The 57,671-nt window shown below is 58.8% G+C and carries 39 protein-coding genes and 1 pseudogene (2 of these 40 only partly in view); 30 read left to right on the top strand and 10 right to left on the bottom strand.

All coding sequences use genetic code 11. The features are described from left to right. A protein-coding gene (locus tag VQ071_RS13615) for a ketopantoate reductase family protein (protein WP_340514555.1) crosses the window boundary here: on the bottom strand, positions 1–243 show its 5' end (the start). Its footprint begins 720 nt before the window's first position; only the first 243 of its 963 coding nucleotides appear in the window; it begins with the start codon at positions 241–243; the stop codon falls past the left edge of the window. Between the two features lie 122 nt (positions 244–365). Here VQ071_RS13615 and VQ071_RS13610 point away from each other — a divergent pair, with 122 nt between their 5' ends. The 24 genes from VQ071_RS13610 (at position 366) to VQ071_RS13495 (ending at position 41,936) form a co-directional block, all read left to right on the top strand. Beyond that, the gene (locus VQ071_RS13610; protein WP_340514554.1) at positions 366–980 is read left to right on the top strand and encodes a TetR/AcrR family transcriptional regulator; all 615 of its coding nucleotides are present in this window, start codon (positions 366–368) and stop codon (positions 978–980) included. A 584-nt stretch (positions 981–1,564) separates the two neighbouring features. After that, positions 1,565–6,667: an S-layer homology domain-containing protein gene (locus VQ071_RS13605; RefSeq protein WP_340514553.1), complete on the top strand. Its 5,103-nt coding sequence runs from the start codon at positions 1,565–1,567 to the stop codon at positions 6,665–6,667. 139 nt (positions 6,668–6,806) lie between these two features. Next, a complete protein-coding gene (locus VQ071_RS13600) occupies positions 6,807–8,609 on the top strand; it encodes a sensor histidine kinase (RefSeq protein WP_340514552.1) in 1,803 nt (600 codons plus the stop codon). A gap of 5 nt (positions 8,610–8,614) precedes the next feature. Next, positions 8,615–10,288 carry a response regulator gene (locus VQ071_RS13595; protein ID WP_340514551.1) on the top strand — a complete coding sequence of 558 codons (1,674 nt, stop codon included), beginning with the start codon at positions 8,615–8,617 and terminating at the stop codon, positions 10,286–10,288. A 149-nt stretch (positions 10,289–10,437) separates the two neighbouring features. Then, positions 10,438–12,147, top strand: coding sequence for a hypothetical protein (locus tag VQ071_RS13590; RefSeq protein ID WP_340514550.1), 1,710 nt, complete (start codon positions 10,438–10,440; stop codon positions 12,145–12,147). Positions 12,148–12,216: 69 nt separating this feature from the next. Continuing rightward, positions 12,217–13,116, top strand: coding sequence for an ABC transporter permease (locus tag VQ071_RS13585; RefSeq protein ID WP_340514549.1), 900 nt, complete (start codon positions 12,217–12,219; stop codon positions 13,114–13,116). Between the two features lie 21 nt (positions 13,117–13,137). Beyond that, positions 13,138–14,025, top strand: a complete 888-nt coding sequence (locus tag VQ071_RS13580; RefSeq protein WP_340514548.1) for a carbohydrate ABC transporter permease — start codon at positions 13,138–13,140, stop codon at positions 14,023–14,025. 73 nt (positions 14,026–14,098) lie between these two features. Next, positions 14,099–15,991 carry a heparinase II/III domain-containing protein gene (locus VQ071_RS13575; protein WP_340514547.1) on the top strand — a complete coding sequence of 631 codons (1,893 nt, stop codon included), beginning with the start codon at positions 14,099–14,101 and terminating at the stop codon, positions 15,989–15,991. Between the two features lie 142 nt (positions 15,992–16,133). Continuing rightward, complete coding sequence (locus VQ071_RS13570; protein ID WP_340514546.1) at positions 16,134–16,568, top strand: HEAT repeat domain-containing protein; 435 nt, start codon at positions 16,134–16,136, stop codon at positions 16,566–16,568. Positions 16,569–17,043: 475 nt separating this feature from the next. Then, on the top strand, positions 17,044–18,156 hold the full coding sequence (locus VQ071_RS13565; protein WP_340514544.1) for an ABC transporter ATP-binding protein: 1,113 nt from the start codon (positions 17,044–17,046) through the stop codon (positions 18,154–18,156). Between the two features lie 15 nt (positions 18,157–18,171). Further along, a complete protein-coding gene (locus VQ071_RS13560) occupies positions 18,172–21,189 on the top strand; it encodes an extracellular solute-binding protein (protein WP_340514543.1) in 3,018 nt (1,005 codons plus the stop codon). Then, positions 21,179–22,114 carry a carbohydrate ABC transporter permease gene (locus VQ071_RS13555; RefSeq protein WP_340514542.1) on the top strand — a complete coding sequence of 312 codons (936 nt, stop codon included), beginning with the start codon at positions 21,179–21,181 and terminating at the stop codon, positions 22,112–22,114. Before VQ071_RS13560 ends, VQ071_RS13555 begins: the two co-directional genes overlap by 11 nt. After that, complete coding sequence (locus VQ071_RS13550; protein ID WP_340514541.1) at positions 22,111–23,046, top strand: carbohydrate ABC transporter permease; 936 nt, start codon at positions 22,111–22,113, stop codon at positions 23,044–23,046. Before VQ071_RS13555 ends, VQ071_RS13550 begins: the two co-directional genes overlap by 4 nt. Before the next feature lie 11 nt (positions 23,047–23,057). Beyond that, a complete protein-coding gene (locus VQ071_RS13545; RefSeq protein WP_340514540.1) occupies positions 23,058–25,163 on the top strand; it encodes a YIP1 family protein in 2,106 nt (701 codons plus the stop codon). After that, positions 25,160–27,505, top strand: a complete 2,346-nt coding sequence (locus VQ071_RS13540) for a DUF5696 domain-containing protein (protein ID WP_340514539.1) — start codon at positions 25,160–25,162, stop codon at positions 27,503–27,505. Before VQ071_RS13545 ends, VQ071_RS13540 begins: the two co-directional genes overlap by 4 nt. A 37-nt stretch (positions 27,506–27,542) precedes the next feature. Further along, entirely contained in the window at positions 27,543–28,358 is an 816-nt protein-coding gene (locus VQ071_RS13535; RefSeq protein WP_340514608.1) for a carbohydrate ABC transporter permease, read from the top strand. Between the two features lie 12 nt (positions 28,359–28,370). Beyond that, positions 28,371–29,336, top strand: coding sequence for a carbohydrate ABC transporter permease (locus tag VQ071_RS13530; protein ID WP_340514538.1), 966 nt, complete (start codon positions 28,371–28,373; stop codon positions 29,334–29,336). Positions 29,337–29,372: 36 nt separating this feature from the next. Beyond that, positions 29,373–30,086: a response regulator transcription factor gene (locus VQ071_RS13525; protein ID WP_340514537.1), complete on the top strand. Its 714-nt coding sequence runs from the start codon at positions 29,373–29,375 to the stop codon at positions 30,084–30,086. After that, positions 30,083–31,462, top strand: a complete 1,380-nt coding sequence (locus VQ071_RS13520; RefSeq protein ID WP_340514536.1) for a sensor histidine kinase — start codon at positions 30,083–30,085, stop codon at positions 31,460–31,462. Before VQ071_RS13525 ends, VQ071_RS13520 begins: the two co-directional genes overlap by 4 nt. A 19-nt stretch (positions 31,463–31,481) precedes the next feature. Beyond that, positions 31,482–32,411, top strand: coding sequence for an AraC family transcriptional regulator (locus VQ071_RS13515; protein ID WP_340514535.1), 930 nt, complete (start codon positions 31,482–31,484; stop codon positions 32,409–32,411). A 22-nt stretch (positions 32,412–32,433) separates the two neighbouring features. After that, positions 32,434–36,069, top strand: coding sequence for a hypothetical protein (locus VQ071_RS13510; RefSeq protein WP_340514534.1), 3,636 nt, complete (start codon positions 32,434–32,436; stop codon positions 36,067–36,069). A 17-nt stretch (positions 36,070–36,086) separates the two neighbouring features. After that, positions 36,087–37,151: a glycoside hydrolase family 130 protein gene (locus VQ071_RS13505; protein ID WP_340514533.1), complete on the top strand. Its 1,065-nt coding sequence runs from the start codon at positions 36,087–36,089 to the stop codon at positions 37,149–37,151. Positions 37,152–37,293: 142 nt separating this feature from the next. After that, positions 37,294–38,682 carry an ABC transporter substrate-binding protein gene (locus VQ071_RS13500; RefSeq protein WP_340514532.1) on the top strand — a complete coding sequence of 463 codons (1,389 nt, stop codon included), beginning with the start codon at positions 37,294–37,296 and terminating at the stop codon, positions 38,680–38,682. 98 nt (positions 38,683–38,780) lie between these two features. Further along, complete coding sequence (locus tag VQ071_RS13495) at positions 38,781–41,936, top strand: hypothetical protein (protein WP_340514531.1); 3,156 nt, start codon at positions 38,781–38,783, stop codon at positions 41,934–41,936. A 192-nt stretch (positions 41,937–42,128) separates the two neighbouring features. Here the strand turns inward: VQ071_RS13495 and VQ071_RS13490 are convergent, their stop codons facing one another. From VQ071_RS13490 to VQ071_RS13480, 3 genes are all read right to left on the bottom strand, one after another. Next, positions 42,129–45,704 carry an S-layer homology domain-containing protein gene (locus tag VQ071_RS13490; RefSeq protein WP_340514529.1) on the bottom strand — a complete coding sequence of 1,192 codons (3,576 nt, stop codon included), beginning with the start codon at positions 45,702–45,704 and terminating at the stop codon, positions 42,129–42,131. A gap of 120 nt (positions 45,705–45,824) precedes the next feature. Beyond that, a complete protein-coding gene (locus tag VQ071_RS13485; RefSeq protein WP_340514607.1) occupies positions 45,825–48,395 on the bottom strand; it encodes a LuxR C-terminal-related transcriptional regulator in 2,571 nt (856 codons plus the stop codon). A gap of 128 nt (positions 48,396–48,523) precedes the next feature. Then, on the bottom strand, positions 48,524–48,853 hold the full coding sequence (locus VQ071_RS13480) for a helix-turn-helix domain-containing protein (protein WP_340514528.1): 330 nt from the start codon (positions 48,851–48,853) through the stop codon (positions 48,524–48,526). Positions 48,854–49,065: 212 nt separating this feature from the next. On the opposite strand from VQ071_RS13480, the gene VQ071_RS13475 reads away from it, so the two are divergent. Beyond that, the gene (locus VQ071_RS13475) at positions 49,066–49,251 is read left to right on the top strand and encodes an aspartyl-phosphate phosphatase Spo0E family protein (RefSeq protein WP_340514527.1); all 186 of its coding nucleotides are present in this window, start codon (positions 49,066–49,068) and stop codon (positions 49,249–49,251) included. Between the two features lie 50 nt (positions 49,252–49,301). On the opposite strand, the gene VQ071_RS13470 is transcribed toward VQ071_RS13475, so the two are convergent. Both VQ071_RS13470 and VQ071_RS13465 read right to left on the bottom strand, forming a co-directional pair. Continuing rightward, entirely contained in the window at positions 49,302–50,123 is an 822-nt protein-coding gene (locus VQ071_RS13470) for an aminotransferase-like domain-containing protein (protein ID WP_340514525.1), read from the bottom strand. After that, positions 50,116–50,928 (bottom strand): MerR family transcriptional regulator, encoded by an 813-nt coding sequence (locus tag VQ071_RS13465; protein WP_340514606.1) that lies wholly within the window; start codon positions 50,926–50,928, stop codon positions 50,116–50,118. The genes VQ071_RS13470 and VQ071_RS13465 overlap by 8 nt, the downstream gene beginning before the upstream one ends. A 174-nt stretch (positions 50,929–51,102) precedes the next feature. Here VQ071_RS13465 and VQ071_RS13460 point away from each other — a divergent pair, with 174 nt between their 5' ends. Continuing rightward, positions 51,103–51,801 (top strand): TVP38/TMEM64 family protein, encoded by a 699-nt coding sequence (locus VQ071_RS13460; RefSeq protein WP_340514524.1) that lies wholly within the window; start codon positions 51,103–51,105, stop codon positions 51,799–51,801. A 21-nt stretch (positions 51,802–51,822) separates the two neighbouring features. Then, on the top strand, positions 51,823–52,356 hold the full coding sequence (locus tag VQ071_RS13455; protein WP_340514523.1) for a GNAT family N-acetyltransferase: 534 nt from the start codon (positions 51,823–51,825) through the stop codon (positions 52,354–52,356). 61 nt (positions 52,357–52,417) lie between these two features. On the opposite strand, the gene VQ071_RS13450 is transcribed toward VQ071_RS13455, so the two are convergent. The 4 genes and pseudogenes from VQ071_RS13450 to VQ071_RS13435 form a co-directional block, all read right to left on the bottom strand. Next, entirely contained in the window at positions 52,418–52,855 is a 438-nt protein-coding gene (locus tag VQ071_RS13450) for a DoxX family protein (protein WP_340514522.1), read from the bottom strand. Positions 52,856–53,094: 239 nt separating this feature from the next. Further along, positions 53,095–53,685 (bottom strand): TetR/AcrR family transcriptional regulator, encoded by a 591-nt coding sequence (locus VQ071_RS13445; protein WP_340514521.1) that lies wholly within the window; start codon positions 53,683–53,685, stop codon positions 53,095–53,097. A gap of 122 nt (positions 53,686–53,807) precedes the next feature. Further along, positions 53,808–54,451: pseudogene (locus VQ071_RS13440) on the bottom strand (DUF2306 domain-containing protein). 41 nt (positions 54,452–54,492) lie between these two features. Beyond that, entirely contained in the window at positions 54,493–55,530 is a 1,038-nt protein-coding gene (locus VQ071_RS13435) for a DJ-1/PfpI family protein (RefSeq protein ID WP_340514520.1), read from the bottom strand. Between the two features lie 200 nt (positions 55,531–55,730). Here VQ071_RS13435 and VQ071_RS13430 point away from each other — a divergent pair, with 200 nt between their 5' ends. From VQ071_RS13430 to hxlA, 3 genes are all read left to right on the top strand, one after another. After that, a complete protein-coding gene (locus VQ071_RS13430) occupies positions 55,731–56,417 on the top strand; it encodes a response regulator transcription factor (RefSeq protein WP_340514519.1) in 687 nt (228 codons plus the stop codon). 1 nt (position 56,418) lies between these two features. Then, positions 56,419–57,492 (top strand): sensor histidine kinase, encoded by a 1,074-nt coding sequence (locus tag VQ071_RS13425; RefSeq protein ID WP_340514518.1) that lies wholly within the window; start codon positions 56,419–56,421, stop codon positions 57,490–57,492. A gap of 135 nt (positions 57,493–57,627) precedes the next feature. Further along, positions 57,628–57,671, top strand: partial view of a 3-hexulose-6-phosphate synthase gene (gene hxlA, locus VQ071_RS13420; RefSeq protein WP_340514517.1) — the beginning only. The gene runs 589 nt beyond the window's last position; the window shows 44 of its 633 coding nt (coding positions 1–44); the start codon lies at positions 57,628–57,630; the stop codon falls past the right edge of the window.

Here is a 57,671-nt window from a genome sequence, read left to right as displayed (position 1 = left end):
ATAATTGGGGAGGATCTCCTCGTGCAGTTTGACGTTCCAGCTTTCTTTTATGAGCTTTTTCCCTTTTCGTGCGTCCCACATTTCAAGCGCTATATGGCTTCCGAAGGTTTCTTTCCTCCCTTTTCTAACGTAAAACTCGACTGTATGACCTGCCTGTTGGAAAGCCCACGCATATTGAGTCGATATTACACCTCTGCCGAACAATAAAATTTTTATTTTAGCCGCCCCCAAATCGTTGATCATCCTTATTGATAATCCAACAACGTGTTGTATGATCATATTGTATGGATTCGCCATACAGTCATCAACCATCAGATTTTTAATATCTGTCGGATCGTCTATTGAACCAGAAATGGAGGCCAAGCATGAACAAGCAACCTGAAATTACGGACAAAACCAGGCAGACCTTTATAAATGTATTCTGTGATTTATACAGTCAAAAACCAATTGAAAAAATCTCCATTCAAGAAATTGCTAACCGATCAGGATATAATCGCAGTACATTTTATCAATACTTTACGGATATCTATGAGTTGTTGGACTACGTTGAAGAGCGTGTCATGAAATCCATTAACGAGGAAATGGCAAGCAGAGCGTTTTCTACACATACTTTTCAAGATGCGCTTCAATGCTTGGAAAATGCAGAGGAAGTTTCTGTTTTTAAAGCCCTCTTGGGCGACTATGGCGCTGTTCATTTTGTTGAACGTCTGAAAAGAGAAATTCCCTTTGAGAAGTTGATTGCGAACTTTCCATCAAATGATGTCTTGGCACCATACATCATTGAGTTTTACATATCTACACTAATATCTTTGTTTCGCCTATGGATACGCAACGGCAAAGATCTATCGTCGGAAGAATTGGTCAAGTTGATAGATAATCTATTTGCAAATGGGATAACACCGTATCATATCTTTGGCACGGTCAATCCGCAGCGTCCTGATGCTAATAAAGGAAATTTGCAAAAGAGATCGAGCCCCTAACCACGCATCAACGCAACCTTAAACACACTTCCTTCCTCAGAGCTCGTCTCCAATTCAACAGTTCCTCCCCATTCCGTCTACCTTCATGATCGACGAGTCGGGCGTTATCCGGTCCGCGTATGTCAATCCGGATTTATGAGGCGCCTGGAGCCGGCAGATATTCTGGATGAGTTAAGGAAGTTATAAAGGCGATCGATATGAATCATGACCAAGACCCATGCGCCGACGACGCATGGTTTTTTTAATGAGTCTGCATGTAAATGCGACCTATTCGGCAGATGAGATATGAAAGTGCAATCAATGGCAAAGAATTGATATTTAATCCTTTTTGAGGACTTCTATAATTAAATTGTTGCAGCATTTCTTGCACTAATACATTGCATGCGGGAGGATGAGCAATGAGAAGAGGATTGCCGAGAATGAGGAGCTTGCCGTTTGTCAGCTTGCTGTTAAGTCTGCTGCTGGCAACGCAGGCCTTCGCAGCGGGTTCCGATGTTGCAGTCGGGTCCGGGGGAGCATCGCCTTCGTCCATTCGGAGCGTTGCAGTCGATTCCGCTTATGGCGGGCACTGGGCGGCCAAACCGTTGAACAGATGGTCCAAGGCGGGATATTTCAGCATTTTGGCGAATCCGGTAACGGACCCGAACAAGCCGATCACAAGGGCGGAATGGGCTGCGCTCATCGGCCAATTGTTCGGATACAAGGAAACCGGGACCGCGGATTTCAAAGATGTCGCCGAAGGTAATGGGTACTACGGATCCGTCATGCTGGCTTCGTCGGCCAACATTCTCACCGGATTCAACGGTTATTTTCGCCCCAACGATCCGGTAAACCGGGAAGAGGCGGCAGTATCCATTCTGAGAACGCTCGGTCTGGAAGGCGAAGCCTCCGATCAAGCACAGTCCTATCAAGATTATAGCGATATGTCGAGCTGGAGCAGGAATGCCATCGGCGTCAGCAGGGAAAAGGGTCTCCTGAACGGCACGGCCGGAGGAGAATATCAGCCGCGGCGCCCCATGAGCATAGCGGAGGCGGTCACGCTGCTGGATCGTATCGCAACGGTTATCGTGAATGAACCTGTCGAAGGCGGCAAAGGGTACACGCTGACCTATTCGCAGGACGTAGCAGGAAATCTGTTCGTCAATGCCTCCAACGTCAAGCTGAGCCATATGAAAGTCAAGGGCGATTTGTACATAGCGCAAAGCAGCCCCGGCGCGGAAATCCAGTTGGAAGACGCGCAGGTGTCGGGCCGCATTTATGTGACCGGCGCCGACAGTGTGGCGGTGGACGGCAATATTTCCGAGAACCAAATGTACGTTTACCAAGCGGCGGGCCCTGTGTCGGTAGAGGCGCCTGATCCGTCGGTATATACGGCTCAGTCTCCCTCCGGCGTCAGGTTCGTGCTGACGGAGAATGGATCGCCAACGGCCGCGCCGACAGCGACGCCGGTGACGGTGTATACGCCGCCGCCGACCGAGACGCCGCCGCCAACCGTGACGCCACCGCCGACTCAGAGCCCACCGCCGACTGAGACGCCACCGCCAACCGAGACGCCGCCGCCGACTCAGTCGCCGCCGCCCGGCCAGGATGAGGAGTCCATTCTGATTCACGTGACGAACAGAATGCTCGACGGCGAAGAGTATGCGACCGATAAAATTAAACTGTTCGACGAGTACGAGCAGGTGCTGGCGGCACCGCCGAATTCGGCCGAGCCTTATATGCCGCCGATCGATACTACGGCATCGTCGAATGCGAATACATGGCGGACCCCCGGGGCCAGCCAGTGGGTCGATGCCTCTGTAACGAATCTGAACCTGAATTTGCTGCGCGATTACAAGCTGACCGAGATTTATCTGTATGACGGCCAGAAATACGCGCCGTCGACGTATACGGCCGACGGCAGCAGCCCTTATGAAGTCATGGGCGGCACGATCGAAGTATATGCCGGAGACCAGAAGCTCATTGCCTATCCGCTCACCAACGAAGGCAAATGGGTGAAATTCGATCTGGGCGAAGAAGGGGTCACGGCGAATACACTCCGATTCCATAAGATTCCGATTAATGAAAAATACTCTTGGTGGGGCGGCAGCGGCGATCCGTATTCCAAGCAGTTTACCTGCGACGTGAACGTCGTCGAAGCTGCACTGTACGGCGTCCCCCTCGGAGAGGACCCTGTAGAGGAAGAAGAGTGGCAGCTCAGCCCGCAGGAAGGCGTAACGCCTTTTGATCCGTCGCATATCAAGTTCGGCGATTTTGTCGGAACGAACAGCTTCTTCAACATGCCGCAGGACGTGAATCAAGCGATCGGGTTCATCCGGGAGTATCATACCTGGAACTGGACCGAGTGGTCGGCCAACGGAGAGATGGCTAACGGCCAGCTCAACAGCTCGGCCACGACGCAAGATCCCGTAGCGCAATTCAACAACACCTGGGGTGCCTTCGACAGCTTCTATCAATCGCTGAAGGATACGGGCGTCGGTGTCGCCATTACCTTCCAGGGCGGCGTAGCGAATTCGGGCAGGGGAAATCCGCGGCCGAACTGGCAGGGAGACCAGGACCCGAAGAAAGCCAGCTCCTACCTGGCGCACGGAAAAAGCTTCTTCCAGCATGCGGCGCGCTATGGGAGCAACAAGGACCTCGATCCCGATCTCGTCAAGGTTGCGCCCGGCACGGATAAGAAAATCGGCATGGATCTGGTCGAATACTATGAGAACTGGAACGAGGAAGACCTGGCCGGATACTTCACCGGCGCGCAATTCGCGGCGATGACCAGTGCCGATTATGACGGTCATATGGGGACGATGGGACCGGATGTCGGCATCAAGCAAGCCGATCCCAATGCGAAGCTCGTGCTGGGCGGATTGGCCGGTATCTTCTATAACGACGAGTCGGCCGGGCAAGGACAAGGGACGCGCCAATTTTTCGAAGATATGATGAAGTGGTTCGACCAGAACCGGACGGAGGACCAGTGGAAAGCGGCGCATAACGGCTCTCTGGAAGGCTATGTCCGTTATCCGTTCGATGTCATTAACGGGCATTATTACGCCGGCGAAGGCGTGAAGCATCCGAACGCCGAAAATAAACTGACAGGCATGTCTCCCGAAGAAGATCATATCTATGACAGAATGACCAGCTTCGAGAAGCTGCGCGACGACTATCTGGCCGACAAGGAAATCTGGCTGTCCGAATTCGGCTGGGATGTCGCTCAGGGGACGCAGTCCAGCGCAACGATCGAGTACACGAAGAACGGCGTAACCTACAATCCGGGGATCAATAAGGGCCTCGATGCGGAAGAGGTTCAGGCACGCTGGATCGTCCGCGAGTATCTGATGCTGGCCGCGGCGGGAATCGACCGCGTGGAGCAGTATATGATGCCAGATGCGGGTTCGTACAGCACCCGCGATGGCCGGTTCAATTCCAGCGGAATGATCGCGACCGACTACGACGGTAACCAACAGACGTCGACGCGGAAACGGCCGTCCTGGTATTATGTCGGCACGATGAAAAATTATCTGGATACGACCCGCTTCGATTCGATCGTCGAGAAGGGCGGGGAGAGCGGGCTGGAAGGTCCATGGGTGCTTAAATTCAAGGAAACCGCCAGCAATGACGGCGTATACGCCTTGTGGCTGCCAACCTCGCTCGGCGACGAAGACGGCGCCAACAAGCAGAATTATACGCTGACGCTTCCGGAAGGGATGGAGCATGCCTATCTCGTGACGCTCGAGGACGGGGTGCAATGGGGCAATCAGACGGAGCTCGATATCGCGGACGGCCAAGTGACGGTTCCTGTCACCGAGAAGCCGGTATTCGTCCTCGTGACGCACGACGACTACTACAAGCCAATCTCGAAGGCGATTCATCCCGTCGCCGTCCATAAGCTGACGCCGAGCAATTCCGAGCCTAATCTGATGTTCAATATGCGGCTGGAGGGGCCCCAGAGCCTGACGCTGGAGCAGACCAACGCCGCCGGCACCTACTGGGATCCGGGCCCCGGCGACAGGTACGCCCTGATCGATCTCGGATCGGAATTCGATCTGAACAGCGTTCAGCTGTTCGACGGTCCCGGTTCGCTGATCCACGGCCGCGTGTTTGCCGTGTACGCCAAGGATGCCATCGGAGACTGGTCGCCGAACTACGGCAACGAGACGGCGGCCAGCGTGAAGCAGCAGCTAACGGACGGCAGTTGGCAAAATATTATGAACTACGGTTTTCTGGGCTACCTCACCTGGGCAACCGGAAAGACAGACGTTAAGGCGCGTTATTTGATTGTCGGCTTCGAGGACGGCGTCAACGATACGCCGACCGCGCCATACGAGACCGATTCGGTCCAGGTGCCGGAGATGATCGTGAACGGCGCGCTGGCGAAAGGGGCCGAGCCGCCCGTGCCGTTCGTCCGCACCTTCGGCCCGAAGCCGTCGGATGCAGATGTCGAATTTTTTCACGACAACGAATTCGACGCCATGACGGCCGGCGCGCTGAACGCGAGCGAGGCAGCAGCCGAAGGCCTCTCCGTCTACGGCGCGAACGCTACGGTAAAAGAAGCAAAGAACGGGAACGGCCAGACGGACGGGAAGGTGCTGAACGTTAAGGGCACGCTCCAGGCTCCCGAGATTTCTTTTACGCTTCCTGATCTGGACAATGCAGGATACGAACCCGATGTCTGGTACAACATCGATTTCAAATTCAAGACGGGGGATGCTTATTCCACGCCGGCGCTTTATTTGACGGACGGAGCATCGGCCTGGACACCTCTTGTGACCCGGGAGGGAGACGGGACGTTTAAGCCGATCTGGGGCAGCAACAGTCTGCTGACTCATGTCGTCCCGGACGAATGGCATCGCGTGCAGGTCAAATTCAAGATCGATTCCGGCACTTCGAATTTGACCTACGAGATGTACTACGACGATGCGCTGCTGCAGAGAGCCGAGACGACGCTGAGCGATGCGATCACCCATACCAAGCCGCTGATTAAAGTCGACGCCGGTACAGGCCATAAAGGCTCGATCGATCTGGACGATGTATGGGTGTACAGGGCCAAACCGACGAACAATCTGGTCGTCCTGGATTTCAACGGCTACGATAACGGTCCGCTCGCCGGCAATAGCAAGATGATCGTAAACCCGGACAGCCATGCAACGATCGTCCAGCCCGCCGAGGGCGAATCGGGCTACGATGACGGCAACAAGGTGCTGAAGGCCGACTCGGGCAAAAACATCTTGACGTTCAGCGATCCCGATCTGCTGGCGTACATCAGGAACCATGGAGAGTTCGTAGTGGACTACAAATTCTTCAAGGAGAGCATGGACACCGTGCCGAACCTGATGCTGCGCGACAGCAGCTGGCGCGTGTTCGGCCTGATGCGGGAGCACGAGTATGCGGGAGGACATGCGTACCTGCCCTATGTCGAAGACGGTACGCTGAAGGATCGTACCGTAACGCCTGCCGCGAACGAATGGCATCGCTTCGTGCTGAAGGTCCACTATACGGACGACAACACGCTGGTGTACTCGGCGTATATGGACGATATGGAGACGCCAGTAGTCGACTCGGCCGTCATTACTAAGGACAACGGGCTGGCGTCGCTTCCGCTGCTCAACTTTGATCTCGGTTCGGTCAGCGGCACGGGTTCGGTCTACTTGTCCCACGTATCGGTCTACAAGGGAACCGATATTATAAATCTGTAACGCAATGTCGAGGAACAACCGACGTCTCGCAAGAGTCGTCGGTTGTTTGCTATATGACGCACCGATTTTCGCCGTGCTCGCCAAGCTGCGGGAGAACCGGCACCGGGAACCGAATCTTTCACGCAAGGGGCGGCTCGAAATGAATGTTTTTCGGAAACGACAGTGGAAAATGACGATATTTCCGAAGCTGATCATCGCGTTCCTGCTTGTGGTCGCTCCGATCTACGGCATCGGTCTCGGGATGAATCAGCTGGGCGAAAAGAGCGTCCGCGAGGAACTGTCGAAATCGCTCAATTCGCGGGTCGATTTCTACCTGAACTTGCTTGAGGTTGAACATGAGCAGATGATAGGGCTGCTGCAGCAGTACGTTGTCGACAAGGACATCCAACACGCCGCCTTTATCAGCAACACGATGACGATCGGGGAATGGACGGAAACGGTGCAGCGTATTCAGGACAAGCTGCAGCTGATCAAGAGCTCGAACCGCTACATCAAAAGCGTAAACGCGCATATTCTGACGCTGAAGCGGACGATATCGAGCGACGAAACGATCAGCGACACGATCAGTCCCGAATATCAGGCTGTCGCCTCCGTGTCCAAACTCCGGGGCGTCGGCCATTACTACTGGAACGGCCGGCTGTTCATGGCGATCGCTTATCCCGGCTCCGATCTGCCGAACATGAAGGAAACGTACGCACTCTCGATCGAGATCAACGAGGAGATGATGAAGCAGTCGCTGCAGAACTTCTCCGACTACAAGAACGCGGGCGCGATGCTCGTCAATCCCGAGAATGGCTGGATATTGGACAATCAAGCCGACGAAGGGCTTACGAAGGAACTGTCGGAGTATTTGCAGAACCGTCCCGAGGACAGCGCCGACGAAGGCTACGCACAGATCTACAGGGGAAACAGCTCCTATTTTGTCGCCTACAAGCGTTCGCCTACGTTCGGCTACTATTTGATCGCCTATGTGCCGTCGGTCGAATTGGTCGGTGCGATCGACAAATACCGGCTGCTGCTGTGGCTGTTGTCGTTTGTCTCGCTTGTCTTTATTATCTCCTATTCTTACTGGCTGCATCAGCTCATCCGCAAGCCGCTGCACCGGATGATCACCGGATTCCGCAAGGTGGAGGCGGGAAAGCTGGAGCCGATGCCGCTGCCCAAAACACAGGATGAGTTCTACTATTTGTTCCAAAGGTTCAACATGATGTCGGACAATCTGAAGGTGCTCATCCAGGAAGTGTACGAGCAGAAGCTGCGCGCCCAGACGTCGGAGCTGAAGCAGCTGCAGTCGCAGATCAATCCGCATTTCCTGTACAATACTTATTTTATTTTGTACCGCCTGGCGAAGATGAACGATAACGACAGCGTCATCCGGTTCAGCCAGCACCTTGGCGAATACTTCAAATATATTACCCGCAATGCCTCCGACGATGTGCCGCTCGATACGGAGATCAAGCACTCCCGCGCGTATGTGGAGATTCAGAACATCCGCTTCGCCAAGAGCCGTATTACCGTCGATTTCGGCGAGCTGCCCGCAGGCTGCGGCGACATGCGCGTACCGCGGCTTATCCTGCAGCCGTTCATCGAGAATGCGTACCAATACGGGCTCGAGCCCAAACGCAGGGACGGCAGAATCGCCGTGACGATGGCTGAGCAGGATGGCCGATTGCTCATCTCGGTCGAGGATAACGGCGAGCGGCTGACGGACGCCGATCTTCGGCTGATCGAGGCAAAATTGGAGAAACAGGGCGCGGACATGGAATATACCGGCATGCTGAACGTCCACCGACGGCTGCAGATCCGGTACGGCGTCGAGTATGGCGTGTCGGTCGCCCGCGGCGATATGGGCGGCATGAGAGCGACGCTGAGGCTGCCGATGCCCCAGTCCCCGGGCAAATCCGCCGAGCGTACAGATTCGATAGAGACAAAAGGAGAGTGAAAGCGATGTACCGGATGCTGATCGTCGACGATGAGCCGATTATCGTCGAAGGCTTAAGCGAGCTATTCTCCTCTCAGTCCGATTATCCGCTCGAGGTTTATGAGGCATTTGACGGACCCGAAGCGCTGGCGATCGTGCGCAAGCTGCGCATCGATATTTTACTGACGGATATCGAGATGCCGGAGATGAACGGCATCGAGCTGCAGAAGGAGGTGCTGCGCCTCTGGCCGCGCTGCAAGTCGATTTTCCTGACTGGCTATAATGAGTTCGACTATATCCAGTCGTCCATTCGCGGCGGCGCGATCGATTATGTGCTGAAGACGGAAGGAGACGAATCGATCGTCGCCTCGGTCGAGAAGGCGATTGACGTCATAACCGAGGAAGTGACCTACGAAGGGCTGATCGAGAGCGCTCGCTCGTCCCTGAAGCTGGCGCTGCCGGCGCTGCGCAAGGAGTATTTGACCGGACTGCTGGAAGGAGAACACTCGCCGCCAGCCGTCCGGAGAGAGCGGTTCGCGCAGCTGGAGGTGCCGCTCGATCCCGACTTGCCGGTCGTTATGGCCGTCGGCCGGATCGACCGTTGGCGCGAGGATGCGACGGGCGGCGATAAGGTGTTGTTCGCCTATTCGATCAACAATATCTTCGAAGAATTCGTCGCGCAGGAATTCGACCTGACGCATTTCAGAGGCGATCACGAGCGGCTGATCTGGCTGCTGCAGCCGAAGACGGAGTCGGGGTATCGTCAGGCAATCTCAGGCAAGCCGGCGCTGCACACAGGTGCCGAAGCGGCGGCCGATCCAGAGGCCGACCTGCACGCATATTTGCTTGGGATGCTCGAATCCGTTCAGACCGCCTGCAGCCGTTACTTGAAGCTCGCCTGCTCGTTCGTTGTCTCCGCCGAACCGTTCGAGTGGGACGCGCTCTCGTCCAAATACGAGCGGCTGTCGCAGCTGTTCGGCCGCGGACTCGGACTCGGCAGCCAGATGCTGCTGTCGGACGATCGGGCGAAGGAAAGCGGGGACGAGAAGGCACGAAGCAAAGTGAAGCGCATCCGGCTGCTCGACCAATACTTGATGCAGAAGGAACGGGCGAAGTTCGAGCAGCTGTTCGACGAGATTACGGAAGCCGTCGGCGAGCCGGCTGTGCTGGAGGCAGGCCTGCCGCTCGAGGTTTTCTATGAGCTGTCCGCGATCTTCATCCCGCATCTGAATCGGTTCGAAGCGCTTGGCGCGGCCGGCGGTATCCCGGGCAAGCTGTTCTCGATTCGTGAGCATCGTTCGTGGAGGGAGGCCTCCGAGTTTTTCCGCGAGCTGGCGGATCTGCTGTTCGAGCGCATGGAAGGCGGCAACGAACAGGAGACGAGCGAAGTCGTCGAGCAGATTCATGGGTATGTGGAGGAAAATATCGAAGGGGATTTGTCGCTGAACCGGCTGGCCGAGCATGTCTTTTTGACGCCTTTTTACCTCTCCAGATTGTACAAACAGAAGACGGGCCATAGCATCAGCGACTACATCACGAGGACGAGAATTGAGAGAGCGAAGATGCTGCTCGGTGAGAGCGCGCTTAAGATTCACGAGGTCGGCATGCGGATCGGGTACGATTCGGCGTCCTATTTCACGCGGTTTTTCAAAAAAATGACGTTGCTGACCCCTCAGGAATACCGCGATTCGCTCAAGTAGATATAAAAGGATAAGGGATGTAATCGGTTTCTTATATTCAGCGTGTCGTAGGGACTCCATAATGAAAACGTACCACATTTAATGCAGGATATAGGGGAGGCAAGCAGATGGTGTCAAAAAAAACGAAAGCGAAAGTGAGAGGCTCGGCCTTGCTCTCACTGCTGCTTATCATGACAACTGCAACAGCTTGCAATAACGGCAACGGCAACAACGCAGCTGCCGGTACCGGCAATTCGCCAAGCGCGACGACGAGCGCAAGCGGAAGCGCTGCGGCTTCGTCGGCAGATGCCGGTCCGAGCGGTCCGGGGGGCAAATTCGATCCTCCGATCGAAGTGACGACCGTGCGCGCCATCAATCCGGCCGCCGAGATTGCGCCAGGCGAAACCTACGACGTCAACGTTTGGACGAAAACGTTTGAGAGCGATCTCGGCATTAAGGTGAAAAACCTCTGGAAAGTAAGCACAGAGCAGTATCAGAACAAGATCGCCGTAACGATGGCTTCTGGCGACATGCCTGACTTCATGGATGTCGATGCCCAGCAGTTCCAGACCCTCGTAGAAGCGGGATCGATCGCGGATCTGACCGATGTCTACGATAAGTACGCTTCCGAATTTACGAAGAACTCATTCGCAGGAAGCGGCGATCTGCGTCTCAAAGCGGCTACGGTAGACGGCAAGCTCATGGGAATTCCGACAAACGGCGGAGAAACCAACGATACCCAGCTCATCTTTATTCGCAAAGACTGGCTAGACAATCTGGGGCTTCAGCCGCCGAAAACGATGGACGATATCAACAAAATCGCCTTGGCGTTCACGAAAAACGATCCGGACAAAAACGGCAAAAACGATACGTACGGACTAAGCCTCGACCTCAATCTGTTCAACGGCTGGTCCGGTCTTGACGGCTACTTCAATGGCTACCATGCGTATCCGTTCAATCCGACCAAGGGTACCGGCACGAATCTGAACTTCATCAAAGGCGCGGACGGCAAAGTTCAATGGGCCGACGTTCAACCGGAAGTGAAGACGGCTCTCGGCAAGCTGGCCGACTTGTTCAAGCAAGGTGCGATCTATCCGGAATTCAGCGTCATCGACGGTATGAAGTCCGCCGAACTCGTGACGTCCGGCAAAGTCGGAATGACGTTCGGGGCCTCCTTTGTGCCGGGCTGGCCGCTCGGCAATATGTACAAAGACATCCCGGGCTCGGATTGGGGCATCTATCCGCTCGTATCGTCCGACGATCAGCCGGCGCTCGCGCAAAGCACGACCGTATTGCCTTCGCACTACTTTGTCGTAAGCAAGAAGTCCAAACATCCGGAAGCTCCGATCCTGATGCTCAACAAGTATATGGAAAAGATGTACGAACACTTCGATAAAAATTACCATACGGTCACGGTGGATGGCAAAGATTACGGCGAACTCGCCCTGTCGCCGATCAACGGAAACATGCCCGACAACAATCCGAAGGCGGCTGCCGCGGTTCAAGCCGCCATGGAATCCGGCGATACGTCGGCGCTGAACGATGAACAGAAGCAATACTACGATCAAGTGAAAAAATTCGAGGCCGGCGACAAGACGATGTGGGGTGCGAGCAAGACGTGGCTGGAAGGCGGCGTGTTCAATCTCCAAGGCCAATATGTAGCCAACCACAAAATTTTCACATCGGCGTATCTGGGCAACCCGACGACGACGATGGTCGCAAAGGGTCCGTCGCTTCGCGATGAAGAGGTCAAGATGATCACTTCGATCATCATGGGTACCAAGCCGCTCGACTACTTCGACGAGTGGGCCAAAAACTGGTTGGCATCCGGCGGTCAAAGTATTCTCGACGAAGTCAACGCTAGCGGTCAGATTCAATAAGCAGTAACGGGGATAGGGGCTAGCCACTAGCCGCTATCCCCTCTTTGCTGCAAGGCAGGAGGGAATCCATTGAGCCGCAGAAATTGGAGACTGGAATGGCCGCTGCACCTGATGCTGGTGCCGGGGATCGTCATTGTGCTGCTGTTCAGCTACGGCCCGATGGTCGGCATCGTCATCGCCTTTGAGAATTTTGTCCCGGTGAAAGGGATCTTTCATTCTCAGTGGGTCGGGCTCGAGCACTTCAAGTACATCTATCACTTGCGCGAGACAAGGGAAGTACTGCGGAATACGGTATTTATCGCTTTCTTGAAAATTATCGGCGGACTCATCGCGCCGCTGGTCACCGCGCTTCTGCTGAATGAGATCATGAAGAAGTTCTACAAGCGCACCGTCCAAACGATCATCTACATGCCGCATTTTATGTCCTGGGTCATTATGGCCGGCATCTTGATCGATGTCCTCTCTCCGACATCCGGAATCGTGAATCAATTTATCGTGTGGCTCGGATTCGACAAGATTTTTTTCCTCGGCAATGAAAAATGGTTCCCTTATGTGCTGGCGGTGACCGACGTATTGAAGGAATTCGGCTTCGGAACGGTTGTCTATCTGGCTGCCATCACTGCCGTCAATCCATCGTTGTACGAAGCGGCCGTCCTGGACGGCGCGAACCGCTGGCAGCAAACGCTTAACGTGACGATTCCCGCCATCATCCCGATCACGATCTTGCTTACGACGCTCGCGCTCGGCAACGTGCTGAACGCCGGCTTTGACCAAGTTTTCAACCTGTATAACCCTTCCGTCTATTCGACCGGCGACATTCTCGATACTTACGTCTACCGGATCGGCCTGGCCAGCGCTCAATATGGCGTGGCGACCGCCGTCGGACTGTTCAAGTCGGTGATCTCGCTCGTCCTGATTTCATTGTCTTATGTCATGGCCTATCGTTTCGCCAATTACCGCATTTTCTGACAAGCCGCAAGGGGGATCGTCATGGTTCAACACTACACGTGGAGTCGCAAGCTGTTCATTGTTTTCAACTATACTTTCCTTGCGGTTTTGTCTCTTATATGCATTCTGCCATTGGTTAATGTGTTCGCTGTCTCCTTGAGCTCGGCCGCCGCGATTGAAGCCGGCAAAGTAACGCTATGGCCTGTCGACTTCTCATGGAAGGCTTACGAGTTCGTTGCGAGAAAGCATGAGTTCCTGGTCTCGATGGGCATCTCGGTAGAGCGTGTGCTGCTGGGCGTCAGCGTTAACATGCTGCTAACGGTGCTTACGGCTTACCCGCTGTCCAAGGAAGCGGCGAATCTGAGGTTCCGGACGGGATATGCCTGGTTTTTCGTGTTCACGATGCTGTTCTCCGGCGGATTGATTCCATCCTATATGGTCGTGCGAAGTTTGCACCTGCTCGACAGCATCTGGGCGCTTGTGCTGCCGACAGCGCTGCCGATCTTCAACGTCATCTTGATGCTTAACTTCTTCAGAGGCCTGCCGAAGGAGCTGTCGGAGTCGGCATTCATCGACGGCGCCGGCCATTGGCAGACACTCTGGCGGATCATCATCCCGCTCTCGATGCCTTCGCTTGCCACCGTTACGCTGTTCGCGATCGTCACGCAGTGGAACGAATGGTTCAACGGGCTCATCTATATGAACGATCCGATCCATTATCCGCTTGCCAGCTACTTGCAGACGATCGTCGTCCGTATGGATATGTCCTCCATATCCGACCCTACGATGGTGCGCTTGCTGTCGCAGCTGAACGATCGGTCGGTGCGCGCGGCGCAAATTTTTCTCGGCATGGTGCCGGTGCTGTGCGTGTATCCGTTTTTGCAGCGGTACTTTATGAGCGGCATGACGCTCGGCAGCGTCAAGGAATAAGGCGCTGTCCGATGAGCCGTCCTGTTCTTCGGAACGGGGCGGTTTTTTTAACAGATGGAGAGGAGAATGCACGATGTTATACGAACGTTACGGCTCGGCACGGCTCGAGGAGCTTGGCTTCGGTGACGGCCCCTGCGCGCCGTTCCCGAAGGCGGATGACCGCGAAGCCTGGGAATCGATCCCGTCCGGGAAAAGAGAGAGCTGGCTGCGAATTGCAGACCGCTATGCGGATTACGCGTGGCCGGCGCTCAAAGTGTCGGACTATCGCGCCTATTGGACGAGCGGCGATCTGTCGCGCCTCAGTCTCGCCTTCTTCGAACGGAGGAGCGTGCTCGGCATTCTCGTCATCGCCGAATGCCTGGAGGGCGAAGGCAAGCGCCTCGATCAAATATTGAACGGGATCTTCGCCATCTGCGAAGAGACGACCTGGGTATTCCCGGGTCATCGCAGCCATTGGCGGGAATTCGATAAGGAAGAGAGCATGCCGAGCGATACGGAATTCGGCGTCGAGCTGGCCACCGCGGAGACGGCACGGCTGCTGCTATGGACCCGCTATCTGCTCGGAAGCAAGCTCGACGCGATCAGCCCGCGAATCAACGAGCGCATCGTCCGGGAGACGAAGGACCGGCTGCTGACGCCTTACCTTGCGCACGACGATTACTGGTGGCAAGGCTTCACGCCCGGCGAGCGGATCAACAACTGGAATCCGTGGTGCAACGGCCCGGTGCTGGCGGGATTCCTGCTCGTCGAGGAGGACCCCGAGGTCAGAAAAGCGGGAATCGGCAAGGTGATGAGAAGCCTCGACGCGTTCATCGCGACATACCCGGCCGACGGCTGCTGCGACGAAGGACCGTCGTATTGGAACGCGGCGGCAGGCGGCCTGTACGAATGCTTGGAGCTGCTGTCGCTGGCATCGCGCGGAAGCTTCGATATTTTCGGCGAGCAGATCGTTAGAGATATCGGCGCCTATATGCCGAAGGTGCATATTCACGGGGATTATTACGTGGCGTTCGCCGATTGCGACGCCAGGTCGAACCCCGGCGGCAGCGGCGTATACCTCTACGGGCGCAGCACGGGGGACGAGTCGCTCCTTCGCCTCGGCGCCAGCTTGCCGGCGAGCGGCGAACCGAGCACGCGAATCTGGTTTAACCTGTTCGGCTATACGCGGGATTTGTTCGCCGAGCAGGAGAGGCTTGCGCAGCCGACGAAGGCGCCTTATCTGCGCGACGCCTGGTTCGGCGTGACCCAGGTGATGACTGCACGGGAACAGGAAGGCACCGAGCAGGGCCTGTACGTCGCGGCCAAGGGCGGCAACAACGAAGAGTCGCACAACCATAACGATGTCGGCAGCTTCCTCGTCTTTGCCGACGGTTATCCGCTGCTCGTCGATCTGGGCACCGAGGAATATAAGGCGCAGACGTTCGGCCCGCAGCGCTACGAGCTGTGGTACTTGCAGTCGCAGTACCACAACCTGCCGACGGTGCGAGGCGTGCTGCAGCAGAGCGGCGGCAGGTTCAGGGCGCGCTGCGCGGAATACGCGCGGCAAGGCGACCGCTCCGAGCTGCGAATGGACATTGCCGACGCTTATCCGGAGGAAGCAGGCATCGCGTCTTGGGAGCGTACGGTTCGGCTGGACCGGGACGGCGTTCCCGCCGTGACGGTGAGCGACGCGTTCGTCATGAAGGACGGCGCTCCTGCGGACATCTTCCATTCATTGATGACGCCGTGCGAACCCGCGATGGAGGGCGACGGCAACGGCGAGATCCGGCTGACCTATGCGCCCGGCAAGCAGGCGATCGTCCGCTACGACACCGGGCATCTTCGCGCGCGAATCGAGAAGATCGAATGCATGGAGAGCCGTCTGACAAGAAACTGGGGCGACCGCATGTACCGCATCGTTCTGGAGGAACGGCATCCGGTCGCTGCCGGAGAGAGAACGATCGCCGTTACGATCGATCGCGGCTGAAGCTGGAGCATGAGATTCTCGGCCATTTCCACCGCACTCCGGTCACTCTCCCGTGTTGCTAGTTAGAAGTTTAGTCTATATGATATAGATCAGACTGCGTATCGACACGCGCTAACTATCACAAAGAACGGGATGGGATCATTTGAGTATAGAAGAAGTGAAGACTGAACTGCCTCCCAATTATGAAGCGTTAAAGGTATCCGCGAATCGAACGTCCAATTGGAGAGAACGTCTGAACGCTGTGGAGGAGTTAGGCCGGTGGAACAATCCTAAAACCATCGACGTGCTCAAGCACAGGCTGAATAATGACACGGTATATCAAGTTCAAGAGGCTGCGTACCACAAGCTCAAGCAATTCGGCGAAGACGTTCAACTGCCGGCAAGGAAAAAAGGCGACTTGATTAAAGGCGTTACAAAAATTTTGGTAAGAATTAAGAAAAGCTTGCCGGCAGGTCATTCCTTTGAAGAGTTCAAAGAGAAATTGAAAAAAATGCGACTCGATATTTATGATGCCTACGAAGGTGAAAGAGGTTCCGACTTTGATAAGTGGCTTGAAAATGTGTGGACTTCGTTATAGCTGATCGCGCTGGACGGGAACTGCACTACGACGAACCCGGCGCGCTCGCCCAAGCTGTCAAAGCCGAAATATGGCGGGTCTAGGGGGGCGTCGAATTGCTTGGGCGAAGCAATCCAATCCAACAAGTCCTTTTATCCAATTCCGGATCGATCCGGAGAAGGACCTCTTCGCCGTGCTCATGACTAATCTGGCCAACGCGGGCGGCTCCGATGCCGAAGCCTCCCGCGAATTCGAGAGCGCGGTGATGAGAGCCGTGTTGTAGCGGGTTCGCGGATGTCGAGCGTTCCGGCGGCGGAGAGGAAATCCGGCTATGAAGTGAAAAGAAGTCGAATTAGGCAAACGGGACGAAGCAGAGGAATTCTCTGCTTCGTCCCGTTTGCGTTGCTGGGGGGCCGAGCGGCAAACCTTTACACTACCTTTACATGAAAGAGCTTACAATATGATTGTGAATCCAGCGTGAACGGAGGACGTCTGCGTGGCGACGATATTGTTTAATCAGGTGGGCAAGGTGTACGGCAAAGATAAAGAGCCGGTCGTCAGCGGGTTTAATCTGGAGGTCAAGGACCAGGAGTTTCTCGTGTTCGTCGGGCCGTCGGGCTGCGGCAAGTCGACCGTGCTGCGGATGCTGGCGGGACTTGAGAGCATCACGGAGGGCGAGATTTATATCGGCAGCAAAAAGGTGAACCACATCCCGCCGCGCGATCGCGATATCTCGATGGTTTTTCAAAACTATGCGCTCTACCCGAATATGACGGTGTACGAAAATATCGCCTTCGGACTCCGGCTGCGCAAGGAGCCGAAGCATGAGATCGACACGGCGGTCAAGCGGGCGGCCCGGGTGCTGGAGATCGAGAATTATTTGTACCGCAAGCCGCGGGAGCTGTCCGGCGGTCAGCGGCAGCGGGTCGCGCTGGGGCGCGCGATCGTGCGCACGCCGCAGGCGTTTCTGATGGACGAGCCGCTGTCCAACCTGGACGCCAAGCTGCGGGTGCAGATGCGTGCCGAGATCATCCGGCTGCAAAAAAGTCTGGGCGTCACCACGATCTATGTCACGCACGATCAGATCGAGGCGATGACGATGGGCGACCGGATCGTCATTCTGAACCGGGGCTTGATCCAGCAGGCCGGTACGCCCGAGGAGGTGTACAACGATCCCGACAATTTGTTCGTCGCCGGTTTTATCGGCTCGCCGCCGATCAATCTGATCGAGGGCCGCGTCGAGGAGCTGGACGGCGGACTCCGCTTTCGGACGAACCGGGTCGATTGGCCGCTGTCTCCCGCGCTCGCCGATATCGTGCGGACGCATCGGCTCGTCGACCGCTCGCTCGTGCTGGCGGTGCGGCCTGAAAATGTGTATATGCCGGAGGAGCATGCGCAGGAGGCCGGCGCCGGGATCGACGCAGTGATGGAGTTCGACGAATTTTACGGCTCGGACCGGTATGCCCATGTGCGGGTCGATCAAAAGCACCGAATGACGGTTCGCATGTCGCCGTCCAGCCGATTCGAGAGCGGGGCGCCGCTGCGGATTCGGCTGAACGAAGCTAAAGTGATGTTTTTCGCCGCCGGAACGGGCGTCCGGCTGCGCTGAGTCGAGGGGGCCAATATGAAAAAGTGGATAATCGCGATCGTCGCGGTGCTGCTGCTGGGGCTGATCCTGTGGACAGCGCTCGGACGAGGGCAGGCCGGCGGCAGTGGAGCCGGAGCTGCTGCGGGTTCGGCGCAGGAGCCGTCCAAATCCCGGCCGGCCGCGCAGGCGGCGGACACCGGCAACCAGCGGCTGGAGCCGTATCAATATGAACGGCTGGCGGCATGGCACGAGCAAGGGATTCCTGCAGCGGCGGCGGACATCGTTGTGGAGGGAACGGATATTCGCGGGCAATCCCCGGATGCGGGCGTCGTCGCGGGCGAATACGAAGGCCGGAAGCCAGTCGCGCTATGGCGCGCAGAGCAGGGTTGGGTCGAGTATGAGGTCGATGCGCCGGCTTCGGGCTTGTATGAAATGAAGCTGACCTATCTGCCGATGTCCAAGGCGGACGGCGGCGGGACCGGGGCCGTGCAGTTCGGCGTGCGTATGAACGGCAGCTATCCGTTTCGCGAGGCGCGGTCCGTGCTGTTCCCGCGCTCCTTTGCGGACGAGTGGCCGCTCGCCCTGGATCGCGAGGGCAATGAGATCCGGCCGCAGACGCGCGAGACGAGCGGTTGGCACGAAAAAGCGTTCGAGGATTCGGAGGGCGCCTACGGCACGCCGCTGGTCTGGCAGCTCGAGCGAGGGAAAAACGTCATCCGCCTCGAAAAGCTGGACGAGCCGGTCGCGATCGCTTCGCTGCGGCTCGTGCCGCAGACGGAAATACCCGCCTATGCGAAGGTCAGTCAAGCTTACCCGCAGTCCCGGCCCGCACAGGCCGGGGACAAGGCAAGCAAGGAAAGCAAGGAAAATATCGTTCAGCTCGAAGCCGAGCAAACCTCGTCCAAGAGCGACACCTCGATCCAGATCAACGATACGCGCGAGCCGAACCTGACGCCGCTGTCCTACGACAGCATCGTCTACAACACGGTCGGCGGGCTGCGCTGGTATCGGGGGGAGCAGACGCTCTCATGGGAGTTCGAGGCGCCTGCCGACGGACGGTATCAGATCGGATTCGCCGCCTATCAGGGCTTCAACAAAAATATGACCGTCTTTCGCACACTCAGCATCGACGGAAAGCTGCCTTTTCGGGAGGTGGCGTCGATTCCGTTCCGCTACTCGTCGGGCTGGCAGGAAACGACGGCCGGCGGCGCGGGAGGGGCCTATGATTTTTATTTGACGCAGGGCAAGCATACGCTGTCGCTTGCGGTCAATTTTGCCCCTTACCTGCCCCTGATCGTGCAGATGGACCGGATGTCGGAGGAGATCGACCGGCTGACCTCGGAGCTGAGAGCGGCGGCGGGCGGCAATCCCGATCCGAACCGGATTTGGGACATCGAGAAGGAGCTGCCGGGCGTCACCGCGACGCTGACCGAGCTGCAGGCGCAGTTTGCGCAGCTAAGCCGCGATATGGTGCGCATCAACGGCGCCCGCAACGAGATATCGGGCGCGCTGTCGTCGGCCGCCGAGGATCTGGCGGGTATGCTGCGCAAGCCGAATAAAATTCCGGCCAAGCAGCTTCAGATCGGGTTACTCGGGGAGAGCGTCGAGACGCAGAAGGCCCGGCTGACCGAAGCGCCGCTGGAGCTGGACAAAATTTTTATCGTCCCGTCCGGCACGGCGATGCCCACTGTGAAGGGTACCTTTCTGCAAAAGGTCGGCAGCTCCTTCAAAAAGCTCGTATATTCGTTCGATGAGCGCGGGAATGCGGATGTCCGTAACGACCAGACGCTGAACGTATGGATGATGTGGAGCCGGGACTACGCGCAGGAGCTGCAGCGGCTGGCGGACGAGCAGTTCACGCCGACCTCCGGCATCAAGGTCAAGATCAACATCATATCGGATGCCAACACCTTGATCATGGCGAATTCAACCGGCAATACGCCCGATGTGGCGCTTGGCATCCCGCGCGATACGCCGTACGATCTGGCACTGCGGGGCGCTGCCGAGGATCTGTCGGTCTTGCCCGGAGGCGAAGCGTTTTTCCAGAAATTCCACCCGGGCGCGCTCCTTCCCTACTATTATAATGGAGGCTATTACGGCCTGCCGGAGACGACCAATCTGAAGGTGCTGTTCTACCGCAAGGATATATTGGACGAGCTCGGACTGAAGGTGCCGAATACATGGGACGACGTGTACGATATGCTGCCGACGCTCATGCGGGAAAATTACAGCTTTTATCTCGATCCGAACGATTACTCGCCCTTCTACTTTCAGCATGGAACCGAGCTGTACACGCCTGACGGGATGAAGACGGCGCTCGATTCGCCGCAGTCGTTCGCCGCCTTCGCGCAATGGACGGACATGTTCAAGGTGTACGGACTCGAGCCCAAGGTGCAGAGCTTCTACAATCAGTTCCGCAGCGGCTATATGCCGATCGGGGTGTCAGATCTGAATACGTATATCCAGCTGCTGGTCGCCGCGCCGGAGCTGAGGAGCGTATGGGCCATCGCGCCGGTGCCCGGCACGAAGCAGGCCGACGGCAAGATCGTGCGCTGGAGCGGCGGCAATGCGCTACCGGTATCGTCCGCGATGATGATGAAGGGCTTGCCTGCCGAAAAGCGGGACCATGCCTGGGCGTTTCTGCAATGGTATATGTCGGACGATACGCAGACGGAGTTCGGTCTCGATCTGGAGTCGTACTTCGGCGAGCAGCTCAGATGGAACTCGGGCAATGTGGCGGCCTTCGCCCGGATGCCGTGGAAAAAGGACGATCTGGCCGTCATTCTCGATCAGTGGCAATGGATCAAGATGATTCCGAATGTGCCGGGCGGATATATGACGTCCCGCGAGCTGACCAACTCGTGGATTCGGGCGGTCGTGGACGGCGACGACAGCCGCCCCGCGCTTGAAAAAGGAATTCGGGAAATCAGCCGGGAGCTGGCGCGCAAGCAGGAGGAATTCGGTCTTGCGGACAAGCAGGCAGGCGCCGGCGAGCTGAGGCCATTGCCGCAGGTGACGGAGCCGTGGACGGGGGTGAAGCGGTATGTCCGCTAGATTGCGCAGCTTGGGCAGACAGATATGGAAGTACAGGCTGTCCTACATATACGTAGCGCCGTTTTTTCTGCTGATGTTCGTGTTTACGTTTGTTCCGTTTTTATCGGCGCTGGGCTTAAGCTTCACCTATTACAATGCGATCGAGTCGCCCAAATGGGTCGGCTGGCTGAACTATCGCAATCTGTTTTCGCAGGACACGATTTTTATGGAGCATGTGCTGCCCAACACGTTCAAGTTCGCGCTGCTGGTCGGACCCGGCGGCTATGTGCTGGCGTTTCTGCTCGGCTGGGTCATCGCCCAACTGCCGCGCCGGTCGCGCGTCTGGTATGCGCTGGCGATCTATATGCCGTCGCTCACCTCGGGCGTCGCCATGATCGTCATCTGGCAGGTGCTGTTCACCGGGGATCGCACCGGCTACATCAATAGCTGGCTGCTGCGAATGGGCTGGATCGAGCAGCCGATCCAATTCGTGACCGACAAGCTGTACCTGCTCGACATCATGATCGCGGTGTCGATCTGGTCGAGCATGGGCGTCGGCTTCCTCGCGATTCTCGCCGGCATCCTGAACGTCGATCCGCAGCTCTATGAGGCGGGACGCATCGACGGCATCCGCAGCCGGCTGCAGGAGATATGGTACATCACGCTGCCCGTCATGAAGCCGCAGATGCTGTTCGCCGCGATCATGTCGATCGTCGGCACGCTGAAGGCCGGCGATATCGGCGTCCAGATCACCGGGCAGGTCAACGATACCGATCCGACGCCGGGCTATGCCGGACAACTGTTTTTTAACCATATCCGCGATTATGGCTTCGTGCGGTACGAGCTGGGCTACGCCTGCGCGCTGTCGGTCGTGCTGCTGCTGCTCATGGTGCTGCTGTCGCGGCTGTTCTGGGGCTTGCTCGGACCGAAGGAGGGAGACGCATGAGACTGCCCAGACGATGGCCCCGATGGCTCGGAAGGTCCGGCTCCGCCCGCTCGCTCGCCGGCCGTTCCGGCGATGCCTGGCGGAGCCTGCGCCGGATCGACGGCACGCAGTGGGCGCTGATGGCGGCGCTGCTGGCGCTGGCCGCCTTCATGATGCTGCCGATCGTGTATTTGTTTAATCAGGCGCTCAAGCCTTACCACGAGCTGTTTTTGTTCCCGCCGACATACTTTGCGAAAGATCCGACGCTGCTGAATTTTACGGATTTGCTGAACAGCACGAATCGGTCGTTTATCCCGTTTTCCCGGCTTGTGTTCAACACCGTGCTGGTCACGGTCGTGACGGCGGCGGGCATGATCGCGACCAGCGCCTTTTGCGCCTATGCGCTGTCCAAGCATCCTTTTCCGGGCAATAAGGCATTGTTTACGGTCGTGCTGCTGTCGCTGATGTTCGTGCCGGAGACGATGGAAATTCCGCGTTATATCGTCGTTCAATACCTGGGGATTATGAACACGTACTGGGCGCATATTTTGCCGGTCATCTCGCTGCCTGTAGGCGTGTTCCTGCTCAAGCAGTTCATCGACCAGGTGCCGGGAGAGTTGATCGAGGCGGCCAAGATCGACGGCGCGGGCGAGACCGGAACCTTCCTGCGCATCGTCGTGCCCGTCATCATGCCCGCGCTCGCCACAGTCGGCATCCTCGCGTTTCAGAACGTATGGGGCAACCTCGAGACCTCCAAATATTTCATGCAGGATGAAGCGATGAAGACGCTGACCTTCTTTTTAAGCACATTGACGCAAAATCTGGCGAACAGCGTGGCGATGCAGGGCGTGGCGGCCGCAGGCGCGCTGATCATCTTTTTGCCGCAACTGATCATCTTTATCTTTTTCCAGCGCAAAGTCATCGCTACCATGGCCCATTCGGGCATCAAGTGAGGAGAAGGCACATGGGTTCCGGCACTATTTTACGGAGAAGACGGATCGGCGCGGCGCTGCTCGCGCTGACGGTCGCGCTGCTGCTGGGCGCGTCCGCCGCCGCAGCCGCGGTTCCGTATCAGACCTACACGCTCGACCAGCGCGGCAGGCTGATCCATCTGCAGCCGGCCTATTATCCCGACGGCCTGCTCGGCGGGGACGCGGGTCTGAGCAAGCCGCAGGATCTGTTCGTCGCGCCGGGCGGCGATATGTATGTCGCGGACACGGGCAACAACCGGATCGTCCGCCTGGACGCCGCCGGCCGGACGCAGCAGGTCTACGACGTGCCGGACAGTCCGCTCAGCCAGCCGAGCGGCGTATTCGTCGCCGAGGACGGCCGCATCTACGTAGCCGACACGGGCAATCGCCGCATCGTCGTGCTGGATGCCGCGGGCAAGCTGGCCGCCCAGTTCGGACGGCCCGACTCGCGTCTGCTCCCGGCTTCGTACGTGTTCGAGCCGACGCATCTGGCGGTCGACCGCCGCGGATTTTTGTTTGTCGCCACCCGCGGCGGCTATCAGGGCTTGCTCGAGCTTGATCCGGAGGGACAGTTCCACGGCTTTTTCGGCGCCAACCGGGTGCAGGTGAGCCTGATGGAACTGGTGCGCCGGGCGGTCTATACCGAGGAGCAGCTGCAGCGGCGGGAGAAGCTGCTGCCCGTCAGCATTCAGAACCTGGCGCTGGACGCGCAGGGCTTCGTCTACACCGTATCGCATGACGGCGGGTCCGAGCAGGTCAAAAAGCTGAATATACGCGGCGACAACCAATGGGGCGGCCGCTCGTTCGGCGAGGCGCCGGCCGATCCGGGAGGGAAGAAAGGGGCGGGCGGTGCGGACAGTGCGGCCGGCGCGGGCGCGAATCTGGTCGACCTGACCGTCGACCACGGCGGCAATGTGACCGTGATCGACCGCAACCGGCATGTCGTCAGCCAGTACGATACGTCGGGCAGGCTGCTGTTCTACTGGTTCGGGACGGCCGATGTCGGCAACCCGCGGTTCGGCGTCGCGCAGAGTCCGTCGGCGATCGCCTCCGGTCCGAACGATGAGCTGCTCATACTGGACGACCAGTTGGGGCTTATCCAGCGGCTTAAGCCGACTGCATTCGGCCGCTCGATCTACGAGGCGATCGCGCTCGGCAAGGGCGGCAGCTACGATGAGAGCGAACGCGCCTGGCAAAATGTGCTCCAGATGAACGCCCACTTCACGCCGGCCTACGAGGGATTGGCGAAGTCGAGCATACAGAAGGAGCAGTACGGCCAGGCCGTGGATTATGCCAAGCTCGCGGGCAGCGCGTCCTTGTACTCGGATGCGTTCTGGCAGATTCGACTCCAGTGGTTTCAGGCGCATTTCTCCCTGATCGCCGACATGGTCATCCTGCTGGCGATACTGGCCTTCGCGCTGCCGCCCGTGCGCAGGCGACTGAAGGGCAGGCTGCCGATATCGTCCGGCTGGCGCGCAAGGCTTGAAGGCTGGAGGCGGCGGGGCCACGCCTTTTACCTGCTGCGGCATCCGATCGACGGGTTTACTGCGCTGCGCTATGAAGGCAAGGGCAGCTACGCGGCGGCGCTCGGCCTGCTGGTCGTGACCTGCGTCGCGCTGGCGCTCCGCAGCTACTACACCGGGTTTGCCTTCCATCCGGTCGGCCGCGGCGAGACGGAGCTCGGCTCGGTGCTGGCGCCCTTCCTGTGCATATGGCTGTCATGGGTCGTATGCCAGTACCTGATCGGCTCGATCAATCGCGGCGAGGCGCGGTTCAAGGATATTTTCGTCGGCAGCGCTTATGCGATGCTTCCGGTCACGGTCGCGGGCGTCCCGATCATCCTGCTGTCCAACGCGCTGACGCTCAGCGAGCATGCGATCTTCAGCTTTTTGACCACGGCGATGATCGTATGGACGGTGCTGCTGTTCTATTGGAAAGTCCAGTCGCTGCAAAATTACAGTGTAGGCGAGACGCTGCTCAGCATTTTGCTGACGCTGTTCGCGATGCTGCTGCTGTGGACGCTGCTGTTCATCGTGTTCGGACTGACGTCGGAGTATTTGCAATTCCTGTACGCCATCTATCGGGAGGTGACCATGTGACGGGCAAACAACGAAGGCGAGGACGGCTGTTGAAGGCCGCCGCAGCGGCATTAACCGTGCTGGGGTCCGTGCTGCTGGTGCTGCATCTGCGCCATGCGGCGTATGACGACGCCGCCGGACCGGCGGCCGTCGCGGCGGCGACGCCGCTGCCGTCCGGGGCTCCGCTGTCTCTGCGGTCCGACGGTCCCGTCGCACCGGACGCCGGCTGGACCGTGGCCGCCGAGACGGCGCGCCTGCGGCTTGCCGTCGATCCGCACAGCGGACATTTTCAGGTCACGGACAAGCGCTCGGGGCGAAGCTGGCTGTCCGCTCCCGACCCGGGCGGTTGGAGCGCGGACGGCTTGTCCCCGCAGTGGGCCGCGAATTTGCGCTCGCCGCTGATGATCCGCTATGTCGAATGGAGCCTGCGCAAGGACCAGACCGTGGAGACCAATCTGCTCTCCGCCCAGGGCGAGGTCGGCGATTTCCGGCTCGTCGACGGCGGCTTTCATATCGACTTTTTGTTCCCGCGCCTCGGCTTCTCGATCCCGGTCACGGTGTCGATCGAGGATGACGCCGTGCAGACCCGGATCGAGGAGCAAGGGCTGCTGGACGGCTCGTCCAATCTGGCGGCCGACGGCAGGCCCGCGCCGGCCAGACTGGCCTCGGTGCGCCTGTACCCGTTTTTCGGCGCGCAGGTGTCGGCGGAGGCGAACGGCGAGGAGGGCTACCTGCTCGTGCCCGACGGCCCCGGCGGCCTCATCCGCTTCAAGACGAAGCGCGAGGTGAAGTCGGGCCTGTACAGCCAGCCCATATACGGCGAGGACGCGGCGCTCGGCAGCGCGGCTGCGGTCTCAGCGGCCGCTGCGGACCGCAGTCCGGTCGCGATGCCGGTGTTCGGCCTCAAGAGCGGCAGCCTGGCCTATGTGGCCGAGATCCAGGACGGGGCCGAATACGCCAATATCGTCGCGGCGCCGTCCGGCACGTACAGCCCCTACAACTGGGCCGCGGCCGAGTTCCTCTACAGGCCGAAGTATTACCAGCCGACCAACACGCAGAAGACAGAGGGCTACTATGTGTACGGCGACCAGCGGCTGACGGGCGATCGCAGCGTGCGGTATTATCTGCTGCAGGACGCGGCGGCGACCTATTCGGGGATGGCCGCGCGCTATCGGCAGGCGCTGCGCGACAGGCAGTCGCTGCACGCGATCGCGGCGGACGAGCGGCCGCTGCCGCTGAATCTGAATCTGCTCGGCGGCGACCGGGAGAACGGCTTCATTGTAGACGGCTACCGCAAGCTGACGACGACCGAGCAGGCCAAGCGCATCGTCGGCGAGCTGCAATCGATGGGCGTGCAAAACATGTCGATCGTCTATAAGGGCTGGCAGAACGGCGGCTTCAGCAAGTACGGCAATCCGTTTCCCGTCAGCGACGAGCTGGGCGGAGACGAGGGGATGAGGGACCTGGCCGCCTATGCGCATGCCAGAGACTTCCCGCTGTATCTGGACGGCGGCATGCTCGCGCTGAACAATGCGAAGCGCTCGGGCTTCCGCGCCTCGCGGGACGGGCTGCGCACGATGGGCTCGACGGTCGCCGATTATAGCGAGCAGGGCAGGGACGCGACGATCGTCGGCATGAACTATATGCGCTCGTCCTTCGGCGGGCTGCTGAACAAGACGAACGCGCTCGGCGTGGACGGCCTGCGGTTCGGCTACGGGCTCGGGACCGGGCTGAACAGCGACTACGGCGGCAGCGCGCCCGTGACGCGGCAGCAAGCGCTGGCGATGCAGCGCGACCTGCTGACGGCGGCGCACAGCGAACTGGACGGGGCGCAGTCGGACGGCGGATATGCCTATGCGTGGCCGTATGCCGACTTTGTGGCCGATACGCCGCTGGATGGCTCCTACGATCTGATCGTCGACGAGACCGTACCCTTCATGCAGATCGTGCTGCACGGCTCGATCCGCTATGCCGCGCCGGATATGAATGCGATGGACGATCCCGAGACCGGCATGCTGAAGGGGATCGAATACGGCGCGGAGCCGTCGTTTACGATCAGCTATGCGGACTCCCGGGAACTGTTGCGCACGGTCGGACTGAAGGAAGTGTACAGCACCGGCTTTGCCGCCTGGTCCAATGAGATGGTCGTCCAGTATCAACGCTACAATGCCGCGCTGGCAGGCGTTCAGTCCAGTACGATCGTCGGCCACCGCAGCGTCGCGGACCGCGTGTACGAGACCGTCTACGACAACGGCACCCGCATCTGGGTCAACTATGGCGATACTGATTACCGCGGGGGCGAGATTGCGGTCGCCGGGCGCAGCTTCGCCGTGAAGGGAGGGACGGACAGTGTCAGCCCATAACAATCGCCGCGCCGCAGCGGCAACCAAGCTTGAAGGCATGCTGTTCATCGCGCCCTGGCTGCTCGGCTGTCTCGTCTTTCTCGTATTTCCGCTCGGCTTCTCGCTGTACATGAGCTTTCACAGCGTGCAGATTTTGCCGACGCGGATCGCGACCAAGTTTGTCGGCTTCGACTACTATCGGGAGATTTTGTTTTCCAGCTCGGTGCTGTACGAGAATCTGTTTCCTTTTTTGCGCGAGATGGCGGTGATGATTCCGGTTATTCTCGTCTTCGCCCTGATGATCGCGATATTTTTGAATCAGCGCTTTTGGGGCCGCTCGTTTTTCCGCGCCGTCTTTTTTCTGCCCGTCATTTTCACGACCGGCTATGTGGTGACCGAGTTCGTCAACCAGGGTCAAGGCAGTCTCGGCTTTTTGGAGAACGCCCGTTTTTCCGGCTATCTGGACATGTTCCTCGGCAGCGGCGGCTGGGGAGAGGCCGTCAAAAACGTGCTCAACCGCTTCGTGCTGATTCTCTGGTATTCCGGCGTGCAAATTTTGATTTTTCTGGCGGGCAGACAGACGATCTCGCCGTCGGCCTACGAGGCGGCCCGGATCGACGGCGCTTCGCCGTGGGACGTATTTTGGAAGATCACGCTGCCCGCGATGACGCCCTTCCTGTTTCTCAATCTGATCTACACCGTCATCGACATGTTCACGTTTCCGTTCAACCCTATCATTCAACTGATCGCGATGAAAAACTACGGCTACAACTCCGCGCTGGCCTGGATTTATTTTGTCATTATTCTGATCGTGCTCGGCCTGTTCGTCGCGCTGTTCGCCAGAATCGTCAGGTCTCGCCCGAAAATGGAGTAGGAGGTGATCAAGGTGAAGCTTCAACAGGCTAAACTCGTTCCGAGGCGGTTGGCGGCGCGGCGCGAATGGCTGGAACGCATCAAGTATTGGATCGTCGGCCAGGAGGCCAACCGCGGCCTTATTTTCCGGATCGCGCTGTACGTCATTTTGCTGTCGACGGCCTACATTTATATTAATCCGATTTTGTACATGCTCGTGACGATGGTGAAAAGTGAGAAGGACCTGCTCGATCCGACCGTGCAATGGGTTCCGAGCCATCTGTACGGGGGGCATCTGAATGCGGCGTATGCGTCGCTCAAGTACGGCACCTCGTTTGCGATCAGCATGGGCGTGGCGGTCGTCAGCGCCATTTTTCACTGTCTTTCCTGCGCGGTCGCGGGCTTCGCCTTCGCCCGGCTGCAGTTTCCGTTCAAGCGCACGATGTTTTTTATGCTGCTGGTCGCGCTGATCGTGCCGCCCCAGGTGACCATCCTGCCGATGATTATCGCCTACAACCAGCTTGGCTTTCACAATTCGGTGATCGCGCTGGTCGTGCCGTCGCTGTTCGGCTTCGGGGTGAAGGGGCCACTGTTCGTCTTGATTTACCGCCAGTTTTTCGCCTCGCAGCCCAAGGAGCTGGAGGAGGCCGCGCGAATGGAGGGAGCGGGCGCCTGGAAAATTTTCATTCGCGTCATGCTGCCCGTCGCCAAGCCGGCGGCCCTGGTCGTGCTGCTCTTCTCGTTCGTCTGGACGTGGAACGATTCGTATCTGCCCAACATGTTCATGACGACGGCGCAAAATGTGCCGCTGGCCAGTCAAATGTCCAGACTCGACCAGGTCATCGAGACGATGCTGACCACAGGTCAGGCGCCGCTCTATTATTTTGAGCCGATCAAGATGGCCGCCAGCTTTCTTTCGATTTTGCCGCCGCTGCTGCTGTATTTTCTGGCGCAGCGCTGGTTTACGGAGAGCGTGGAGCGAACGGGACTGGTCGAGTAGAGCGGGCCGTGCGGCACGGGGGAGGGGCAGCGGAGAATGCACATTTTAATCGTAGAAGACGAGCCGAAAATTAGAGATGTGATGAAGGCATACTTCCAACTGGAAGGCTGGACGACCGCGTGTACCGGCAACGGCGACGAGGCGCTGTCGATGTTTTATGCCGGCGGCTTCGACCTCATTATCCTCGATCTGATGATCGACGGCTTGCAGGGCGAGGAGCTGTGCCGGCGCATCCGCGAGCATTCGGCGGTCCCGCTCATCATGGTCACCTCCAAATCGAGGGAGCAGGATGTGATCGAAGGGCTGCATCTGGGAGCGGATCATTATGTGGTCAAGCCGTTCAGGGTCAAGGAGCTGATCGCCCAGATTCATGCCCTGCTGCGCAGAGCCCGGAGCGCCCAGGAGTCGGATACGCCGGCGCGTCAGCGCCGGTCGTTCAACAAGGGCGACCTGGTGTTCGACGCGGGCAAGCATGAGGTGCTGCTGAACAGGCGGCAGATTCATCTGACGACGACCGAATTCCGCACGCTGTCCGAGCTGATCCACAAGGGCGGCAAGCTGGTGACGCGCGAGGAGCTGTCGGAGGCCGTGCTCGGCTACAGGTTCCTCAACGACGGGCGGGCGATCGACGTGCATATTAAAAATTTGCGCAAAAAAATCGAGAAGGATCCTAAAAATCCGGTGTACATCGTGACGCAGATCGGCGCGGGCTACAAGTTCGGCGTCAAGCCGGACGAGGTGCAGACGTGAGCCGGCGCGGGGGACGCCTCAGATTCCGCTGGGCGGTATCCGCCGTCATTATCGCGGTGGCGGGCAGCCTGACGATCGGCTGGTATGTGTGGAGCCAGCGGCAGCTCGCGACGCGCATGTCCGAGTACGAGCAGGGGCTGCTGAGAGAGACCGCGCTGCTCTTCGCAGACCGGGCCAAGGACCGGCAGCTCGGGCGCAGCGCGCTGACGGAGGAGGACCGGGCCTGGCTGCAAAAGGAATGCACGCTGAACGGCCTCAACGTGCGGCTGCTGGAGGGCGGCGACGAGCGGCGGGAGCTGTTCGCATCGGCGGCGCCGTCCATTCTGCGGGAGACCCGCGAGGAGCCGGTCCCGCTCATCTATGACGGCGAGCTGGCCGGCTATCTCGAAGTGTCGTACGCGCAGGGGCACAATCAGAGTCTGTCCTGGCAGCGGCTGCAGCGCAGTCTGCACATACGCTGGACCCAGCTCGCGGTACTGCTGGCGATTATCGTCGCGCTCGGCCTGTGGGCCGGGCGCAGGCTGGCCGCCGGCATCGAGCGGCTCGGCAGCTCGGCGGAGCAACTGCGCCTCGGCGAGCCGCCCGTGGCGATGCCGCCCAGCGCGATCGCCGAGCTGGCGCAGTTGTCGGGCGCGATCGACCGCCTGCAGCTCGAGCTGGACGGCCAGGAGACGATCCGCGTGCAACTGCTGCAGGATCTGACGCATGAGCTGCGGACGCCGATCACCTCGCTCTTGATGGAGCTGGAGGCGATGATGGACGGCGTCTACGAGGCGACGCCGGAGCGGCTCGCCGAAATTTACGAGGAGCTGGAGCGTCTGACCCGGCTCGTGCGGCAGATGGAGCAGTTGTTCGAGGCGGAGGGTGCGCGGTATGCGCTGCAGATCGATCAGCACGATATGCTGCAATTGATGAAGACCGTGCACCGCAACTTCGGACCGATCGCCGCAGAGAAGGGCGTGCGGCTGGCGCTGGCGCTGCCGCTCGTGCCGTGCGCCGCCGAGGTGGATGCCGACCGCGTCATCCAGATCGTCTCCAATCTGCTGAGCAATGCCGTGAAGTTCACGCCGGCCGGGGCCAAGGTCGAGCTGTCGCTGGACTGCGGCGCGGACTTCGTGGACATCGGCGTGGCGGATGAAGGGATCGGCATTGCCGAGGCGGAGCAGGGCCGCATCTTCGAGCGGTTCTATCGTGCGGAGCGGTTCAAGCCGGCCCGCATCGAAGGCATGGGCGTCGGCCTCGCCATCGTGAAGGCGCTCGTCGAGGCGCATGACGGGGCGATCGCGGTCGACAGCCGCCGGGGGGAGGGCGCGCGCTTTCGCGTGCGGCTCCCGGTACGCTACAAGGCGGGCGCCCCCGCCAAACCATCTTCATGAATGCCAAGGAGGTATTTTCATGTGGAGTCTCATCGATCAGCGGCAGACGGAGGAGCATCGCTTTCACCAGCATGTGCAGGTGCCGAACCTTCATTTTCAAATGAACGGCGTACATGTGGACGTCCACTGGGTGGCCAAGGTGCCGAGCGATCAGGTCTGGCATTACGGCAGGCATAGCCACAACAGCATGGAGCTGCATATCGTGCCCGAGGGCGAATGCTCGCTCTGGGTCGACGGCAAGGACGAGCCCGTGGTGGTCGGCGGCGGCCAACTGTACCTGATCCCGCCCGGCATCGCTCACGCTCAGAAAAGCAGCGCCAGCCGGCCCGCGCTGGAGTACGGGCTGAATTGCAGCCTGCGGATGGACGCCGCGGCGCAGTTGAACCATGCGGAGGAGGCTGCCTGGTTCCAATATGTGCAAAGCTGCCGCGAAGTTCGCGTGGCGCAGGACACATACCGCGTCGCGGAATGCTTTCAGCGGATTTTCCGCGAGGCCGGGGAAAGAGGGCTGGGCTATCGTCTCGCGATCCAGCTCCAAATCTATCAGATTCTGATCGGCTCGATCCGCGCGCTGGCGGAGCAATCGGGCAGCGCCGCAGCCGAGGGCAAGCGGGAGCGCGAGGATACCCGCATCCGCCGGATCGACCAGATTATTCGCAGCCGGCTGTCGGGCAATCTGACGCTGCGCGAGCTGTCCGAGCTGGTGTTCATGAGCGAACGCCAGCTCGCGCGCACGGTGCTTCAGGCCCGCAACCTGTCGGTCCATCAGTATATTTTGGAGCTGAAGCTCGAGAAGGCGATCGTCGAGCTGGCCACGGAGCGCAAAATTCACGAGATCGCCGACTCGCTCGGTTTCTCCAGCAGCCAGCACTTCACCCGCCTGTTCAAGCGGAAGTACGGCTTGCTGCCCAGCGAGTATCAGCAGTTGCAGACGGACAAGATCGGATAACTTGAGCGACGGAGTGAGCGGCATGAGCAAGGAACGGGACATCTGGCAGTGGGAATCCGAGCGGCAGCGGTGGCGGTTCGAAAAGACGGAGGCGGGCTGGGGGCTGGCCGAAGCCGCCGTCCGCGACGGGGAGGCGTGGCTGACAGTATTGACGGGACCGGGTCTATGGTCGCGGCAGGGAGAGAGGCAGTGGGCGGACGCGCTGGAATGGCGCGAGACGGCAGAGGGCGGCACGCTTAGGCTGACGGCGGCGGATTGGGCGATGAAGCTGGACTTCAGCCGGTCGTCGGCATGGGTCGAGCGGGAAACGAGCTGGCGCGCCGCGGCCGACGCCGTATTTGCGGCGGATATGACATGGACGACGGCGGCGGACGGCGGGTTCGTCGAGCAGGGCATCATCGCGACCCATGAGACCTCGGTCGAGGCGTATCGCTTGCCCTATGCCTTCCCGGCGATCGTCTCGAAGCTGCGGGGCGTGCGCGAGGCGGATGCCGCGGTGCTGGTCGACCGCTATGCCTCGAACCCGGCGCTCGGCATCGCCGTGCGTCAGCGCGACGCTGCGACGGGCGGATATGCGATCGGCATCCGGCTGGACGGCGAGGGCATATCCGGGCAGAGTGCGTCGCCGCACCCCGCCTGTCTAAAGGAGTCGCTGCTGCTGCAGCCCGGCGGCGGCACCTCCTTTTACGAGCTGCTCGGCAGCGTCGCGGCGCGCTATCGCCGCCTGCACCCGCTGCCGGCGGCGCTGTTGGGCGGCCCGCCGACCGGCCGGCTGCCGCATTATGAGGCGGCGGCGCGCGGGCTGACGCGTCAACTGCTCGATCCGCGCGCCGCCTGGCAGGACGGCATGGGCAGCTTCGTCCCATACGGCTACCAGGTCGGCGGGTACAATGCCTCCGAGTCGTTTGTGGCGATGGACGTATTGAAGGGCATGCAGCGCTATGCCGCCTGGCTCGACGATGTATCGCTGCGCGCATTCGTCGACGAGCAGCTTGACCGGTTCGCGGCGAAGCGCGGCGACGAGAGCTGGATCGGGAGGGCGCACGGGACGGACGGATTTTTCCGCTACTCGTGGTTCGGGTCCTTCAACAATGACAACGACGGCCATGAGGAAGCGCCGAACAGCCTGAGCACCTGGAAATATTACGACCGGGTCGCGATCTTCGGCGAGCTGGCGCTGCTGCGGGGCGACGAGCGGATGCGGGAAGCATTCCTGCGGATGATGCCGTTTCTGCTGAAGCTGCGCTATGACGGCTACCGACAGGCCGTTACCTACGATCTGACGACGCATCTGCCCTTGACGGGAACCAAGGGCGGAGGCAGCGGAGGCGCCGCCGCGATGTGGGGCTACATCATGCTGCTGGCGGCCGAGCTGTCGTTTGACGCGCCGGAGCGGCGCGACGAATTTCTGGGGCATGGGCTCGCTTCGCTGCGGGTGGCGGCCTCGCTCGGCTATTTTCAGATGTTCAGCATGCGGGCCGCGCCCAAGGGAGTCGCCTTCGGCTGGGCGACGAGAGCTTTTTCCAAGGCGTACGAGCTGACCGGCGACGAGACGTGGCTGCGCGCCGCCGGCCAAGTGTCGCTCGGGCTGCTGGCCCACTTTTACCAGGATACGAACCCGTATACGTACTTTCCGGCCTATGGCTTCGGCTATGCCTGCGCGCGCGAGCGCTGGGAGGCGTATCGGGAGATGGCCGAGTCGCTGTGGCTGGCCGCGCCGCTGCTGAAATATGCGTCCGACGAGCGGCTGGCCGAGCTGCTGCTGACGGCCAGGCGGACGCATCTGTGGTGCCTGCCGATCAACGGCAACCCCTACGGCAACCAGGCCGCACCCTATGATTCTGTGGACGGCTCGTACATTCCCTTTGAGTTTCCGACGCATCATCAGGGCGACAATTACTGTGAGCACGGCAACGGCGGGCAGTCCCGCATCCGGCAGACCAAGGAAATCTACGGCTCGGGCGAGGTGTACATGCAGCATCAGATGTTCGAGGCGTGGGCGACGGTCGCGGACCCGGGCGTGCTGATCGTCAATCCGGATGCGGTGAGCGCCAGGTTTTCGGCGGACGAGCAGACCTTTTATTTGTTCAACGGCTACGAGAAGGAGCGCTCCTTTGTCGTGCGGTTCACGACCTGCGGTCCCGGCGTCTATACGCTGCGGGAGAGCGACGGGGCGGAGCGGCGTTATGCGCCGGAGCAACTGGCGAGCGGAATCCGCTGCCGATTGGCCGGTCGCGGGCATCGCTGGCTGCGGCTGCGGAGGCTGGATGCGGAGGCAGGAGTGGCTGCGGTTGGGGCGGCTGTGGCTGCGCAGGAGCTGCCTGCGGTGCGGGAGCTGCCTGCGATGCGGGAGCTGCCTGCGATGCGGGAGCTGCCTGCGATGCAGACGCTGCGGCCGCATACGCCGGAGCTGCGGATCGCGCGGCAGCTCGGGGCGTTGTGGACGCTGAGCTGGGACGTACCCGGCGCCGGCGAGCCGCCGGTCAGCCATTATGCGGTGTACCGCCGTGCGCTGGACGGCGCGCCGGGACCGGAGGCGTGGACGGCGGCGGATCTGCTCGCCATCGTGGACGGCGCAGGTGCAGACGCAGGCGCGGCTGCGGCCGGAACGAACGGCGCGGCGGATCGCGCAGGCGTTGCGACTGACGCGGACGGCGGCGCCGTGAGCTGCACGGCGCTGGTCGAGGCGGCGCGGACGTATCGGTTCGGGCTGATCGCCGTCTCCGCCGACGGCGTTGCCGGCGAAGCGAGTAACGTGCAGGCGACAGCGCCTGTGCATCGGCACGGCTGGCTGGAGACGTATCGCAGCGCGGCGGCGTGGGAGGCGAGCGGCGCGGAGCTGCAGAGCGACGGCTTTATGGCGATCGTGCAGCAGCCTTATTTGACGAGGGAGAGCGGCGGCACTTTGCGGCGGCGGATTCCGCTCCGCATAGCCGATTATCCTTATTTTGAGCTTGCTCTGGCATCCGTCAACACCGGTGCGGTCTGGGGGCTGACGCTGGAGGCGGGCGGCCAAGCATGGCCGATACAGCAGGCTGCCGAAGCGACGGGCGTACATCTGTACGACCTGCGGGAGCTGCTCCCGGCCGCTGCGGCCGGTTGGACGGAGGCCGAGCTTGTGTTCGAGATCGGCGGCCATAATCGTTCGCTGGCGATCTCGTATATGCGCCTGTTCGCGGCAACGGCCTGGCCGTCCGACGATTGGCCCGCTGCGGTCGGCGAGGCCGGCGACTGGCGGCTGCACAATGCCGAGCCGCTGCAGTGCGAGCGGGGCATACGCTTCGCCCCGCTCGGTGCGGACGCCTGTGCAAGCCGCATCTGCTTGCTGCCGCTGGACGAGTACGGAGACCTGATCGTCGACCTGCGGGGCAAGGACCCGGCGGCGAAGTGGCGGCTCACAGTCAGGCGGGCGGACGGCGACGGTGCGGCCGATGCAGACGATGCGGCCGAGATCGAGCTGGTCCTGCCCGAGGAGCTGGCCGAGGGCGGCCGCCAATACGAGCGCCGCAAGGAAGGCGCGTTTCTGTTCGACCTGGCGGCAATTACCGGCTGGCAGGGCGTGCGGGCCTTCGAGCTGCGCCTTTACTTCGACGGTCCGCTGACGCTGCACACGCTGTATGCGGCGTTCGACCACAGCTATCCGCTTCAACACCATTGAGACGAGGAGACCGACAGATGGAAAACACTATTAAGCTCGCGGCAACACGATATGCGGGCAACCCGATTTTAAAGCCGGCCGACGTAACGCCGCTGCTGCCAGGCTTCGAGGTGATCGGCGTGTTCAACGCCGGCGTCATCCGGCATGAGGACGAGATCGTGCTCGTGCTGCGCGTGGCGGAGCGGCCTGTCCAGCACGATGCGGAGCGCTATTTGTACCCGATCGTCGACGGTCAGACGGGCGAGGTGCGGATCGAGTCGATCTCCCGTAAGACCGAAGGCGCGGATTTTTCGGATTCGCGGGAGATCCGCACGCCTGACGGGCTGTACCTCACCTCTATTTCGTATTTGCGGATCGCCCGCAGCCGCGACGGGCTTCATTTCGAGGTCGAGGCTCGGGCGGCGCTGTTCCCGGCGAACGAATACGAGGTATACGGGATTGAGGATTGCAGGGTTACTCGGCTAGGGGATGAGTATTACCTGAACTACAGCGCCTGCGCGCCGATCGGGATTACGACGGCACTAGCCGTGACGCGCGATTTTCGCAGCTTCGAACGGCTGGGCATTATTTTTCATCCGGACAACAAGGATGTCACGATATTTCCGGACCGTATCGGCGGCCGCTACTATGCGCTGCATCGTCCGTCGGCGTCGAGATTCGGGCAGCCGGAAATATGGCTGGCGGAGTCGCCGGATCTGCGCTGCTGGGGAGATCACCGGCATCTGCTCGGCTGCCGCGAGGGTACCTGGGAGAGCACCCGGATCGGCGCCAGCGCCGTTCCTTTTCTGACGGACAAGGGCTGGCTCGAGATCTACCACGGCGCCGACGAGAGCAATCGCTATTGTCTGGGCGCGGTGCTGCTGGAGGCCGACCGGCCCTGGGTGGTCAAGCATCGCTGCGATCGTCCGATTTTGACGCCGGAGGCGGATTACGAGACGACAGGCTTTTTCGGCAACGTCGTGTTCGCCTGCGGTGCGCTGTGCGAGGAAGGAACGATCAAGCTCTATTACGGCGCTGCGGACACCTCGATCGGCTATGCGGAGATTGTGCTTGAGGAGCTATGGGCCTTTATGGGCGTCTGAGCGGAGCGAAGGATTTTAATTGCGCACATTCTGTCCGTTTTATGTCCTTCGGTTGTCTCGTTTATGCATGTCCAAGCGGATTTTTGCTTGTCATAATAAGCATGTAAGGGATTTCATTTATCGACAGAGGGGGATTTTTCTCATGAATCAACGCAAAAAATCGATATCATGGACCGTCGTGATGACGCTGCTGATGACGCTGCTGCTGTCCGCATGCGGCGGCAACAGCAACAACGGCGCATCGTCGTCGCCGAGTCTGTCGGCCTCCGCGCCGGCTTCCTCGGATGCAGGGGCGACGCAAAGCGCGGACGCGTCTTCGTCCGATTGGGGAATGGACAAGCCGATCACGCTGCTGATGTATCATTCGGACCCGGATTATGCCAAAAAAATGTTCGATAAAGTGCACGAGAAGTTTCCGAACGTGACGCTGGACTATGTGGGCGGCAATATCGAGGACGTCGTCGCTGCGGGCCAGGTGCCGGATCTCATCGTCTCCGGCAGCCCTGCGGACATCCCGAAGCTGCAAAAACTCGACCTGCTTGCGCCGCTGGACGGCATGATCGGCTCCCACGGCTTGGTTTTGTCGACGATCCGCGACAATATGATCGATTTTTACCGAAGCTACGGCGCAGACAACAAGCTCTACATGCTGCCGTTCGATCTGGCGACCTGGGGCTTGTATTACAACAAAAAAATATTCGATAAATTCGGCGTCGCCTATCCGCAAGACGGCATGACCTGGGATCAGGTGCTGGACATCGCCGAACAACTGACCCGCACGGAGGACGGCGTGCAGTACATCGGTCTCTCTCCGGGCCCGATTCAGAAGATGATCAGTCAGACCGGGTTCGGCTATGTCGATCCGGTGTCGAACAAGCCGGTCATCGCGGACAGCCCCGAGATGCGCAAGGTGATGGAGCTGCTGCAGCGCATGATCCAGATCCCCGGCAGTTTGCCGAAGGAAAAGCCATACGACTGGTTTATGGCCCAGCAGTGGAGCGGCGGCGGCGACTTCGTCAGCACGCAAAATGTCGCCATGACGTTCACCTGGAACAATGTGGCGCCGTACGCCAAGCTGGAGCAGGAAAACGGGCTGTCCTGGGATGTGGCGAGCTGGCCGATTTTCGGCGGTGACTTCCCGGCGGTCGGTCCCGAGGCGGACGGACAGAGCATGGGCATCAGCAAGCATAGCAAAAACCAGGATGCCGCGTTCGAGGTGCTCAAGTACATTTTGAGCGAGGAGTTCCAGAGCAACTATATCCCGCTCTCCGGCAAGGCATCGTCGCTGAATGTGCCGGCCCTGGACGAGGAATTCAAGAAGCTCGCGCCGGACAAGCATCTGCAAGCATACATCGCCAATCCGTCGGCCAAGTCCAATCTGACCGCGCACAGCAAGTATGAGCGCGATACGTGGGTGGCGGTCGACAAGGGCATCGAGCTGCTGATCGGCGGGACGGACCTCAACACGGTCATGACCAAGATGCAGGAAGCGGCCGAACTGGCGATCCAGGAGGCCAAAAAGACCGAATAAAACAGCGCGTTGGCTAAGGCGGGGGCATCCGATATCGATCGTGCGGAGCGCCCCCGCTTGCCATATACACTATATGTTCAAAGGAGGCGTGTTATTGTATGAAAATAAAATCTTGGCTGTCCGGTCTGCTGGCCGCCACTTGCATATTCGGCAGCGCTGTCATTGTGCCGCCGAGCCATACTGCATCGGCCGCGACGATCGGCTCGGTCGACATGGCCGGAGATGCCGGCTTCGACAGCGACAGTCTGGCCGATTCGAGCGCCACGCAGTACCGCTGGCTCAGCTACCCCGGATCGCGGCTCAGTCTCAATGCGAATCAGGCTGCCGATGTCAAGGCGCCCGCCGGCCCGATCGACAGCAGGCTCAGCCTCGGCTTGGGCGGCTGGTTCGGGACGAGCGCCAAAAATCTCAATGAGATCATCCGTACGGAGATCGCCTCGCCCGGCGGCAGCGCCGCGTCCGCGACGACCCGCTCGACAACCTGGTATCCGTACAAGATTGCCTTCAATGCCTCCTATGCCGCGCCCTCCGGCACATCGCTGAGCGGCTACGACTTCATGAAGGATGACAATTCTACCGTTATGCGCGTCGTGCAGGTGACGGCCTCGGCTGCCAACGATGTCGTTCTGACGGGGAAAATAACGGGCTCCGGCGGCGGCCAGTGGATCGGCGGCACGGACAAGGTCATCCTCGTATCGGACAGCGCCTACTACTACGCGATCCACTTCGTCAGTCTGAGCGGGACCGGCCTGACGCCGGTCGAGCTGAACGAGACCGCCACCATCGCAAGCGGTGAGTGGACGTTCCGCAAGTCGTTCGCCGGCTCCGGCAATCTGGCGGCCGCCATCGGCATCGCATCCGCCTCGGAGGGCAGCGCGGCGGCGATCGCACGCGCGAAGGGCGCGTTCTCCCAAAATGTAACGACGACGCTGGCCGATGTGAAGGGCAATATGGACGGCCTGCTGCAGCGCGTGCCCGCGCCGGCGAACTGGGGCATCTCCGGCATCGACGCCAAGGGCGTAACGGCGCAGCAGCACGAGAAGTTTTACTACTCTTCGTGGGCATTTATCGTGCAAAGTCTGGTCAAGTCGCTGCCGGAAAATGCCTCCGCCTATCCGTATCCGCAGATGATGACGGGCAAGCCGTCGCTCTGGAACGTGGGCGCCTCGGCGAATCCGGGGACCGCGCAGTGGGAGAGCGCCTTCGGCTATCAGATGCTGAGCTTCATCGATCCGTCGAACGCCTGGCAGGCGTACAAGGGGCTGATCTCCGTCGTCAATGCGAGCGGGATGATCGGCGGGGAGTCGCTGCCGACCCGGCTGGCGGAGACGGCGTGGATCTTGTATGAAAATACGGGCAGCACGACCGAGCTGGCCGCTATTTACCCGAATCTGAAGAAGTTTATGGATTGGGCGGAGGACAATCCGCGCTGGATCTGCTGCGGGCATGACATTCCCGAGGAGAAGGATTTCGAATTCGTCGCCTCCTGGCTGTTCGACGCCGACTTTATGATCAAGATTGCGAACGAGCTGGGCAACACCTCCGATGCGTCCATGTGGCAGAGCAAGCGCAGCGCCATGCTGGACAGCCTGCAAAACTGGTTTTTTACCGACCCTACGGTTATCTATCATGTCAACTACACGTACCCGAACCAGGCGCCGATCTATGCGGTGGGCAACGATATGTTCAAGCTGTCCGCGCTGTCGATCGACGGCCTCACCGCAGCGCAGCTCGCGGCGCTGAAGAGCAATTATATGAGCATTCATCGTCCCGACGACGACTTGAACAATTTCCCGTATCACAAATACCCCGACGCGAGTCTGATCGTGTACGGCTTGCTCAATCACGGCGGGAACGTGCAGGCGCGGGAGCTGGCCGCCTCCTCGCTGCGGGACGCGATCCGGGCCAAGGAGCTGGGCGAGGCGATCGTGCCGACCGGCAGCGGCATCGCGATCTCGAGCGTCGTGCCGAGCCTGTTCACCGCGATCCAGGGCGTCGAGTTCACCTGGCTGCTGAACGGCGCGCGCCTCGACTCGGGCAAGCTGACCGCCTTCAGCTTCGACACTTCGTCGCTGGCGGTGCCGAATTCGCCGGACGCGCTGCCGACGCTGGAGGACTTCAAGGATATTAGCGACTGGTCGAATCCGTACAATTCGTCGTTCAGCGCTCTTGGAGGGGCGGGCCTGTTCCGGTTCATCGACAAGGCGGGCGGCTCGTACGGATATGCGCAAAAAAGCTTCTCTTACAACATCGACGAGAATCCGAAGCTGACGATCAAGGTCGACCAGGTGTACGGCAGCGCGCAGTGGGCGCTCAAAGTGAGCGACGGCGGCGGGGATATTACGCTGCAAAGCGATACCGCCCGGACAGGCGAGCTGACCTACGATCTGAAGGCTGCGACAGGGTGGAGCGGCGTCAAAGCGTACACGCTCAAGCTGTACCTGATCAACGGAGACATCAAGGTATCCGGCATCGCGGCGCTGCAATATACGGTGGAGGACTTCAATGATGTGTCCGACTGGAGCCGCACCTGGCAGGCCGGCATCGCGTCTTCGGCGGGCGTAGCGACCTTGACGAGCAGCGGCGCCTACGGCAGTGCCAAAAAAGCGGTGAGCTACTCGGTGGACGAGTATCCGAAGCTGAAAATTAAAGTGCCGTCGGTCGGCAGCGGCAGTCAATGGGCGCTCAAGGTGAACGACGGCAGCGGCGATATCACCCTGCAAGCCGATACGTCTCTGAACGGGGAGCTGGTGTACGATCTGAAAGCGGCGACGGGCTGGAGCGGGACCAAGTCGTTTGACCTCGTGCTGTATGTGATCGGCGGCGCGGGCAAGTCGGTCCAACTGGACTATATCAATCTGCCGGACAAGCAGGTTGAGGACTTCTCTACCGTCTCGGACTGGAATCAGACGTCCGGTGCGACCATCTCTGCGTCGGCGGGCATCGCGACCGTGACGGCCGGCAGCGGCGGAAGCGGCTATGTGGGCCGCGCGCTGGCCTACGACACGGGGAGATACGACCAGTTAAAAGTGAAGGTGACGGAGGTCGGAGCGGGGGCGCAATGGTCGCTGGTCGTGAACGACGGCAGCGGCGATGTGACGCTCCAGGCCGGCACGAGCCTGACCGGGACCTTCACCTACTCGCTTGCCTCGCTCGCAGACTGGCACGATCAGCACACCTTCACCGCCAAGCTCGTCGTCCAGGGCGGCAGCGGCAAATATATCAAGGTAGACGAGCTTGCCATCGCGGACTGAATGGGCCAAGCGGCAAGCAAAAATAAACGCCTGGTGTCGCCGCTCATTTCCGTTGACGGAAGTGAGCGGCGATTTTGAGTTCCTCGCGAGATGATCGGGCATGCCGCTGAAGAGATCGCCAATATTGCCGATTCCAAGCGCGCCATAATTTTAGATTTTAAAGTGATTGCGTTTGCGTTGCTGATCTCAAATCTATTTTTGCTCCAGTAGCTCCAGCATTTTGAGCAGCATCACGACCGCTTCCGAACGCGTGGCCGTGTCGTTCGGAACAAATTTGTTGCCGCCGCGGCCGTTCGCGATACCGAGCTTGCGAATGGCTTCGACTGCGTCCCTGGCCCACGCCGGAATATCTTCGTCATCCGCGAAGCCGGTTGTCGTATTTACGCTGCGAGGCAGCTTTAATGCTCTGGCAATCATGGACGCCATCTCCGCGCGCGTAATCCGCTTGTCCGGCCGGAAGCTCCCGTCCTCGTACCCATCGACGATTTCCATTTGCAGGGTGAGCGCGACCGCCCGTTTGGCCCACTGACCGATCTGCCCGTTGTCTGTGAACGGCAACGGAGCGCCTTGTCCGTCCAGGCTCAGAGCGCCTACCAGCATAACTGTAAACTCCGCGCGCGTGACCGCGTTGTCGGGCTTGAACGTTCCGTTCGGATACCCGCCGACGATTTTTTTCGCCACCGCTTGCTTGATGCTGTCTTCGGCCCAGTGTCCGCCAATGTCGGCAAATTCAACGAGCGGGGCAGCCGGCTTAGCAGGCTCTCGATGAATAATCAGCTTATATGCCTGCTGGGTGCCGTTCTCCGCGTGCACGGTCAATACGAGCAGATTATCGCCATCCGTTAGATCGACTTTGATGCTGTCTGTAAGGACGCTGCCGTTCAAATTCACGCTAGACCTGGCATCTGCTGCTGTCGCCACGATTGAGACCTGATCAGCTTCCGTCTGCGCTGTATATGCCGTCGTTCCCGGGGCGAACGACGGGCTCAGCTTCAATGGTTGGACCGCTCCCCATACTTGCAGATCCGCCAGGTTGGCGTTGCCGGATAATGCGTACCCGCCACCGGCCGACGAGCGGGCTGTCGTGGCTCGTCCGCTGAGCGCTGCGCTGTCGTTGCCCGCCGCATCGAACGCCACAATCTTGAACGTATACGTCGTATTGTCCGTCAGCTCTTGGACGGTGGCTCCATAGACGCTGCCGCTTACCGTTTCGCGTTCGTGGTCGTCGACATAGATCCGATAGCCGCTCACGCCCGCATTATCCGTCGCGCTCGGCCAAGACAGCTTCGCTGTCGTCGGTGTTGCAGCCGCTATCGTCAGCTCGCTGCCGTCCGGCCAACGCGGCGCTTCGCTGTCCGGTTTACGCTTCACGTTGATCGTGTAGGTCGTTTGTTCCAGCTGATCTTCTGCCGTGACAAGCATTTTTATTGAATTATTCCCGACCGCAAGCGGTTGAACGCTGCCGCCGACCACTTCATAGGCTGCCGCTGCATCATAGGTTGTCGCCGTGACCGTCAATCGCTCTGTATCATATGGCACATCAAGGGTATAGGTAAAAATATCGGACTGAAACCCCCGGAGCGGCGTATCGTCCAGGTAAATGCCGTTTAATCGCGCATTTGTATTTTTGAGTACGACGACGCTTAGCGCTGCTTGCAGTGCTTCCGGATTGCGAACATGCTCCGGCAGCTGCAATTGACCAGCCACCTTGTATGTGCCCGCTCGATCCGGATCATAGTCGGTATGCGCCCAATCCCAATTCACATTGACATCCAAGGAAGACTGGTTTTTTATATGCACCCGGACTTGCTCTGGAAAGTGCCGCTTCAAATCATCGAGTGCGATCCCTTTGCCGACCTTGATGTCCTCCGGAGGTACAACCTCGGTTACGGTTGTATAGGGGATGGCGGCTGCAGGCGTGGAAAATCCGCTTTCCTCTCCCTGTGTTACCGATGTCACCGCAAACCAATATCGTTTTCCTGCGGCTAAATGGTTAACGGCATAGGCTGCTTCCGTCACTTCATTATCATTGACAAGCGTCCAATCATGAGGATCAGCCGGCCTATCGTTGCCTTCATACGTGTAGATCCGGTAGGCGTCCACGCCCCTCAGCGGTTCCCATGACAGATTGATTGTCTCTTCCCCGGCGCTTGCCTGCAGCCCGGCAGGGATGGCCGACAAGATGTCGGCATCCGTCAGCTGGACGGTGTGCCATGCCTGAATGAGGCGATCCGCATCCACTTCATAGACAGCCAGATACTGGCCCGCTTGAACATGGGGCATATCCGATCCTAACGTATACATCGTCGCTTCGGCAGGCAGAGCATCCCCGGCCAATGGCCTCGTATTGCCGAGACTGCTCAGTCTGTAAGCGAATGAATGATTGGGCTGACCGGGCACGGCTGTCACCTTCGTGGTGCCGACCGCGCTCCCCGGGCCGATCTGGAAGGCATGCATGTCGGGGGCCGCTTCCCTGACGACGAGCTGGAGCGCTGCCGCAGCGCTGGCCTGGCCGGCATCCGTAGCCGTCAGCTCGATCGTGAAGCTGCCGGATTGCCGGGGCGTGCCTTGCAGCACACCGGTGGCGTCCAGGTTCAAGCCTGCCGGGAGACCGGTCGCCTGCCAGGTCAAACCGCCCGAGGCGCCATCGAATCCGGTGAGCGTGAGGGTGTAGGGAGCATCCTTATTGCCGTTCGGCAATGCAGCTGTCAGAATCGCCGGCCGCAGATACGGATAACCGTCGTTCACGCTCGGATGTATCGCCCAAGTGCGCACGAAGTCCCAGCCCGAATAGGTCGATTGCTGCTTCATCCGAGCTGTCGTATGGCCGAACACTTCGTCCGTCCCTCCAAAGAAAAAGCCGATGCCGTCCGATTGTCCTGTTGCTTCGGTATCGAAATAGGACTTCCGAATATCGGCTCTGATAAAAGTACCGCCCACAACTCCCCCCTGATACCCGGAGCCCTGCAAGCTTACTTTCCCCGTCGCATAGCCTGTATCCATGTCTCCATTAACGATAAAACCAGCGACCCCGCCTGTGTCAACGTATTGGTCTACCGGATTGGCGACGTCTCCTCTTGCATAAACATTGCTGATCGTGCCGTTCCCTAGCGCACCTACCAGTCCGCCGCTTATCTTATTTGGACCATTTCCGCCGATTACGGTTGCGGTGGAAAAGGAGTTCGTAATCGCAGAATTTTGTGCTTCCCCCACCATTCCCCCCGTTATGCCGCTGATGCCGCCAAGCCCCGTCGTCGCATTGACGCCGACTACTTTTCCCTGAACGTAGCAATGATCGACACTGCCGCCACTGAGTTCCCCGATCAGGCCGCCGGTGGCGGTATTTCCGTCACTGGTGAATGTGCCGCCCGCAATATCTACGACGACGCCGACATTTCTGACAACGCCGGAGGATTCGCCGAAGAAGCCGACATATTGCAGGGAGGCGATCGGAATCCGAACACCCGAGACCCGGTAACCTCTTCCGTCAAAGGTGCCGCTAAAGCTTGATTCCCCGTTCCCGCCAAAAGGAATCCAATGATAGCCGGACATATCGATATCGTTCATCAATTGAATGCTGCGCGACAAATATAACGATTGATGCTCATCGATATAGGCAAGCTGCTCCGCAGTGAACACCCGCACCCAACCGTCCGCTTCGGGCGGCGCCGGGTCGGCAGCGGCATGCGCTACAGGGGCCAACGATCCGGTCTGACCTGCCACGGCATACAGGAGCATCGCGATTAAAAAAATAGAAAAACGCTGCATCTTCAAAATCCTCCCACTTCCAGATGAACTGATCTCTACGTTACGATCAACGTAAAGTATAAATGGTAATGGGGGAGATGGAATCTACCGCTGGTTATAGCACGGGTTATAGAAGCTGCCTTATCCCTGCATGGCTTTGCCCTGATTGATGGCTTCTATCCGGTTGGTCACCTGAAGCTTGGTATAAATGTGATTAATATGCGTCTTGACGGTGCCCATCCCGATCCCGAGAGCTTCTGCGATCGCGAGATTATCCAAGCCTTCTGCCATGCAGCGGAAGATGTCGAGCTCCCGCTTGGTCAGCAGCGTCTCCAGCAACATCTCCGCAGGGCGAGGCGCAGCGGTTCCGTCTCCATAGCTGGCTAAAATACGTCGCACGTAGGCGAGCGAGGGGCTGCGCTTGTCGCGAATATTTCCTTTCTGCCGCAAATGGATGTATTCCGTCAACAGCTCTGCGACGGGCTTACCTTTGTCCACAAATACGCGGATATAAAAATCGGGCTCCGCCAGCTGGAGCGCTTCTTCCAGCTTGAGCACCGCTTGCTCCGGCTTGCTCATGCGCCGCAGCAGGACGGCCTGCAGGATCTGGACATCCAAGGCATCCATCGGGCGGTGGTCCTTGATCGCGACGGCCAGCAGCTTCTCCGATAGCGCCCACGCCTCCTTGTACATCCCGCTCTCCGACAATACGTTCAGCAGAAAGGTGTAAACGAACAGCTGATGCACCGATATCGGATCGTCAGCCGACACCTGATAGCGTGCCAACCATTCGCCGGCCGCCGATGAATCCCCCATGTCCAAGCGCAGCGCGGCCCGCTGCGCATCGATGAGGATGAACGCCGTCTCCGCTCGATCGTGCTCGGCATACTGCTTAGCCTTGGCCAACCAGTGCTCCGCCTGTGCCCAGTCCTGTCTGGCTCTGCTTAATCGCGACAGGAACAGGCAAGCGGGGACGTAAACCTTCTCCGGCTGATACGTGATCTGAAGCTGTTCGCGGAGTCCCGCCCGCAAGTAAGGCTCCGCCCGATCCAATTCATTGCGTTCGTACAGCCATTCTCCATAACATACCGTCACAGCCTCCTGCAAACCCATCGTCGCCATAAATTCGATCATGCTGCTGAAAAACGGTTCTGCCACTTCACTGGGCAGATGCCTGCCGCGTTTGCCATTGTAGGATCGGTACACGGAAGGAATCAGCGGCATTTGCGGAGCGGCAAAAATAAGATCCGTGCCGGATGGGTTGTGCTGCAGCGAAAGGCGAATATATTCCAGACCTTTCATTACATCCATATCGTATTGGGTCGCCTTGAAATTCCTCACGTAATACAAGTTGCCCAGATAGCGATTGTTGACTTCCGGCTCCCAGCAGACCGAAGCCGACGCATAGTACCGTTCCGCCAGCTGCAAGTATTTCTCGGCCAGATCGGGCTCATTGTCCCATAGCAGCGAATAGATGTAGGAGAAGTACAGGTAATGATGCTCCTGAAGAAGCGCTTCGGGAATCGCGGACAACCATACCCGAAGTGTGGAAAATTCTCTGCGAATCATCAGGTTTCTCATCTGCTCAAGCAGGCGCAAGGCTTCCGTATAGTGCTGCCCTGCGATGTAATAATCGATCGCGTCTTCCTCGAAGCCTTGCGACTCGCACCATGCTGCCGCGGCATGATACAGACTGCTCGTCCGGTCTGGCGCGTGGCGATGCTGCCGTTTTTGCAGAAACTCTCCAAACAACGGATGGAACCGATACCAGTCCCCTTGTTCATCCAGCGGTACGAGAAAGAGATTAGCGCTAGCCAGTTCCTTCAGCTTCTCCGCGCTTGCCTGCTTGTCCAGCAAGGCATCGCATAGAGGTCCGGTCAGCTTTTTGAGTATCGATACGTTCATCAGAAAAAGTTGGCTTGCCTCGTCCAGTGCCGAAAAAACTTCCTCCAGCAAATATTGCTCGATCTTGCCGCCGGCTCCGGACAGCTTGCCGCCGAAATCCGGTTCCTTCAGACGATAGCGCATCGACAGGGCCGCAAGCCTGAGCCCGGTTACCCAGCCTTCCGTTCGGTTCCAGATTCGCTCCACCTGTTCCCCCGGCATGCGGCGGTCCATGCTGACTTGAAAAAAATCCGTCGTCTCCCGAAGATCGAAGCGCAATTGATCGATATGGAGCTCATTGGTCCAATCCCGGCCGCTCCATCTCGCTCTCGTCCATTGAGGGCCGGTGCGGCTCACAAAGCAAATATGCACAAGCGGCGGCAAGTACTCCAGAAAAAAAGCGATGGACGATTGAATATGCGGGTCCGCGATCTCATGCCAATCATCGAATACCAGCACCAGCCGCTCCGATAGACCGTTCAATTCGTTAATCAATGCGGCAAGGAAGAGCTCGCAGCTCCCGGGACTGAGGGAGGCGGCTGCGGATTGGGTTGTGTCGGACAAGCTGCCCAGCGCTTGCTCGATCGCTTTATTGACATAATGCCAAAAGCGAACGGCGTCGTTATCCTTTGCGTCCAGCGACAGCCATGCGACCGGCAATGTCAGCTGCCTTGCCCAGGCGGCGGTCAGCGTCGTTTTACCGTAGCCGGCAGGCGCTGTGACAAAGGTCGCTTTGCGCTGCAAGCCTTCATTCAATTGCGAGATCAGGCCGGGACGCGGTACGATTTGCGAGGTGGGCAATGGAATATTCAGCTTGGATAAAATCATGGTATGCACGGGCTATAAACCTCCGCTGCGAAGTCTGTCGCTTCAAGTCGTTGCCATTCAATCAATTCGACAAAACGCTAACAAATGCCTGCATTCACGCGCTGCAGGCGTCCGGACGTCGAAAGGTTTTAACGAATTGCAGCGAGAAATAACTTCAACAGAGCGAAGGCATCCTTGCGTTGCTTTTCTGTACATTGATTCAAGGCATCGTTAATAAGTTCCGTTTCATTACTGTTAGTCGGCTGCTTCGAAGATCCAAAGAGAAGTTGATCGGGAGAAAGCTTTAACAGAGAACAAATACTCAGCATCGTTTCGATGGACATCCCTGTTTGGCCGCGTTCGATGTCTGCGCAGAATTTAGGTACGCGGCCTATCCGTTCTGCGAATTGTTCCTGAGAGATATCCAGAGCTTTTCTTCTTGTTCGTACACGTTCGCCTACGGCTTTTTTATCGTACATGTGTATGCCCTCATCAAGCCGGAGTTTTTAGTTCCTATTATGGTGGAGTTTATAATTGACTTTAATGAGTTTTAAAGTTACTGTTTTTAATAGTTATCAGGGTATTTTGTTTTCAGTATTTCCAGATGCGGCTCGACAGATACCCCATCAGATACCCCATCTGGCATGGCTGAATATTGCATGAATATTTGGGCTGGAACGGAGAGATTTGCATGAAGGAATGGACAGAGCAGATCGAAATGGAAAAACAAAAGCTCAATCGTCTTGGAGCTGAATCTCTGGCTCAGGGGATTCCGTTGTCCGAGAACGATGCGCTTCAGGCCCAAAGCAGAAAAGTGGATGAACTCATTGTCCGATTACACGGAAAATCGGCATATAAGCTGAAGTTAGACCAGTGACGAGCGGATTACTGTCATCCAGCGTCGCCTGGACGACGTGTCCTGAGTGATTAGCTTGGCCTCATTTTACGAAAATACAATCCCATCATCCTGCAAAGCTCAATCATGCCTTCTTCAAGTTTTTGATCCTCTAAATAGGAAAAGCTGATTCTCAGATGATTGTACTGTGGCTCACCCGGGTAACATGCCGAACCGGGCAAAAATGATATATTGGACTGCTGTGCCTTTAATAGCAGCTCGTCGGTGTTTCCATTACCGGGCAAAGATACCCAAATGTTCAGGCCGCCCTTGGGCGTTATCCACGTAACGCCTTCAGGTGCATATTTATCTAGCAGTGCGATTGTTCTCTCTCTTCTCATTTCAAGGGCAATGCGCAACTTTTCCAGATGTGTATGCATTCGGGTTGAAGTCAAAAATGGAATCAACGCTTTTTGTGTTAAAAGCGGACTGCCCAGGTCGGCGCAAGACTTTGAGGTTAACAATCGCTGAAGAACGGTCCCATTTGCAACCAGCGCCCCCGTTTTACAACCGGGAGCCAACGCTTTGCTGAACCCTTTTAAATAAATAACATGGCCGCCACGATCCAAGGATTTAATCGTAGGCGGGGGCAGAAGATTATCAAAATAGATCTCATTCCATGAGTCGTCCTCGACAATAAGAAATCCGTTCCTCTGCGCCAGCTCCAATAAATCCATTCTTCTGGCTTCGCTTAAAACCGTACCTGTCGGATTATGGAATGTGGGAATCGTATAGACCACTTTTGGTTTTTTGGTTAAACATACGGACGCCGCGTGCGGTCGCGACTGCCGAAGCTTGGCGCCGTCGGATCGCCGTCGGGACAGCTGGCTGCATTCGAAAAATTTTTCATTCAACGCTCGCCGGTTCCTCAATATGCACCATAATTCTGACCAGATACTCCTCCGGATTTTGCAGCGACATCTCATCCTGCATGTACTCCTCGTAAGCATCGCCGATTACGGCATATTGTTTTTCCGCTATGTGATCAAAAATTTGCGGATAGATTTTATCGGTAGCGCCATAATCCGCCCTGGTGTACGATACCAAGTAACAGCCCTCCGGCATATAGTGCTGCTCCTCGGTATAGGTTGTCATGCGGCTGAACATATGGGACACCGTATCTCCGTCTCTCCTCAGCAGATCCTCCCTTTTAATGATAACGCCATTCGGATATCCGAGTGGCGCATTTTCTTTTTCCAGACGCATCTGAAAATCATCCCAAAGAGCTTCGGGAATGTGGTCCTTGGCTGCATGCACGCGGCAGCTCAGCAGTATAGGTATGCCGGCTTGCCGGATCACCGTCATCTGGTCTGTGCTTACATGAATCGAATGCTCGATCCGCTCTGCCTGTATGCTGAGCATTTGCCGCGTTCGTTCGAGCTTGGCCATCTGCAAACGGATCATCTCCTCCTGCTTGCGCAGCAGCTCAAGCGACCGGGCGGGGGTACGATGGGCCAGATGCTTTCGAATTTCCTCCAGCGGCATGCCGAGCTCTTTGAAAACATGAATCACGCCGATCGTCTCCAGCTGGCTGCGATGGTAATAGCGATAGCCGTTGGCGGCCACCAGTGCCGGCTTGAACAAACCGATACGGTCGTAATAAATCAGCGTTTTGCGCGGAATGTCCGATATTTTGGAAAAAGCGCTAATGGACAGCATATCGGTATGATGCATGACGGCCTCCCCTGCACAAAATGTATTGACTGTATAGTTGCCATACAGTTTATGATACAGCTATTGATACATCCATTGCCAACTCTGCGTGAGCCGAAGCGATCGCACAATCGGGAACGTACAGCCTGCTGGATGGCAGAACCCAAGGAGCAGTTATATATGACAATACCAAAAAAAGGCCGCCTGCTTAAAATCGTTTTACTTCTGTTAGCCGGGTTGTCGATCTTGCTATTTATTCGTTATGCCCCCGCCATTTTAGAAATATTATCGTCAATGGATAAATTCAGAGACTTTATTCGAGCCTCAGGAAACTGGGGACCTGTCATGTTCGTGCTTTTCCAGATTGTGCAGGTTGTCGTGGCCCCGATTCCGGGAGAAGTCGTGCAAATTGCCGGAGGCTACATTTATGGTGTAAGTCTTGGAACGATTTATACCACGATCGGCATGCTGCTGGGCGCAGCAATGGCTTTTTATTTCACGCGGCTGATCGGCCGTTCCTGGATTGAACGCTTGCTGGAAAATAAGAGCTACAAGTGGACGGCTGTTTTGAAAAATGAAAAAAAGCTGTCTGTATTTTTATTTATCTTTTTCATTATTCCGGGCCTGCCCAAGGATCTGCTGATCTATCTTGCCGCGTTGACGCCGATCGGCGCTATACGCTTTTTCACTTTGCTGCTGGTTGGCCGGCTGCCATGGCTGATAGCCTCCGTTGTGATTGGGACTAGCCTTCACCAAGAACAGTATGGCGTCGCGATCTTGATCGCCGGCATCTCTGTCGTAACGTTCGGTATCGGTTACTTTTACAAAAATAAATGGCTTGAACTATTCTCAAAATCGGAGAAGGAAAAACTGCCATGAATCGAAAGCGAGGAACTACCCATGCCAATTATTGAAACGAATCGATTGAGGCTGCGAAATTTTGCCGCGGCGGACGCTCCGGAATTTTTGGAATATGCGGCTCATCCCCGAGTGAATTGCTTCCTGAGCGACAAAACGCCGACATTGGAGGAAGCGGCTCTCAAGCTGCAAAAAAGAAGCGACGAGCATTCCTATCTTGCAGTCTGCCTGAAGGAAAGCAATGCGCTCATCGGAGAGCTGTTTTATATGCATGAGGAGCCTGATACGTATAGCGTCGGATGGAACTTCAATGCCCGATATGAGGGAATGGGATATGCCCGTGAAAGCGCGGAGGCTTTGCTGCATTATCTGTTTATGCAAAAGGAAGCCCGCAGGCTGTATGCATATGTCGAGGACGACAACGTAAGATCGCAAAGGCTGTGTGAAAAATTAGGCATGCGCAAGGAAGGCTGTTTTATCGAATTTATTTCTTTTACTAAATATGAGGACGGGACGCCCAAATACGAAAACACCTGCCAATATGCGTTGTTAAAGAGAGAGTGGCTTGCCCGGTGAAGCATGAAGAGGCATGCCTATCGCCGGAGAGATGATTGCATACGGGAAGCAGGGGCATCATTTACGAGCCGGCCCAGAAAACCGCCGCAATAAAGACAAGCTGAATGAGGGTGCGAGGGAGCAGCCTCGGAACGGGGCGTCCGCCGATCGTCAGCGCTGTCCGGGCCGCGCGGACATTGGCAGGGAACATGGCGAGGAACAGCAGCACCAGACAAATGGATGCCGGGCGGGAAGTGGCAGAGATCAGAATACCGATAGCGCCGGCGATCTCCAGCAGTCCTGTCGCCGTAACGATCCAATCCGGCTTCGGAAACGCCTTCGGTACCATGCGAACCAGGTCGGGACGTCTGCTCCCCCAATGGGCGGATGCGGCGAGGAGCAGCATGACGGCCACCGCGCCCTGCAACGGTGTATGCCAGCCTTCGAAGTAGGACACGCCGACTAGACCAAGCGCCTTGAAAAGTACAAATGCGGCGACAAGCGCATAAAAGGGGATCATCCTGTTTTTCTCCTTTCGTCCTAGAAGCCTTTCGTTACCGTGAGATACAAGATGACAATCGGCAATAGCGTAGCGACGACGCCGCAGATCGCCCATGAACGGGTAGCGCTCCGGTACGCAGCGGAGATCGTGCCGGCATGACGGCAGCCGTGACGATATTGCCGATGCTGATCAGGAAGCCGATCAGGTGGAGCGTCAATCAGCTATTCATAGAGAACAAACCTTTCGTTCTGCGCGACTCATCGGGCCTTCAGAAGCGCTGTAATGAAAGACGAGAAATCCTGCGCCGTATAAGCGGCCGATACATCCGGAATCGAGGCGCGTACGCGCAGACCGAAGGTCAGCAGAACAAACATTTCGGCTGTTTTGCCGGCATCGACCGCCTCGGGAATGACGCCATGCTGCTGCCCTGTTCTAATCCACTGCTCGGATAGCGATACCGACCGCTCATAATATCGTTTGAGCGCGTCCGCGACAATCGGTTCCTCCTCTTTTCCCAGCAAGTACATCAGCACCTTGTTCGTTACATCCGCATTTTCGTATGCGGAGATGCTCTCCGATATTTTCACCATCGGCTCGTCGAAAGAGCGGTGTCCTTGCTCCACTTCGTTCATAAACCGGTTGTTCGTGTCTTCCAGCCTCTCCTGCAGCACCCAGACAAAAATCTCGTCCTTGCTCTTCACATAGTGGAATATCGCCCCCTTGGATAGTCCCGATTTGTCCATCATGTCCTTCATGGTGATCGAGGCGCATCCCTTTTCTTGAATCAGCTGTATGGCGGCGTCGAGCAGGAGGCTTTTCGTTTGCTGCCTGCGATCTTCCTGTTTCATCGGTGTCGGCGTCTCCTGTCTGATATTGTATAATCATATTATATAAACCGACCATCGGTTTGTAAATAGAAATGAGAAAACCGACCTGAGCTTTCTGTCAGGCCGGGCGGCACTCGCATCAGCTATGCTTGAACAGCATCGCCCGCCGAACCGATCAGGCGGATGACGATGTTCGGTATCGCCAGCAGCAGCACGATGGAGCCGTAGACGCCGATCGTGTAGCCGGACGCGTATTCGAGCCCGAATCCGCCGCTTGCCGCCGATGCAATCAGATGAATCGCCATGTTCGTGAAGCAGAACGCGTAGCTGCGAATCATCCAGTTCCGGTGGCGAACGATATGTTTCCTTTTGATCTGGAATAGCGCCATGACGGTGATCGACAGCCAGAGTATATTCAGCGCATTGAAGCCCATGCTGACCGCCCGGCTCCTGTGGCGTATGGCGCCATATAGCCGGAGGTCAGCACAACGATTAGGACGGACAGCAGATAGACGTAGCCGTTCGCGCGATGGAGCTTGCGGCTCTTCGCGAAGAGCCGGCTGGAGAAGTTGATCAGTCCGGCCGCCATAGCGGTGCAGGCGAGGGCGACATGAACGTGCATGACGTTCAGCCAGACCGGCAGGTTAAGCGCGCGCTTCAGATCGGTCTTATGACTGAGGAAGCGCTCGGCTCCCGGTTCGAGCAAATCATTTTTTGCCAGGGCATATACGATAAATGCAAGGCTGACGCAGACCAGCAGCCCGAACCATAATGGACGTTTTTTCATACGACTCCCCTTTTTGGCGTCTTCCTGCCGCAGTGCCTGCATCAGCGCAGCCTGCGGCCCGTTAACCTGGATGCCGGCAGAATGCCGGCCTTGGCGCTGCCGATCATGTGATCCCCGTCGACGGCGACCTCGAACTTCAGATTCAGGCGCATCGGCTTCGAGACCCGCATCGACCATGACAGCTTGTCGCCCGCCATTGAGGGGTTCAGCAGCTCGACCGTCTCCCCGCCTTGCGTGGCGGTGCCCTGAATACAGCCGGTGCGGGTGGCGATGGAGAGCCTGACCGCAAGCTTCCCGACGGGAGTCGCGATCGTCGTATCCCACTCCCCGTCGAAGACGAACGAGCGCTCGCCGACGCTAGCCGTAGCGGCGTCCGCCGCATCCGCCGGGACGACGGCTTCGCTCGTCCGCTCCTCGTCTACGGCCGGCGGGCGCATGACGGGAGCCAGCCCGTGCGCCCGCCACACCGTCCCTCTCCGCTCGTATTCGAACAGCCGCTCGACCTCGTGGGCGATGCGCGGCCCCAGCTCGCGATCGACCAGGTACAGGGCGACGTCGAGTCCAGAGGTGACGCCGCCTCCGCTAACCAGGCTGCCGTCGTCGACGACCCGCGCCGGGACGGGGATGGCGCCGGTCGCTCCGAATATGTCCATGCCCAGACGATGCGTGACCGCATGCCGGCCCTCCAGCAGCCCGCCCATCGCCAGGAGCAGGGAGCCTCCGCATACGGTGGCGACCAGGACGTCCGGGCGGTCCAGCACCTGCCTCATCAGCCCGGTCAAGTCCGTGAGCATGGCCCGCCCGAGAATCGCCGGGACGGTATCGTCTCCGTCGCCGTCTACGCCGCCGGCGGCGCCGGGCACGAGAATGATGCCGCCGCGCCCCGGAGAGAGCCGGCCGCTCGCCTCGATCCGCAGCCCGCCTGTGCCGCTCGGGACGGACCTCGGTCCTTCGGCGGTGACAAGCTCCACAGTTACGGCGTTATCCGAATAGATCGCGGCTGCGCCGAACACCTCGTAGGGCGCGAGGGCGTCCAGCAGATCGAAGCCGTCGAAAAGCACAATTTGCACGTTTAGCATATAGGTATCCTCCTGTAGTTCTGGGCTGGCGCGGGACGTCGCGAGCAACGCCGGCAGCGCGCTATATGAAGCCTAACAGCCGAATATCCCGAACGTAGGGGCCAAAAGGTAACAGATCGGTAAACATCCCGTCACAAAATGCGTCGCACGATGGGTCTGGACCGGCAACGTGATAAACTGAAGGCGAAGGTGGGATGATCATGGTTGAAACCCATACGGTGCTCGTCGTGGACGACGACCCGAGCATTGTCGATCTGCTAAGGGACTTTCTGGAGAATGAACGCTACAACGTGCTGACCGCTCATGACGCCGCCGCCGCGCTGGCCGCGCTTCAGGCGCAGCCGGTTCACTGCATCGTGCTCGACGTCATGATGCCGGGTCAGAGCGGCTTCGAGCTGTGCCGCCGCATCCGCGCGGAGAGCGACGTGCCGATTCTGTTCTTGAGCGCCAGGGGGGACGACGTGGACAAGATCCGGGGACTGACGCTCGGCGGCGACGACTACATCGTCAAGACCGCCTCGCCCGGCGAGATCGTCGCCCGGGTGAAGGCGGTGCTCCGGCGGACAGGCTCCCGGACGGAGACGGCGCAGCAGGTGCTGACGTACGGGCGTCTGAAGCTGGACCTGTCCGCGAGAGAGGTGTTCGTGGCAGGCGTCAGCGTCTCCCTGACCCCAAAGGAATACGAGCTGCTGCGATGGTTCGCGGAGCACCCGAGGCTCGTCTTCACCTACGAGCAGCTGCTGAACCGGTTCTGGGACGGCGTCGGCGACAAGCACACGATCCGCGTCCATCTGGGCCGGCTTCGCGACAAGATTGAGGCCGATCCCGAGCATCCGCGCTGCCTGGTCAACGTCTGGGGCGTCGGCTACCGATTTGAGGGAGGTTGACATGAGAAGGCTGCGCATTCGCACGTACGCTTTGATCGGCCTGTATATTTTGCTTGCGCTGCCTTGGACGCTTCTGCTCGCCGTGCGCCTCGCCGAGAACGGATCTTTTCACCTCGGCCATAACGAGCCGCTGAGCCGGCAGCAGATCACGGCGATGATCGTCGGACTGCTCGCCGCGCTGTGCCTGATCGGGCTCGGACTGCGCAAGCATATTCTGACGCCGCTCGAGAAGCTCGGCCTGGCGGCCCGCCGGATCGGCGGGGACGATTGGGACGTCCGGCTGCCCGCCTCGCGGATCGCGGAGATCGCCGATGTCCGCGACGGCTTCGAGGCGATGCTGGAGGGGCTGCGCAGCTCGCATCGCAAGCAGGCGGAGCTGGAGGAGGAGCGGCGGTTCGTCATCGCCGCCGTCGCCCACGATCTGCGGACGCCGCTGTTCGCGCTGCGAGGCTATCTGGACGGGCTGGAGCAGGGCATCGCCCAATCGCCGGAGCAGATGGCGAAGTACGTGGCCGTCTGCAAGGAGAAGTCGGTCCAGCTGGACCGGCTGGTCGAGGATCTGTTCGCCTTCGCCAAGCTGGAATATACGGAGGCGGAGACGGAGACGAAGACGGACGACAGCCGGATCGATCTTCGGCTCGTGCTGCACAAGGCGGTCGAGGGGCTCGGCCCGCTGGCCCGCGCCAAGGAAATCGCCGTCATCCCGGCGCTGGCCGAGGAGGAATGCGCCGTTCGGGGGGATGCCCACCTGCTGGAGCGCGCCTTCGCCAATCTGCTCGACAACGCCGCGAGGCATACGCCTGTACGCGGCTCGATTGTCGTGCAATGCCGCAGGCAAGGGGACAGCATCCGCTTCGCGATCCGGGACACGGGGCCGGGCTTCGGCCCGGAGGAGCTGCCCCGCGCGTTCGAGCCGCTGTACCGGGGCGAACAATCGCGGAACCGGTCCACGGGCGGCGCCGGACTGGGGCTGACGATCTCGCGCCGCATCCTTCGGCGTCACGGGGGAGAGCTGGCTGCGGGCAACCACCCCGAAGGGGGAGCGCTGCTGTCGGGATGGCTGCCCGGCGCTTAGCGAACACTTCGCTGCGCCATAGTATCCTCCAGGTAACTCCCTCACGCCAAAGTGCCTACTTACGCAAAGACGGGGATGACACTACAATAGGCTAGAGCCAAGCAACAACAACTTTTCTGAAGGAGAGATCATTCCATGGAGCTTCAATTGGCGCTGGATCTTGTAGACATCCCCGGAGC

The organism is Cohnella sp. 56 (assembly GCF_037963805.1).
Taxonomy (GTDB): Bacteria; Bacillota; Bacilli; order Paenibacillales; family Paenibacillaceae; genus Cohnella.
Note: the sequence above shows the minus strand (reverse complement) of the source record. Positions and strands in the feature narration are given on the sequence as shown.

What these genes read in the sequence shown, in the direction of transcription:
- VQ071_RS13610 (WP_340514554.1), top strand. Translation starts at nt 366, where the DNA reads ATGAACAAGCAACCTGAAATTACGGACAAAACCAGGCAGACCTTTATA.
- VQ071_RS13600 (WP_340514552.1), top strand. Translation starts at nt 6,807, where the DNA reads ATGAATGTTTTTCGGAAACGACAGTGGAAAATGACGATATTTCCGAAG.
- VQ071_RS13595 (WP_340514551.1), top strand. Translation starts at nt 8,615, where the DNA reads ATGTACCGGATGCTGATCGTCGACGATGAGCCGATTATCGTCGAAGGC.
- VQ071_RS13580 (WP_340514548.1), top strand. Translation starts at nt 13,138, where the DNA reads ATGGTTCAACACTACACGTGGAGTCGCAAGCTGTTCATTGTTTTCAAC.
- VQ071_RS13575 (WP_340514547.1), top strand. Translation starts at nt 14,099, where the DNA reads ATGTTATACGAACGTTACGGCTCGGCACGGCTCGAGGAGCTTGGCTTC.
- VQ071_RS13560 (WP_340514543.1), top strand. Translation starts at nt 18,172, where the DNA reads ATGAAAAAGTGGATAATCGCGATCGTCGCGGTGCTGCTGCTGGGGCTG.
- VQ071_RS13555 (WP_340514542.1), top strand. Translation starts at nt 21,179, where the DNA reads ATGTCCGCTAGATTGCGCAGCTTGGGCAGACAGATATGGAAGTACAGG.
- VQ071_RS13550 (WP_340514541.1), top strand. Translation starts at nt 22,111, where the DNA reads ATGAGACTGCCCAGACGATGGCCCCGATGGCTCGGAAGGTCCGGCTCC.
- VQ071_RS13545 (WP_340514540.1), top strand. Translation starts at nt 23,058, where the DNA reads ATGGGTTCCGGCACTATTTTACGGAGAAGACGGATCGGCGCGGCGCTG.
- VQ071_RS13535 (WP_340514608.1), top strand. Translation starts at nt 27,543, where the DNA reads ATGCTGTTCATCGCGCCCTGGCTGCTCGGCTGTCTCGTCTTTCTCGTA.
- VQ071_RS13525 (WP_340514537.1), top strand. Translation starts at nt 29,373, where the DNA reads ATGCACATTTTAATCGTAGAAGACGAGCCGAAAATTAGAGATGTGATG.
- VQ071_RS13515 (WP_340514535.1), top strand. Translation starts at nt 31,482, where the DNA reads ATGTGGAGTCTCATCGATCAGCGGCAGACGGAGGAGCATCGCTTTCAC.
- VQ071_RS13510 (WP_340514534.1), top strand. Translation starts at nt 32,434, where the DNA reads ATGAGCAAGGAACGGGACATCTGGCAGTGGGAATCCGAGCGGCAGCGG.
- VQ071_RS13505 (WP_340514533.1), top strand. Translation starts at nt 36,087, where the DNA reads ATGGAAAACACTATTAAGCTCGCGGCAACACGATATGCGGGCAACCCG.
- VQ071_RS13500 (WP_340514532.1), top strand. Translation starts at nt 37,294, where the DNA reads ATGAATCAACGCAAAAAATCGATATCATGGACCGTCGTGATGACGCTG.
- VQ071_RS13495 (WP_340514531.1), top strand. Translation starts at nt 38,781, where the DNA reads ATGAAAATAAAATCTTGGCTGTCCGGTCTGCTGGCCGCCACTTGCATA.
- VQ071_RS13490 (WP_340514529.1), bottom strand. Translation starts at nt 45,704, where the DNA reads ATGCAGCGTTTTTCTATTTTTTTAATCGCGATGCTCCTGTATGCCGTG.
- VQ071_RS13485 (WP_340514607.1), bottom strand. Translation starts at nt 48,395, where the DNA reads ATGATTTTATCCAAGCTGAATATTCCATTGCCCACCTCGCAAATCGTA.
- VQ071_RS13480 (WP_340514528.1), bottom strand. Translation starts at nt 48,853, where the DNA reads ATGTACGATAAAAAAGCCGTAGGCGAACGTGTACGAACAAGAAGAAAA.
- VQ071_RS13475 (WP_340514527.1), top strand. Translation starts at nt 49,066, where the DNA reads ATGAAGGAATGGACAGAGCAGATCGAAATGGAAAAACAAAAGCTCAAT.
- VQ071_RS13465 (WP_340514606.1), bottom strand. Translation starts at nt 50,928, where the DNA reads ATGCTGTCCATTAGCGCTTTTTCCAAAATATCGGACATTCCGCGCAAA.
- VQ071_RS13460 (WP_340514524.1), top strand. Translation starts at nt 51,103, where the DNA reads ATGACAATACCAAAAAAAGGCCGCCTGCTTAAAATCGTTTTACTTCTG.
- VQ071_RS13455 (WP_340514523.1), top strand. Translation starts at nt 51,823, where the DNA reads ATGCCAATTATTGAAACGAATCGATTGAGGCTGCGAAATTTTGCCGCG.
- VQ071_RS13450 (WP_340514522.1), bottom strand. Translation starts at nt 52,855, where the DNA reads ATGATCCCCTTTTATGCGCTTGTCGCCGCATTTGTACTTTTCAAGGCG.
- VQ071_RS13445 (WP_340514521.1), bottom strand. Translation starts at nt 53,685, where the DNA reads ATGAAACAGGAAGATCGCAGGCAGCAAACGAAAAGCCTCCTGCTCGAC.
- VQ071_RS13435 (WP_340514520.1), bottom strand. Translation starts at nt 55,530, where the DNA reads ATGCTAAACGTGCAAATTGTGCTTTTCGACGGCTTCGATCTGCTGGAC.
- VQ071_RS13430 (WP_340514519.1), top strand. Translation starts at nt 55,731, where the DNA reads ATGGTTGAAACCCATACGGTGCTCGTCGTGGACGACGACCCGAGCATT.
- VQ071_RS13425 (WP_340514518.1), top strand. Translation starts at nt 56,419, where the DNA reads ATGAGAAGGCTGCGCATTCGCACGTACGCTTTGATCGGCCTGTATATT.